The sequence below is a fragment of the Desulfitobacterium hafniense DCB-2 genome (assembly GCF_000021925.1).
Classification (GTDB): domain Bacteria; phylum Bacillota; class Desulfitobacteriia; order Desulfitobacteriales; family Desulfitobacteriaceae; genus Desulfitobacterium; species Desulfitobacterium hafniense.
In genome coordinates this window covers 2,825,001-2,882,671 of record NC_011830.1, presented here as the reverse complement: position 1 = coordinate 2,882,671, position 57,671 = coordinate 2,825,001, and the positions used below count along the sequence as shown (strand labels likewise).

General features: G+C 47.0%; 52 protein-coding genes, 2 rRNA genes and 1 pseudogene (1 of these 55 only partly in view). 7 read left to right on the top strand and 48 right to left on the bottom strand.

Features of this window, described 5'->3' with window-relative positions; all coding sequences use genetic code 11:
• Positions 1-31: 31 nt before the first annotated feature.
• The 3 genes from gyrA to DHAF_RS13420 all read right to left on the bottom strand — a co-directional run bounded on the left by gyrA (position 32) and on the right by DHAF_RS13420 (position 4,934).
• A complete protein-coding gene (gene gyrA, locus DHAF_RS13430; RefSeq protein ID WP_015944157.1) occupies positions 32-2,458 on the bottom strand; it encodes a DNA gyrase subunit A in 2,427 nt (808 codons plus the stop codon).
• Positions 2,459-2,496: 38 nt separating this feature from the next.
• A complete protein-coding gene (locus DHAF_RS13425) occupies positions 2,497-4,413 on the bottom strand; it encodes a DNA gyrase/topoisomerase IV subunit B (RefSeq protein ID WP_015944156.1) in 1,917 nt (638 codons plus the stop codon).
• Between the two features lie 200 nt (positions 4,414-4,613).
• Positions 4,614-4,934: a YggT family protein gene (locus tag DHAF_RS13420; RefSeq protein WP_005811508.1), complete on the bottom strand. Its 321-nt coding sequence runs from the start codon at positions 4,932-4,934 to the stop codon at positions 4,614-4,616.
• Between the two features lie 161 nt (positions 4,935-5,095).
• On the opposite strand from DHAF_RS13420, the gene DHAF_RS13415 reads away from it, so the two are divergent.
• On the top strand, positions 5,096-7,678 hold the full coding sequence (locus DHAF_RS13415; RefSeq protein WP_015944155.1) for a cell wall-binding repeat-containing protein: 2,583 nt from the start codon (positions 5,096-5,098) through the stop codon (positions 7,676-7,678).
• A gap of 231 nt (positions 7,679-7,909) precedes the next feature.
• A pseudogene (locus tag DHAF_RS26085) lies at positions 7,910-8,119 on the top strand (L-lactate permease); the annotation flags it as partial.
• Between the two features lie 107 nt (positions 8,120-8,226).
• On the opposite strand, the gene DHAF_RS13410 reads toward DHAF_RS26085, so the two are convergent.
• The 6 genes from DHAF_RS13410 to DHAF_RS13385 form a co-directional block, all read right to left on the bottom strand.
• Positions 8,227-8,592: a DUF4363 family protein gene (locus DHAF_RS13410; RefSeq protein ID WP_005811503.1), complete on the bottom strand. Its 366-nt coding sequence runs from the start codon at positions 8,590-8,592 to the stop codon at positions 8,227-8,229.
• A 12-nt stretch (positions 8,593-8,604) separates the two neighbouring features.
• Entirely contained in the window at positions 8,605-9,333 is a 729-nt protein-coding gene (locus DHAF_RS13405) for a DUF421 domain-containing protein (protein ID WP_011459753.1), read from the bottom strand.
• A gap of 184 nt (positions 9,334-9,517) precedes the next feature.
• Positions 9,518-10,294, bottom strand: coding sequence for a zinc transporter ZupT (gene zupT, locus DHAF_RS13400; protein WP_005811500.1), 777 nt, complete (start codon positions 10,292-10,294; stop codon positions 9,518-9,520).
• 171 nt (positions 10,295-10,465) lie between these two features.
• Positions 10,466-11,698 (bottom strand): DUF438 domain-containing protein, encoded by a 1,233-nt coding sequence (locus tag DHAF_RS13395; protein ID WP_015944154.1) that lies wholly within the window; start codon positions 11,696-11,698, stop codon positions 10,466-10,468.
• Positions 11,699-11,708: 10 nt separating this feature from the next.
• A complete protein-coding gene (locus DHAF_RS13390; RefSeq protein WP_015944153.1) occupies positions 11,709-11,933 on the bottom strand; it encodes a DUF1858 domain-containing protein in 225 nt (74 codons plus the stop codon).
• 117 nt (positions 11,934-12,050) lie between these two features.
• Positions 12,051-12,686: a DUF2238 domain-containing protein gene (locus DHAF_RS13385; protein ID WP_011459751.1), complete on the bottom strand. Its 636-nt coding sequence runs from the start codon at positions 12,684-12,686 to the stop codon at positions 12,051-12,053.
• Positions 12,687-12,838: 152 nt separating this feature from the next.
• Between DHAF_RS13385 and DHAF_RS13380 the strand changes: the two genes are divergently transcribed.
• Positions 12,839-14,011, top strand: coding sequence for a TraB/GumN family protein (locus tag DHAF_RS13380; RefSeq protein ID WP_015944151.1), 1,173 nt, complete (start codon positions 12,839-12,841; stop codon positions 14,009-14,011).
• Between the two features lie 110 nt (positions 14,012-14,121).
• On the opposite strand, the gene DHAF_RS13375 is transcribed toward DHAF_RS13380, so the two are convergent.
• The 11 genes from DHAF_RS13375 to sstT form a co-directional block, all read right to left on the bottom strand.
• Positions 14,122-15,375, bottom strand: a complete 1,254-nt coding sequence (locus DHAF_RS13375) for an ABC transporter permease subunit (RefSeq protein WP_015944150.1) — start codon at positions 15,373-15,375, stop codon at positions 14,122-14,124.
• Positions 15,372-16,262, bottom strand: a complete 891-nt coding sequence (locus DHAF_RS13370; protein WP_011459749.1) for an ABC transporter ATP-binding protein — start codon at positions 16,260-16,262, stop codon at positions 15,372-15,374. The genes DHAF_RS13375 and DHAF_RS13370 overlap by 4 nt, the downstream gene beginning before the upstream one ends.
• 21 nt (positions 16,263-16,283) lie before the next feature.
• The gene (locus tag DHAF_RS13365) at positions 16,284-17,072 is read right to left on the bottom strand and encodes a hypothetical protein (RefSeq protein ID WP_011459748.1); all 789 of its coding nucleotides are present in this window, start codon (positions 17,070-17,072) and stop codon (positions 16,284-16,286) included.
• On the bottom strand, positions 17,069-17,614 hold the full coding sequence (locus tag DHAF_RS13360) for an RNA polymerase sigma factor (protein ID WP_011459747.1): 546 nt from the start codon (positions 17,612-17,614) through the stop codon (positions 17,069-17,071). The genes DHAF_RS13365 and DHAF_RS13360 overlap by 4 nt, the downstream gene beginning before the upstream one ends.
• A 358-nt stretch (positions 17,615-17,972) precedes the next feature.
• Positions 17,973-18,236, bottom strand: coding sequence for a hypothetical protein (locus DHAF_RS13355; protein WP_015944148.1), 264 nt, complete (start codon positions 18,234-18,236; stop codon positions 17,973-17,975).
• Positions 18,237-18,273: 37 nt separating this feature from the next.
• Positions 18,274-18,915 carry a carbonic anhydrase gene (locus DHAF_RS13350; RefSeq protein ID WP_005811480.1) on the bottom strand — a complete coding sequence of 214 codons (642 nt, stop codon included), beginning with the start codon at positions 18,913-18,915 and terminating at the stop codon, positions 18,274-18,276.
• Between the two features lie 138 nt (positions 18,916-19,053).
• Entirely contained in the window at positions 19,054-20,028 is a 975-nt protein-coding gene (locus DHAF_RS13345) for an ABC transporter substrate-binding protein (protein ID WP_011459744.1), read from the bottom strand.
• A 122-nt stretch (positions 20,029-20,150) separates the two neighbouring features.
• Complete coding sequence (locus tag DHAF_RS13340) at positions 20,151-20,906, bottom strand: ABC transporter permease (protein ID WP_005811476.1); 756 nt, start codon at positions 20,904-20,906, stop codon at positions 20,151-20,153.
• Positions 20,897-21,661 carry an ABC transporter ATP-binding protein gene (locus DHAF_RS13335; RefSeq protein WP_015944147.1) on the bottom strand — a complete coding sequence of 255 codons (765 nt, stop codon included), beginning with the start codon at positions 21,659-21,661 and terminating at the stop codon, positions 20,897-20,899. Before DHAF_RS13335 ends, DHAF_RS13340 begins: the two co-directional genes overlap by 10 nt.
• The gene (locus DHAF_RS13330) at positions 21,639-22,277 is read right to left on the bottom strand and encodes a TetR/AcrR family transcriptional regulator (RefSeq protein WP_005811472.1); all 639 of its coding nucleotides are present in this window, start codon (positions 22,275-22,277) and stop codon (positions 21,639-21,641) included. Before DHAF_RS13330 ends, DHAF_RS13335 begins: the two co-directional genes overlap by 23 nt.
• A gap of 109 nt (positions 22,278-22,386) precedes the next feature.
• Positions 22,387-23,607, bottom strand: a complete 1,221-nt coding sequence (gene sstT, locus DHAF_RS13325) for a serine/threonine transporter SstT (protein ID WP_005811470.1) — start codon at positions 23,605-23,607, stop codon at positions 22,387-22,389.
• A 294-nt stretch (positions 23,608-23,901) separates the two neighbouring features.
• Between sstT and DHAF_RS13320 the strand changes: the two genes are divergently transcribed.
• Positions 23,902-24,777: a radical SAM protein gene (locus tag DHAF_RS13320; RefSeq protein WP_011459741.1), complete on the top strand. Its 876-nt coding sequence runs from the start codon at positions 23,902-23,904 to the stop codon at positions 24,775-24,777.
• Positions 24,778-24,906: 129 nt separating this feature from the next.
• Here DHAF_RS13320 and DHAF_RS13315 read toward each other — a convergent pair whose 3' ends face one another.
• The 7 genes from DHAF_RS13315 to DHAF_RS13285 form a co-directional block, all read right to left on the bottom strand.
• Positions 24,907-25,761, bottom strand: coding sequence for a pyridoxamine kinase (locus DHAF_RS13315; protein ID WP_015944146.1), 855 nt, complete (start codon positions 25,759-25,761; stop codon positions 24,907-24,909).
• 84 nt (positions 25,762-25,845) lie between these two features.
• Positions 25,846-26,607 (bottom strand): NYN domain-containing protein, encoded by a 762-nt coding sequence (locus tag DHAF_RS13310; protein ID WP_005811460.1) that lies wholly within the window; start codon positions 26,605-26,607, stop codon positions 25,846-25,848.
• Positions 26,608-26,793: 186 nt separating this feature from the next.
• A complete protein-coding gene (locus DHAF_RS13305) occupies positions 26,794-28,143 on the bottom strand; it encodes an MATE family efflux transporter (RefSeq protein WP_005811458.1) in 1,350 nt (449 codons plus the stop codon).
• A 106-nt stretch (positions 28,144-28,249) separates the two neighbouring features.
• Positions 28,250-28,711 carry a MarR family winged helix-turn-helix transcriptional regulator gene (locus DHAF_RS13300; RefSeq protein WP_005811456.1) on the bottom strand — a complete coding sequence of 154 codons (462 nt, stop codon included), beginning with the start codon at positions 28,709-28,711 and terminating at the stop codon, positions 28,250-28,252.
• Positions 28,712-29,012: 301 nt separating this feature from the next.
• Positions 29,013-29,468, bottom strand: coding sequence for an Rrf2 family transcriptional regulator (locus DHAF_RS13295; RefSeq protein WP_011459739.1), 456 nt, complete (start codon positions 29,466-29,468; stop codon positions 29,013-29,015).
• A gap of 6 nt (positions 29,469-29,474) precedes the next feature.
• A complete protein-coding gene (locus DHAF_RS13290) occupies positions 29,475-31,718 on the bottom strand; it encodes a molybdopterin oxidoreductase family protein (protein ID WP_015944144.1) in 2,244 nt (747 codons plus the stop codon).
• Positions 31,719-32,040: 322 nt separating this feature from the next.
• Positions 32,041-32,799, bottom strand: a complete 759-nt coding sequence (locus DHAF_RS13285) for an SDR family oxidoreductase (RefSeq protein WP_015944143.1) — start codon at positions 32,797-32,799, stop codon at positions 32,041-32,043.
• A gap of 223 nt (positions 32,800-33,022) precedes the next feature.
• On the opposite strand from DHAF_RS13285, the gene msrB reads away from it, so the two are divergent.
• A complete protein-coding gene (gene msrB / locus DHAF_RS13280) occupies positions 33,023-34,081 on the top strand; it encodes a peptide-methionine (R)-S-oxide reductase MsrB (protein WP_202796156.1) in 1,059 nt (352 codons plus the stop codon).
• Here the strand turns inward: msrB and DHAF_RS13275 are convergent.
• The 7 genes from DHAF_RS13275 to DHAF_RS13245 form a co-directional block, all read right to left on the bottom strand.
• On the bottom strand, positions 34,078-34,494 hold the full coding sequence (locus DHAF_RS13275; protein WP_041271967.1) for a DUF2695 domain-containing protein: 417 nt from the start codon (positions 34,492-34,494) through the stop codon (positions 34,078-34,080). The two genes, msrB and DHAF_RS13275, sit on opposite strands and share 4 nt — an antisense overlap.
• A gap of 351 nt (positions 34,495-34,845) precedes the next feature.
• The gene (gene arr / locus DHAF_RS13270; protein ID WP_005811445.1) at positions 34,846-35,265 is read right to left on the bottom strand and encodes an NAD(+)--rifampin ADP-ribosyltransferase; all 420 of its coding nucleotides are present in this window, start codon (positions 35,263-35,265) and stop codon (positions 34,846-34,848) included.
• Positions 35,266-35,331: 66 nt separating this feature from the next.
• Positions 35,332-36,006: an MgtC/SapB family protein gene (locus DHAF_RS13265; RefSeq protein WP_005811443.1), complete on the bottom strand. Its 675-nt coding sequence runs from the start codon at positions 36,004-36,006 to the stop codon at positions 35,332-35,334.
• 208 nt (positions 36,007-36,214) lie between these two features.
• Positions 36,215-36,646, bottom strand: a complete 432-nt coding sequence (locus DHAF_RS13260) for a MarR family winged helix-turn-helix transcriptional regulator (RefSeq protein ID WP_015944139.1) — start codon at positions 36,644-36,646, stop codon at positions 36,215-36,217.
• 184 nt (positions 36,647-36,830) lie between these two features.
• A complete protein-coding gene (locus DHAF_RS13255) occupies positions 36,831-37,463 on the bottom strand; it encodes a corrinoid protein (RefSeq protein WP_005811441.1) in 633 nt (210 codons plus the stop codon).
• A 49-nt stretch (positions 37,464-37,512) separates the two neighbouring features.
• A complete protein-coding gene (locus DHAF_RS13250; protein ID WP_015944138.1) occupies positions 37,513-38,643 on the bottom strand; it encodes a uroporphyrinogen decarboxylase family protein in 1,131 nt (376 codons plus the stop codon).
• Positions 38,644-38,694: 51 nt separating this feature from the next.
• The gene (locus DHAF_RS13245) at positions 38,695-39,510 is read right to left on the bottom strand and encodes a methyltetrahydrofolate cobalamin methyltransferase (protein WP_015944137.1); all 816 of its coding nucleotides are present in this window, start codon (positions 39,508-39,510) and stop codon (positions 38,695-38,697) included.
• A 223-nt stretch (positions 39,511-39,733) separates the two neighbouring features.
• Here DHAF_RS13245 and DHAF_RS13240 point away from each other — a divergent pair, with 223 nt between their 5' ends.
• Positions 39,734-40,582 carry an AraC family transcriptional regulator gene (locus DHAF_RS13240; protein ID WP_005811435.1) on the top strand — a complete coding sequence of 283 codons (849 nt, stop codon included), beginning with the start codon at positions 39,734-39,736 and terminating at the stop codon, positions 40,580-40,582.
• Between the two features lie 53 nt (positions 40,583-40,635).
• On the opposite strand, the gene gap is transcribed toward DHAF_RS13240, so the two are convergent.
• The 12 genes from gap to DHAF_RS13180 form a co-directional block, all read right to left on the bottom strand.
• A complete protein-coding gene (gene gap / locus DHAF_RS13235) occupies positions 40,636-41,646 on the bottom strand; it encodes a type I glyceraldehyde-3-phosphate dehydrogenase (protein WP_015944136.1) in 1,011 nt (336 codons plus the stop codon).
• 17 nt (positions 41,647-41,663) lie between these two features.
• Entirely contained in the window at positions 41,664-43,115 is a 1,452-nt protein-coding gene (locus tag DHAF_RS13230; protein ID WP_015944135.1) for a lactate racemase domain-containing protein, read from the bottom strand.
• 39 nt (positions 43,116-43,154) lie between these two features.
• On the bottom strand, positions 43,155-44,084 hold the full coding sequence (locus DHAF_RS13225; RefSeq protein ID WP_015944134.1) for a triose-phosphate isomerase: 930 nt from the start codon (positions 44,082-44,084) through the stop codon (positions 43,155-43,157).
• Between the two features lie 47 nt (positions 44,085-44,131).
• The gene (locus tag DHAF_RS13220) at positions 44,132-45,571 is read right to left on the bottom strand and encodes an NAD-dependent succinate-semialdehyde dehydrogenase (RefSeq protein ID WP_015944133.1); all 1,440 of its coding nucleotides are present in this window, start codon (positions 45,569-45,571) and stop codon (positions 44,132-44,134) included.
• A 35-nt stretch (positions 45,572-45,606) separates the two neighbouring features.
• A complete protein-coding gene (locus DHAF_RS13215) occupies positions 45,607-46,815 on the bottom strand; it encodes a 6-phosphofructokinase (RefSeq protein WP_005816115.1) in 1,209 nt (402 codons plus the stop codon).
• A gap of 74 nt (positions 46,816-46,889) precedes the next feature.
• Positions 46,890-47,735 carry a carbohydrate ABC transporter permease gene (locus DHAF_RS13210; protein WP_015944132.1) on the bottom strand — a complete coding sequence of 282 codons (846 nt, stop codon included), beginning with the start codon at positions 47,733-47,735 and terminating at the stop codon, positions 46,890-46,892.
• A gap of 40 nt (positions 47,736-47,775) precedes the next feature.
• The gene (locus DHAF_RS13205) at positions 47,776-48,693 is read right to left on the bottom strand and encodes a carbohydrate ABC transporter permease (protein WP_015944131.1); all 918 of its coding nucleotides are present in this window, start codon (positions 48,691-48,693) and stop codon (positions 47,776-47,778) included.
• A gap of 43 nt (positions 48,694-48,736) precedes the next feature.
• Entirely contained in the window at positions 48,737-49,855 is a 1,119-nt protein-coding gene (locus DHAF_RS13200; protein WP_015944130.1) for an ABC transporter ATP-binding protein, read from the bottom strand.
• Between the two features lie 152 nt (positions 49,856-50,007).
• Positions 50,008-51,108, bottom strand: a complete 1,101-nt coding sequence (locus tag DHAF_RS13195) for a M24 family metallopeptidase (RefSeq protein ID WP_015944129.1) — start codon at positions 51,106-51,108, stop codon at positions 50,008-50,010.
• A gap of 11 nt (positions 51,109-51,119) precedes the next feature.
• Positions 51,120-52,457, bottom strand: a complete 1,338-nt coding sequence (locus tag DHAF_RS13190; protein ID WP_015944128.1) for an L-fucose/L-arabinose isomerase family protein — start codon at positions 52,455-52,457, stop codon at positions 51,120-51,122.
• Positions 52,458-52,642: 185 nt separating this feature from the next.
• Positions 52,643-53,947, bottom strand: coding sequence for an extracellular solute-binding protein (locus DHAF_RS13185; RefSeq protein ID WP_015944127.1), 1,305 nt, complete (start codon positions 53,945-53,947; stop codon positions 52,643-52,645).
• 434 nt (positions 53,948-54,381) lie between these two features.
• A complete protein-coding gene (locus tag DHAF_RS13180) occupies positions 54,382-55,152 on the bottom strand; it encodes a GntR family transcriptional regulator (RefSeq protein ID WP_005816105.1) in 771 nt (256 codons plus the stop codon).
• Between the two features lie 147 nt (positions 55,153-55,299).
• Between DHAF_RS13180 and DHAF_RS13175 the strand changes: the two genes are divergently transcribed.
• Positions 55,300-56,145, top strand: a complete 846-nt coding sequence (locus DHAF_RS13175) for a class II fructose-bisphosphate aldolase (RefSeq protein WP_015944126.1) — start codon at positions 55,300-55,302, stop codon at positions 56,143-56,145.
• A gap of 210 nt (positions 56,146-56,355) precedes the next feature.
• On the opposite strand, the gene rrf is transcribed toward DHAF_RS13175, so the two are convergent.
• Both rrf and DHAF_RS13165 read right to left on the bottom strand, forming a co-directional pair.
• Positions 56,356-56,472, bottom strand: a 5S ribosomal RNA gene (gene rrf / locus DHAF_RS13170).
• 139 nt (positions 56,473-56,611) lie between these two features.
• A 23S ribosomal RNA gene (locus DHAF_RS13165) occupies positions 56,612-57,671 on the bottom strand (it continues 1,854 nt past the right edge of the window).

The window sequence follows — 57,671 nt, the reverse complement described above, 5'->3', positions numbered from 1 at the left end:
TTCTTGCTGATTTATGCCTATTCTATCTCAATCATAGGACATGCACGATATAATCATTGATGATCACATTGACCAACCCTGCCCCGCTCTTGACTCTGGACTCCCTCTTCAGGGATTGGGCTTCGACGCCGGTCACTGCCCCGCCGGCCTGGATGATGTGCAGGAGCTTATCCTCCTTAGGCCCAACCTGGATCAGAGAGACCAGATACCCGGTCTTTTCAGCATCGATTTTGGCAATGGCGATGCCCCGGCCGGCCCGGCCCTGAGGCTTGTATTCCTCAAGGGAAGTTCGTTTAACATAACCCTGTTCAGTAACGGTGATCAGATCTCCGGTCTCCCCGTCTGCCCCGGGTTGAATCAGGAGGGCATCCACCACATAATCCCCTTCGTTCAAGGTCATTCCTTTAACCCCCCGGGATTTCCGGCCCATGGGGTTAACTTCAGCCTCGGCAAAGCGGATGGCCTGTCCCTGCAGGCTGGCTAGGAACAGCTCTCCTTCGCCTGCGCTGAGGAAGACCTTAACGATTTCATCCTGTTCCTTTAAGCCCATGGCCTCGGCAGTTCTGGCATTAAGGAAATCCTTGACCGGACTTCTCATGACCTGCCCGTCCTTGGTGACAAAGACAAAATACTGCCCTTCTTTCTCTTCTCTCAAGGAAACCATGGCCACGATGCGCTCCTCTTCAGGCAAGGGGAACAGGTTGTTGACGGCTCTGCCCTTCTCCTTGGCTCCCGCTTCAGCAACTAATTTGGCCTTGGCATCATAGTATTTGCCGCTGTGGGTGAAGAAATAGAGAGTATCCTTTGATGTGCAGGATACATGTTCCAAGAGTACATCTCCGTCCTTAAAGGCAAAAGCAATGGCATTGATCTGGCTTCTCCGGGTTGGGGTCGGAATCTGCTTGATGAAGCCCTTCCTGGTCAACAAGACTTCCATGGGTTTTTCCGGTTCTTCAAAGGCGCTGTAATCCACTTCATCTCCCACATCCTCGGGAAGAATCAGGGTGCGGCGCTCATCACCGTATTGATCAGCGATCTGTTTAAGCTCATTTTTGATGATGGTATAGACTTTGTTAATATCAGCCAAAATGCTCTCCAGTTCAGCGATCAGTTTCAGAATCTCTGCATATTCCTTGCGGATACCATCCAGCTCAAGATTGGTCAGATGCTGAAGCTTCATATCCAGGATGGCCTGAGCCTGAACTTCAGAGAACTCAAACCGGGTGATCAAGCCGGCCTTGGCCAGGGCCGGGGTTTTACTGGAACGGATGATCTGCAGGACTTCATCCAGATTATTGATAGCGATAACCAAGCCTTCCAGGATATGTGCCCGGGCTTTGGCTTTGGCCAGTTCATATTCTGTTCTGCGCAGGACGACTTCCCGGCGATGCTGAAGATAGGAGTGGTTAATCTCCTTTAATCCCAATACCCGGGGTGTTCCTTCTTCGCTGATCACCAGGTTGATGATGCCAAAGGTTTCCTGGAGCTGGGTATATTTATAGAGGAGCTTCAAGATCCGTTTGGGATCGGCATCCTTTTTGCACTCCACCACCAGGCGGATCCCTTCCCGATCCGATTCATCCCGTACTTCACTGATCCCTTCGATCTTGCCGTTTTCCGATTGCGCTTCGATCTTGGCGGCCAGGGTGGATTTGGAAACTTGAAAAGGAATCTCGGTAATCACGATCAGGCTTTTGCCGTTTTTCCCGGACTCGATGATGGCTTTGCCCCGCATCGTCACTTTGCCCCGGCCGCTCCGGTAAGCCTCGGTAAAGCCCTGGGAACCGATAATCAGTCCTCCGGTGGGAAAATCAGGTCCTTTCACCTTTTCCATCAACTGTTCTAAAGTGACATGAGGATTATCGATCTGGAGGATCAGGGCGGCTACCACCTCCCGCAGGTTATGGGGAGGGATATTGCTGGCCATGCCCACAGCGATTCCCGAGCCGCCGTTCACTAGGAGATTCGGGAAGGGGCTGGGCAGGACAATGGGCTCTTTTTCACGCTGATCATAATTAGGCTTGAAGGGAATGACGTCTTTCTCGATATCCTGGGTCATCAGTTGGGAGAGATGGGTCATGCGCATCTCCGTATAACGCATGGCCGCCGCCCCATCCCCGTCGATGGAGCCAAAATTCCCCTGCCCGTCAATCAAAGGATAGCGGGTAGCCCAAGGCTGGGCCATGCGCACCGCAGCATCATAGATGGAGGAATCCCCATGGGGGTGATATTTTCCCATGCAGTCCCCCACCAGGCGGGCGGATTTGCTGTAGGGTTTATCAGGAGTCATGCCCAATTCATCCATGGCGTAAATAATCCGCCGGTGCACCGGTTTGAGGCCGTCCCGGACATCGGGAACAGCCCGCTGCAGGATGACATGTTTGGAATAGCCTAAATAACTCTCCGGCAGCACCTCTTCCAAGGAGCGCTGGGTTATATTTTCTTCTGGAATACTCATTCTTTCACCTCAAGTTGAATTTGCATATCGAGTTGAATTTACATATCGTCTTCAGTAAAGACAATGTTTTCCATTAAGAACTCTCGGCGGGGGTCTACTTGTTCACCCATCAGGATCTTTAATTTCCGCTCCGCCTCCAGAGCATCATCAATGGTCACCTGGATCATGCGGCGGTTGACCGGATTTAAAGTGGTCTCCCAGAGCTGCTCCGGATTCATTTCCCCCAGCCCTTTGTACCGTTGGAGCTTGGCGCTTTTGCCCAATTCCTTTAAGGCATCCTTCAGCTCCCCCTCGTCATAGGCGTAGCGGACGACTTTGCCTTTTTCCTTCTCCACCTTATACAAAGGTGCCTGGGCGATATAGACTTTCCCGCCTAAAATAAGGGGTTTCATATAGCGGTAAAAGAAGGTCAGCAGCAGACAGCGAATATGAGCTCCGTCGATATCGGCATCGGTCATGATGCAGACCCGGGCATAGTTGGACTTATCCACCTCAAATTCTTTACCGATCCCGGCCCCGATGGCTGTGATCATGCTGCGGATCTCTTCATTTTCCAGAACTTTATCCATCTTGGCCCGATAGGTATTGATCACCTTGCCTCTTAAGGGCAGAATCGCCTGGAAGCGCCGATCCCTGCCGCTTTTGGCCGAACCTCCCGCACTGTCCCCCTCCACAAGAAAGAGCTCATTGCGGTTGCGATCTTTTTCACTGCAGGCGGCCAGTTTGCCGCTGAGCGCCTTGACTTCAGCGTCCCGGGCTTTCTTCTTCAACTCTTTGGCCCGTTTGGCCGCCAGACGCTCCAGGCAAGTGGTCAAAGCCCGGCTGATGGCATCCTTGGCCACGGCGGGATTCTGTTCAAAGAAGGTGCTGATGCCCTCGTTGGTCAGGGATTGGACAACGCCCTCCACCTCGGTATTGGAAAGCTTGGTTTTGGTTTGGCCTTCGAACTGGGGTTCCCGGACTTTTACGGAAAGAACACAGGTTAAACCGTCTTTAAGATCATCCCCAATCAGGCTTTCCTCCTTTTTGAAGATGTTGTTTTTCTTGCCATAGGCATTGAACACTTTGGTCAGAGCCGTGCGGAATCCCGACTCGTGGGTTCCCCCTTCATCGGTGGGGATGTTATTGACATAAGAGCGCAGATGTTCATCTTCCCCATCAGTGTATTGGATAGCACATTCAACGATGACCTCATCCTTTTCCCCTTTAAAGAAGATGGGTTTCTTATGTACGGGGTTGTAATCGGATTCTTTATTAAGGTGTTCCACAAAGCCGATGACACCGTTCTTGGACTGAAAGGTTTCACTGCGGGTCTCTTTGCGCTGGTCGGTTAAGACAATCGTCAGGCCGGGATTGAGAAAGGCAAGCTCCATCAGCCGGCTGCGCAGGGTATCAAACTTAAAGGAGGTGGTTTCTTTAAAAATCAAGGGGTCCGGCTTAAAGGTGACTTTCGTCCCGCTGCCCTTAATCCCCTTTTTAATCACTTTAAGATCGGATTTCAGCTTTCCTCCGTCTTCATATTCAAGGCGAAAGATCTTGCCCTCCCGGCTGACTTCCACGACTAAAAAAGTGGACAGAGCATTGACAACGCTGGCCCCGACGCCATGGAGGCCCCCGGAAGTTTTATAGGATTGCCCGTCAAACTTTCCTCCGGCATGGAGCTGTTCAAAGGCCAGCCGTACCGCCGGAATCTGCTTCACAGGATGAATGTCGATGGGAACTCCCCGGCCATTGTCCAGAACAGTCAGAGAGCCGTCAGGATTAAGGGTGACTTCGATGCGGGTGCAAAAGCCGGCCCCCGCTTCATCGATAGCGTTATCGATGATTTCCCAGGCACAATGGTGCAGCCCCTTGCTCCCTGTAGAACCAATATACATACCCGGACGTTTGCGCACGGCTTCCAAACCTTCCAAGACCTGAATCGACTCAGCATTATATTTTAAATCCATGGACAAAATACTTCCTCCCTTTCGTCACACCAGAAAATAAACAACTTCATTATACTATCATAAACGGCTGAGCAAATGAATATGGCAAGCTTTACTATTTTTCTCTCTTTCGCTAATCACTAAACATTTTCCTCTTCTCAACATAAAAAAATAGCCCGCGGTACTAGACTGGCGGGCTATTTTTCCTATTCAGAAAGCAATTGACATCAAACTTTTTTGGGCCGTTTCATAATTTCAATCAGTTTGGCGATTCCCCAGGCGATCACTGCATAGACAATCATCGCTACCAGGGTGGCCGGCTCCAAAACGGCCTGAGTCTCAACCCCCCGGGCGGAAGCGGTGCGGAAAATTCCCAGAAAAGGACTCATCAACAGATTGGTCAAAGAATAGATTGCTGAGACAAAGCCGCTGACCGGATTTGCTCCCAGCAGTTTAAAGATCAGGCGGAAAGCCAAGAGTACTTCAATCACGCCCAGAATGTAATAAACGACTCGCTGCCAGGATCGTATCTCTTCACTATGGTCCATATAGTTTCACTCTCCAATATTTAATCTCAATTAGTATGTGAGATCAGCGAACCCTTTTATGTATGGGAGTGGTCCTTTTTTCCTATTTTACATATTTCGCTCTAAACCAGGCAAATATTATGGTATAATCGACGTAAAAGCACATGAGAAAGGATGAAACGGTGAAAAAAGTAATTTTTACTCTAATTACTTCGCTTACCTTGGTGGTAAGTGCTTCTATAAGTGTGTGGGCCAGCCCCCTGGCTTACCCCATCGAGCGGTTGTCCGGCCAGGATCGGGTGGGCACCGCCTTGAGTATCTCGGAAAAGGGCTGGACCTCCGCCGATACGGTGATTCTCTGCGAGTATGCCGACTTCCCGGACTCTATCGCCTCCACTCCCTTTGCCGTAAGCCTCGATGCTCCTATCCTGCTGACTCAAGGCACGGCTTTGGATCCAAGAGTGGTGGAGGAGATTAAACGCCTCCAGCCCGGCCGGGTGGTTCTCCTGGGGGGGACCGGAGTGCTTAAACCCGCGATTGAAGAGGAGCTGGGGAAATTTGATTTCCCTATCGTTGTGGAACGGATCGGTGGTCAAAACCGTTACGAAACCTCTGTCCTCCTTGCCCAAAAGGTTCCCAATGATGTCGTCATTCTGGCCAATGGGGATACTTTCCCTGACGCCTTATCAGCGGCCAGCTTTGCCGGGATAAAACAAATTCCCATCGTTCTCACTTCGAAAAAGATGCCGGAATTCGTTCTGAACTATCTTAATGAAACCCAGCCCAGCCAGATTATTGTCATCGGCGGCGAGGGTGCCATCCCTTCGGAAGGCCTTACGGATCATGGTTTTGCCATAGAAACCCGTCTCGGTGGTCAGGACCGTTATGAGACCAACGCCGCCGTCGTTTCTTTTGTGCAGGATGCCTATGAAACCGATGATCTTTTCTTAGCATCAGGCATTACCTTCCCCGATGCGGTAGCGGGAACCGTTCTGGCCGCCAAATATAAAGCTCCCCTTTTGTTGACCGAAAAGGAAGATATTCCGACCTCCGTCTATACATACATGCGGGAACATATGAAAGTGGAGCCTCCCCGTCCAAGTCCGGGACCTTCAGGAACTCCGGGAACTCCGACGACCCGGCCCAAGCAGGCCGAAATCACTCCCGCCGGCGGATTGAACCTGCGTGAAAGTCCCTCCTCCTCCGGAGCAAAGCTGGCGACTATCCCTCAAGGGACACTCATCACCCTGCTTGAGGAACAAGCAGGGTGGTATAAGACCACCTTTGCTGACCAGACCGGTTGGGTTGCCGCCGAGTATTTAACCCTTGTCGATCCATCCGGCTCAGATAACCAGCCTGACAAGCCTGCTGAACCGAAAACGCGCCAGGGGGTTATTACGGCAGCCAATGGCTTGAACCTGAGGGATAATCCTTCCTCCAGCGGAGAAAAATTAGTGACGATCCCTAAAGATGCTACTATTCAGATTCTCGCTGAACAAAGCGGCTGGTACCAAACCACTTACGAGACCAAGACGGGCTGGATTTCCGCTGAATATGTCTCTTTAATCCCATCTGAGGCATCTGATCCTCCTCCCGCCGCTCCGCCTGCCCCCAAAAAAGGCAAAAGCACAGCTGCCAATGGCCTGAATCTTAGAGCCACCCCCGCCGCCGCCGGAGAAAAAATAACGACAGTTCCTGGGGGCACTCTTTTTGAAATAATTGAAGAGGAAAACGGCTGGTATAAAATAAGCTTTGACTCCCATACCGGCTGGGTATCCGGCGAATATGTGGAGATTGTGGAAAATACTGATGAAGATAAAGCAGATGATGCCAAGGCTGATGAACCTGCTGTCAACCCTAATCCTCCCAGTGAAGAGACTCTTCCCGAGATAACCATAGATTTGAGCGTCAATGGTACAGTCTATATCCTCGGGGGCTCCGGAGTGATTAGCTCAACGGCTCAGTCCATTATTGAAGGGAAAGCATTCTCTAAATACAAGGAAAATCTGCGGGATTTCCCGCCCCTGCCTGCGGAGATCAAGAAAGAGGAACCTCCGGAGGAAGAGGAGCCTGATGACCCGGAAGAGCCCGCTCCCCCTGTCGACACCGAATATGATCCTTCTCGGGAAGTTCCGGTGGACCCTTTTATCGATATTCCCGAGTACGCCTTAGCCGGAAAAGTGATTATGCTCGACCCTGGCCATGGTGGACCGGATCCCGGAGCTTCGGGGCCGTCCAAAACCCACGAGAAAGACAACACCTTACCCATCGCCCTTGCCTTAAAAGATATCCTGACTCAAGCGGGTGCGGAAGTTCTGATGACCCGTGAGGATGACAGTTCACCCTGCACGGCCTCCAAATATACAGAACTTGAGGATCTCAAGGCTCGTGTGGCTCTGGCCAATTCCTGCAATGCGGATCTTTTTATCAGTATCCATAATGATGCATTCACTAACCCTGCAGTCAATGGCACGACGGTTTTCTACTCAGCGGCTAACCCAAAGAATGTGGAAAGCTTGCATCTGGCCGGCAGTATCCGCACCTCGGTGATTGACATTATTAAAACCACAGACCGGGGGGTTAAACCAGGCAATCTTTACGTTTTAAACAATACTAAGATTCCGGCGATTCTCCTGGAAATTGCCTTTATATCCAATCCCTATGAAGAGGCCCGTCTGCAGAATCAAACCTTCCGCGAAAATGCGGCGGCCGGCATCTTCAGAGGAATCTATGCTTATTTCACGACCCCTATACCCAAGGATTAAATGAGGTAATCATCAGCCACCTATCAACTGAAAAGAAGCATGCTCAAGCCGGCATGCTTCTTTTTGTTTCCCTCAGTATAGTCGCAAACTACGCTTATTTTTCTTGCTATAAGCCCTTTTGGGTCTAACCTATAAGTCCTTTCTATAGATCCGATCAATCTTCAATTTTTAACTTTTAGTTCTATAATACTGCTTTATTCGCAAAAACAGCACAAGCCTACCTTAAAGCTGCTTCTCGGGTGGCTTGGCGTATTCCTCACCGGCTCCGTTACTTCCTCAGGTGCCTTGTTTGGTATGCTGCAGAAAGTTACCGCTACTCAGCTGGGCATGAACCCTGTTCTGACTGTAACAGCGAACTTGTTAGGGGGTTCCATGGGCAAACTTATCTCGCCGCAATCCATTGCCATTGCTTGTGCCGCCACAGGATTGATTGGCAAAGATGGACTGATGCCCCACAATCCCCAGCAGCGGCGGCTGATTGCTTTTCCACCATGGATTAGCGTAAAGAACTGCCCTTCCGGCTTAATTGCCCGGAAGGGCAGTTTCCCTCACTGGCCAAGATCTGCCCAATGCTCATAGGCCTCATAAAGCAGCTGGAGGCCGCTGGATTTATCCTGGGCTTCGATAGCTCCCCTTAAGCGGGCAATGCTTACAGTGAAGTCATTGATCTCGTTGCGCTCCGCACTGAACTGGACCCGCTTAACGACTTTATCCCAATCCCGGGCCAGACCATCCCAATGATTCAGGGCAGAATCCCAATTTTCTTTTTGAACTTCTTGAATCATCTCCTCGAGCTTGGCCGGCACCCCCTCTTCATTGCCCAAAGGATGTTTTAAAAAATTTCCGCTTTGCATGAGGAGCACAAAGAACACAATCGTAACAATTGGAATACTAATCACTAAGAATTTTCTCATGGTTTTCTCTCCTTAGTAAGGTCCTTTATAATCCCCTATATCCACAGGATTTTGCAGGCGATCCTTATAGAGATCAATGTAAAGGCTCCCGGCGGGATTAAGAGAGGCAAAAAACACCTCGGACACATCCTTTATCCCCTGCTTCTGCAACTCTTTTTGCAGCCACTTTTTGTCTTTTTTAAACTGTCTTAAATTTTGTTCCACAATCATGCCATCATAGATAAGTTCGGAGCTAATCCCCGAGGAGGACGCTTTAATGTTCATATCCTTAGGTGTTAAAGGCAGGTTCTCCGGCTTTTGCAGCACGGAGAGCTGACCATTGGGTTCGAGGATGGCAAAATCCACTTGACTGACATCGAAGATCCCTTTGTTGCGGAGCAAACCCATGAGCTCGGAGATACGATAGTTGTTTTTCCGCAAGGCGTCATCCATAATCTTACCGCTCATCACGACAATAACCGGTTCCCCTTCCAAAAATTTAGCGGCATAACGCCATTTGATCGTGATCTTTTCCATGACATAGCCCAGAGCGGCCCATGTGATCAAGGCCACCCAATGGGGCCAGGCCCTGCTGGATAGATCGGTGGCCAACGAGGCGGCCATGGAGCCAATGGTAATCCCCAGCACATAATCAAAGAAGGTCAATTGACTGATTTGGGATTTGCCGATAATTCTTGCGAAAATAAGCAGCGAGAAAAAACCGATCAGGGAACGGACAATAACGACTAAACCTTCACTCATTTCTTCACCCTCGTCTAAGATCATTAGTTACCCTTATTATCCATCATTAGGACTGTTTTATCCCCTGATTCTTGATCCCCTTAAAGAAAAAAACGTCCTTCCCCCCACGTTCAGGTGAGTGAAAGAACGATTTTTGCCGGATGGCAGCCTATCTATTTATTTAGGTAAAAGCCTGTGCCCGTAATCAGAAAATATGACTTAGGGGCATGATGATAATGCCGGCAAAGGTTGCGAATAAGGCCAAACGGGGATGGCCATATTGCCGGGAAGATGGGATCAGCTCTTCAATGGCAATATAAATCATAATTCCGGCCACGATAGCAAAAATTGCCCCCAGGTTAAAGCTGTTGATAAAGGGCCGCAGCACCAAAAAAGCCAGCAAAGCACCGAAAGGCTCCGCCATTCCCGACAGAAAGGTGTATTTAAAGGCATCTTTCTTTTTCCCTGTAGCATAATATAGGGGCATAGCCACCGTGATTCCTTCAGGTATATTATGCATACTGATAGCGACGGCTATGGAGATGCCCATGGTTAAGTCTTCATAACCGGCGCTGAAGGTAGCTATTCCCTCGGGGAAATTATGAAACATAATCGCCAGCATGGAAACAAAACCTACCCGGTATAAATTCTGGTGAGGCTTATCCTTTTCATTAGGGCTGGGCTCTTCGTGGGGGACAAAGTGGTCGATGCCCAAAGCAAAGAGAATTCCGCCTAATAAGAAGACTACGGAAAGCAGCAGGCCCATTTTATGCCCCATGTATGAAATCAAGGACGCCTGGCTCTGAGTCCATAAATCCAAAAAAGAGACGGAAAGCATCACCCCGGCGGCAAAGCCCAGAGAAGCCGATAGGATCTTTTCGTTTTTTGATTTAGTGACAAAGATAATTAAAGCCCCTAATAAGGTAGCCATCCCGGCGATGAAGGATAGTAAAAGTGCAATCAAGGCGCGTTCGTCAAACATTGTTATTCTCCTATACTATTGACACTAAAATTTTCTCAATTCCTCCTCATTATAAAGATTATTATATCATCAGTATTCAAAACTTTCTACGACTAAACCTGGGTAGCCGGATTATAGAAAAAAGCTGCCCTTCCATGGTTCATACTCCATAAAGGACAGCCAGCCTTATAGTTACTCTGATAATAACCGTTTCTCCCCGGTAATGTCTTGAATCTCCTTGATATCCTGGGAAATTTCCATGATTCCCAGATATTCACCCTCGGCATTGCGCACGGCATAGTAGCGAATCAGGACATATTTGTCTCCCATTTTGATCCAGAAGTCTTCATGATCCTTCTTACCGGACTGAAGCTCTTCCACCACTTTTTCCACCACATGGACGCTGGCGGGGGGATGGCAGTTTTCTACCCTGCGTCCCAGGACGGTTTTAGCACGGGCGAAAATTCTCTCTTTGCCTTGGGTGAAGTATTTTACCGTGCCGTCCCGGCCAACGAAGGTTATATCCAGGGGCAGAGTGTTCATAATGGCATTGATCTCCTCCGGAAGCAATTTTCCGGCGTCAAACTCCACATAGCCATCCTGAGTGTTCCGATCATTTTGTTTATCATCATTCCCCTGGCCCTGGGCACTTTTGGGTTTCCACACTTTCTGCGGCTCGTCGATCAGGCAATAGCCAATCTCACTGCTGGCCTCGGCGATGAAAACCCATTCATCCTCGGAGAAGGTATCCAATACCATGGGGAAAAGAATGTTTTCCTCTTTAAAGATCATCTCAGGAACCCGGGTTACGGCTTCTTTAGCCTTGGCGAGAATTTCCTCTTGACGGGGGGGTTCAGTGCTCAAGAGTTTACGGGTCTCTTTGATGACGGCCCGGATCTCATCATCCACTCCCCACATGACTTTAGGAGGCGCTGTGATTCCGTGTTGCTCCATGATGGGGAAAAGCAGATTTTCCTTGCGGCTATAATGTTTGTCGATTTCCCACAAGCTCCGGAAAGCTGTGATCAATGTTGCCAAGGCATCGCTGTCGCCGCTGGCCTCATACCGTTCTAATCCGGGGGTAATGACGTTTTTCAGCAAAGCCTCCAAAGCCTGATTTTCCAGTTGGAAGGTATGGACCGGATGTCCGTTTTGCTCCTCCCCCTGATCTGGGGTATGAATCTGCTGGACAGAGGTCCCCAGCACGGCGGCGTGGACATCGCAGAGACGCTGGATTTCCTCCACCGGCATTCCCTCCTGAATGAGGGCTTGTTCCATCTGGGAGATTTCTGTAGCGGCAAGGCCTTCAACCAGCTTGCCAAAGCGCTCCTTTACTTCTTCCACGGGCTGACCGTTGTGCAATTCCCTAATGAGTTCTTTTAAGACCTTTTGGCGGTGTTCCCGATTATTGATTAATTCACTCATACGCTCACTCCTATTCAATAATTTCATAGCCTTTTTGGGCAAAAGTTTCTTTTATATGGGCCAAGCTGATCTTTTTCATGGCCGCTCCCTTAGGTATGGTCATAAAACGTCCGGCCGTATTAAGCATGCCTGGATTGGTGATTTCCTTAAAGCCTAATTCTTTCATAATCGTCACCGCTTCCGGGTCTGCGGAGCATATCTCATAAACAGTTTTCGATAAATCAATGGTTTTCATAGCATCACCCTCCTCCAAGACCATCATAAGGTGTTGTCCGGATTCGATCTGTGATTTCACTCATACATTTTAGGTATTTTCTGCATATTCTCAAAAACATCCCGAAAATAACACCCATCAGATCCTGGTTTTATCCCTATGCATAAACCGCCATAGGAAATAATAACCGGCTGCCGTGAGCAAGGCGGTCAATGAGCCGCTGAACAGATCGGACATGGTGTCCTCCAGGCCCCCTTTGACCATTTTTACCGGCAAGACGATATCTCCCATATATTCGAACAGCTCCCAGGCGGCACTGCAAGCCATGGCAAAGCATAGTGAAAGCAGGGCTAAAAACAAAGTAAACCTTGCCTTGGACAGCTGGCCTTGTTTTTTTAGATTGGATTGCAGCATATACAAAGCGAAGAGTACGGCGAGAACACCAAACAGGCCATGCAGAAAGATATCCCACCACCAGAAGGTTTGATAAAACTTCCTGATCTCCCCCAGATACTGAGCGAGAAAAATAAAAACAACTCCAGCCATAACAAATCCTGGAGGGAGCTTTAGATGCACCCGGTTGGCGAGATAATGGAGCAACCAGGGTACTAGAATTGTGGCCATGGCCAAAGCGGACAGCCCCAGATCCGGCCATTGTTTTTGCCATAAGGCCGTTAGGCCATGGACGAGGAGGATAATTTCGAAAATCAGCGCAATCCCCACCGTAAATTTACCAGCCTTATTCAACCTGCTCCTCCTTTTCTGTAGCCCCATTTCCAGCTAACATGTAAATTCACTACTAGCTTTCCCCTATCCAAGCTTATAATTCCCACACTTTTCTTTTACAATCTGCTTGATAACGGATACAATAGGAGTTGTACAATGAGAGTCAATAACTGAATGTCAATGCAAAAGGAAGGTAATTTATGACGATAGAGAACGAAAATATTACTCGATTGACTTTGGCTGGCAAGGAAATCATCTTAATCGGTACTGCCCACGTATCCAAGCAAAGCGCCGAGTTGGTCAAAGAAGTCATTGAAGCGGAAAGACCCGATTCCGTCTGTATCGAGCTGGATGAGCAGCGCTACAAGTCCATTGTCGAAGGAGATAAATGGAAAGAAACCGATATCTTTAAAATCATTAAGGAAAAGAAAGCCACTCTGCTTTTGATGAACCTGGCTTTATCCTCCTTCCAGAAGCGTTTAGCCAAGGAATTTGGCACCAATGCCGGACAGGAAATGCTGCAGGGAATTGAATCCGCCCAGGAAGTAGGAGCCGAATTGGTCCTTGCTGATCGCAATATTCAAATCACCTTCTCCCGCATCTGGCATAATGTAGGCTTCTGGGGCAAATGCAAACTCCTTATGGAAATTATCTTCAGTATCTTTGATGATGAAGCCATCTCCGAAGAAGAGTTGGAAAAATTAAAATCCCAGGATATGCTCAATGGTATTCTTAAGGATTTCACCGAGAGCTTTCCTAAGCTTAAAACCCCTTTGATCGATGAGCGGGATCAATATTTGTCCCAAAAGATCAAGGAAGCTCCTGGGGAAAAAATCGTCGCTGTATTAGGTGCGGCCCATGTGCCGGGCATCACTGAAGAGATCCACAAAGAACATGATTTGCAGGCTTTAACTGAACTTCCGCCCAAATCGATTGTCCCTAAAATTCTCGGTTGGTCCATACCGGCCCTGATTATTGCCCTCATTGCTTATACTTTTTACGCCAACCCTGACGCCGGAGTTCAGCAGACCTTGAGCTGGATTCTCTGGACGGGCACTCTCTCGGCCCTGGGCACCGCTCTGGCCTTTGGTCATCCTCTGGCTATCTTAACGGCCTTTCTGGCGGCCCCCATCGCCGCCCTGCATCCTTTAATCGCCGCCGGCTGGTTTGCCGGCTTGGTGCAAGCCTATTTCAAACGCCCTAATGTCAGGGATTTTGAGAACCTTTCCGAGGATATTCTCAGCCTTAAAGGCTTTTGGAATAATCAAGTGACCAGGATCCTGCTCACCATCGTCTTTGCCAATATCGGCAGCGCTACGGGAGCCTTTATCGGCGGCGCGGATATTGCCCGTTTGTTCTTCCAGAATTTATAAGAAATATCTGGCCGGTCCGTTTCCTTGTTATAAAAGAAGCGCCCTTTTCGCACCATAACAGTGGAGAAAGGCGCTTTTCTTTATGCCGCTAACTATCTGGAATACGTATATTAACACCCTTCATGCCGGGAATAAGAGCGTATGGTAAGGGAAAAGAAGAGTACACTTTCTATTCCTGAGGCTACGGGTATAATATAGGGGGTCCATATACCGAAGGAGCCAAGCGACAAAAAATTAAAGTCAGTCAACTCAAAGAAAAAGCTGTTTCTAAGTCCCACTCCCCCTGAAGGCAGGCATAACCTGAGCCAATTTTCAAAAGCGGCGCCGCTTCCGGCAAAAGACAGAATCGTGGGCAACAAGCAGCCGCCGATGGCCAGACCTAAGACTGTAATGGGGTTTTTGAATAGGCTGGAAAGAAAGAGCGTAAAGCAGACCGTCGCCAGGAAAGAAAGCAGGCCGGAAAAAACAACCAGCATATTGGCTTCCCCTACGGTAAGCGGAACAAAGGAAATTGCAGAAAAGGCCAGTTGCAGCGTTGTTTTTAAACTTTCCCAACCGAATGCAGCGTGTGAAATCAAGATAAACGCAGTTATGCAAACCGCAAAAATCGCGGTGGTAAGCAAAATGGCGGAGGATAGCTTTACAACCGCCAAACGCCTCCTGCCATGCCTTGTGCAACGCAAAATGTCATCCGCGCCGCTTTGATAATCAGCAGAAAAGATAGGCGCGGCAATGACGGTGCATAGCATAACCAGCAGGAAAATGCACATGGTAAGATACTCCGACGTATCGCTGTCCCCAACGCCATATATATAATAGAATGGAGCTTTAACTTTCTCATTAATGGCAAGAGCCTGACGGGCAGCATCGGGGGAATCTTTATATTCCTGTGATAAGTAGTCGGAAAGACGTTCCGTCCGTTGCTCATAAAAATTAGCCGCTTCTTCCGGTGAAATCTCATACAGCGGTACAGGGATGCCGGTGGAGCTATCCACATAGACCTCACGGACTCCGTTCAATATTGGATTGATGGGCGCTATTTTTTGATAGTATATATCTTTCGGTATATCCTCTATCTTTGCCCCATAGGTTTCGTATACCGCATGGTAGGTTGCAAAGGCGGTTCGTATTTTTTCCGGCGTAAGCTCTCCCTCAATCGGTTTCAGCATTTCCTGGTTAGCCTGTATCGCATCCCTGCCGGTCAGGCTTACTTCCCTGCCGTTTTCATCAAGGTTCCAATGGCGGGCAAAGGAGATAACCAAAAGGGCCATTACAACCGACAGCAGCAGCGCCCCCGCCGCCAGTATCCATGTCGAACGGGTTTTTGCCACCCGTTTCAGTTCCAAAGCCATCATGCGGTTCATACCGCATCCTCCTTTACGGCTTCCTCACCACGGAACAGCCAAAGATATAAATCCTCAAGGCGTGGCGCGGCGGTCTGTGAGTCCGGCAAACCCGGACTTTCCGAAACATACCGTACCGATACGCGCCCGCTTTCTTCATTGCGGACGGTCACAACCCGGACGGTACGCTCGTAATGATGAAGCTGTTCCGCTGGAAGCGTGCTTTGCCATACCTTGCCGTCCATCGTTTTCACAAGCTCGTCTGTGGTGCCGGCCGCAATAATGTGCCCGTCCTTCATAATGGCGTTGCGGTTGGCGATATACTCAACATCAGACACGATATGAGTAGAAATCAAGACAATACGCTGTTGGGCAAACTCCGATAAAATATTGCGGAAGCGTATGCGCTCGCCGGGGTCAAGGCCGCTTGTCGGTTCGTCCAGAATCAAAATATCCGGGTCGTTCAAAAGCGCCTGGGCAATCCCCACTCTGCGTTGCATCCCGCCCGACAGTTTGCGTATGTGTTTGTTCCGAACATCCGCAAGGGTTAGCCTGTGCAGCAGCTCGTCTATTTTTTGATTGGTTTTCTTTTGGGGCAGCCCTTTCAGCGCAGCCATATAGTGCAGATAGTCCGCTACCGTAAATTCCGGGTAAAAGCCAAAGGTCTGTGGCAGATAGCCAAAGACATCCCGGTAGGCTTCGCCCAACGTTTTTATTGCGATGCCGTCGTACTGGACTTTGCCGGAGGTAGGCGTTAAAATTCCGGCCACCATCCGCATCAAGGTTGTTTTACCCGCGCCGTTGGCACCGAGAAGCCCCCATACTCCGGGGGTAAGGGTCAGGTTTATATTGTTTACGGCGGTTTTATCCTTATACCGTTTGGTAAGTCCTTGTATCGTAAGCTCCATGTATATACTCCTTTTCCTGTTTTATATCCCTTTCAGGGACAGGTCGAAGGATGCCGCCTTATCCAGCAGACGGTGAATCCCTATTATGAGCAGCACAGCGCATAACGCGCATAACGTTCCCCAAACGGGGGCGGATGCCTGTTCATAAACAACCGGGGCAGTTTTATACAACCCAAACAGCAGCACGGTTAAGGAGAAGCAAAAGGCCGTGCAGGCAAAGCCTTGCTGTCCGTTATGCGCGTAAGATTGAATAAACAAGCAACCGCAACAGGCTATCAAATAGGGAAGCAATAGGTATAGGGCAATGCTTCCTGTGCCAAGTTCCGCTTTTGCATTGGCAAGAAGAAAGGAAACTGTAAGCAATAGCACATTGCCAATACCGATAATGAAAATTCGGGTCAACAATAGTCTGGGAATAGAAATCCGGGTTGCCATCTCTGTTTCAAGCATTCTATACCGCGCCGAACGTCCCATAAAAGGGATGCCGGTCATAGCGATAGAGATCGCAAAACAGCCGAGCAATACTGGCATATGGCGTGGAGCAAAATTAGAAACAGCTCCTATATCCGCAAGGCCAAACAACCAGAAAGCACACAGCAGCAGAAAGCTCTGCAACAGCCAAACGGTCGCGCCGACAAACCGCACCTGCCTTAACAGAAAAGCCGGATACCGGATGCCTTCCCGCTGTCTGCGGCTTTGGCAGGCCATACGGGCCTGCTCCATAGTTTGGTTCAAATGTTCCTCCGATATTTGCAAGGAAGGCTGGTCTTTCAGCGCGGCCTGCAATTTTGAACGAACTTTTCTATTCAACTCTCTTCCCTCCCAATGAAGTCTTTTTCTAACCGCTTGAGTGCGCTGCGCAAACGGGATTGTACCGTGCGCATGGGTACACCGATTACTTCTGCGATTTCCCGGACTTTCAGCTCATGTGCAAAGCGTAAGAGGACAACTTCCCGTTGTTCGTCAGGCAAGCCGCGCAGCAGCCACACCAAATTTGCATCTGATTCTACCCGCTCCAACTGATGGTCGTATTCCGGCCAATCACCGAGCAACTGTTCTGAAACTTTTTTGCGGCTGTAATCAATACACACATTGGCGGCAATCTTGTAAAGGTACGCCCTGAATTTGCCCCGATGAATATAAGCGTCAAGGTGCCTGATAGCTTTCAAAAAAGTATCCTGGGTGGCATCCTCCGCTGTCGGTCGGTTCGGTGTATGCCATAAGCAATAGCGCAGAATATCCGGATAATAAAAGACCACAAGTTTATCCAGACTGGCTTCGTCACCATTTCTAATTTTTTTCAGTAATGCATCTTCATCTATCAAGGCTAATCCTCCGGAAGTTTTCCTCATAATATAGAACGTTCTATGCTATCTAAAATGATTTAGAAATGAAGTTTCTTTAGAAAATACCATTTAAACATAAGGATGAAACTCTTATAGTTTATAACGTTTAACCACACCCAAAATGATTAAAATAAATTCAATCATTTTGGGTGTGGTTAAACGTTATAGTTATTATGCGGCGAGAATTCTACAGAGATTTACTACGGCCATTCATTTAAATAACTAGACTCTGTAACATTTAAAACTCGCATTGCCCAACGAGGCAAAATTTTCGTGTTATAGTTTACAGCAAAAGACGACGACTGGCATCAGCCAGTCGCCGCCTTTTGCTCTTTTTCCGGGCTGTCTTATTGCGACAGCGCCATTATTGATGCCTATACTCATCCAGTTCTTCGTCCAAGCGTCTTTCAATTTCCTCATCGCTGAGATCAAATTCCCGGGCATAATCCCTGGCCCGCTGACGTTGCTCATAATAATACTGGCGAAGCCTCTCCCTTTCCTCATCGGGATCCAGGTTTTCCTGCCGGCGCCGGCGCAGATTCTTGAAAATCACATAGCTTAGCAGTGAGGTCAGGAGCAGCATAAGCAGGCTTTGCAGCGGGCTTCCGAAGCCAAACCCAATGACCATCCAGATCACGACCTTTCGCTCTAATCACCGCCGGGAGTTAAGCTCTGCTGCCATTGGCCAAACGGAACTCCCCGGCCCGGTAATCGTAAATAAAAACTTCCCCGGTTTCGATCATATAGTGCCAGCCGCTGAGCATAAGCTCTTTGGCCATAACCTTCTCGTAAATATAAGGATAAGTCATTAAATGGCGCAACTGCTCCACCACATTGATCTGCTCCATCATCCATTCCCGGACTGTTGGTTCATCCTCCGCAAATTCGCTGAGGACTCTCTCTCTTACCGATTCCATAAGCTCCAGCCATTTTTTCGTATGGGGCAGCTGGTCCAGCTTCTCAGGCGCATTCAGGCTGGCTGAACAGCCTCCGCAGTTGGAATGTCCGCAGACGATGATGTTCTCCACTCCCAGCATCTGTACAGCGTATTCTATGGCCGAGGTGGTGCTCACATATTCCGATGTTTCGCGGCAAGGGGGCACAATATTGGCCACATTGCGGACGATGAACAGTTCGCCGGGCAAGGTTCCTGTGATCATATTGGGATCAATGCGCGAGTCTGAACAAGTAATAAACAAGGTATGGGGTTTTTGATTATCTTTTAATTCTTCAAAAAGTTGTCGATGGGTCTCGAAATCCCCATTACGAAAATTGACGATTCCTTTTAATAGTTTCTCCGTAACCATCACTCTCCCTGCACACATTATACTATGATGCCACTATCTTTCCCAATTCATTGGCAACCTTTGCATCAGGTTATTAACTGCTATAGACAGTCAAAAACAAAGCGTCTGCACGCTTTGTTTTTGGTAAGAGGCTCAATTCTAATATAATCCTGATTGAACAAAACTTTCATAATCCACGGGGTTTTTGAGCAGTCCCTTTTCTTGAAGCCACTCCAGCACCTTATTGACATCCTTTTCCTCAGGAAGCTGCGGCTCGGAGTAATGCTGGACCTGATAAGAAGCGGCGATGCTTTCGGGTATATTCACATTCTTAACCAAAAGCTCTTTATACTGATCCGGGGAGGCATTGATGGCCTGAACCCCCTTCGTGTAGGCTTGATAAAAACGTTGCAGAGCATCCTGCTTCTCATTGAGGGTCTTCTTGCCGACAATGGTCACCGATTGAGACAGGTTTTCCCCTTGGGAGTCTTCAGCAATGATTTTGGCACCCTGTGAAACCACGTAGGATATCTGGGGGTCCGGTACCACAATGGCGTCGATCTGATTGCTCAGGAGCATTTCCACCCGCAGCGGGAGCTTGGCAACTGTCGTCTTATTGACTTCCCCTGGATTGACTCCTCCCGCCAGGAGAAGTTTGTCGGTGACATATTCGATAATGGAATTGTTGGAGATGCCGATACTCTTCCCTTTTAAGTCGGCAACGGACTTCACCGTGCTGGCCGGTGAAGCGATAATGGCAAAGCGTCCTTCCTCCGGTGTGGCGCCAAGGGCGATGGAAGCAACCCGCAGATCTTCCCCTGAGCTTTTCAGCAAAGCGGCGATCATGATATCCGTAATCATACCGTCCAGTTGTCCCGTTTGAAAAGCGCTTTGCAGCTCCACGGGGCTCTGGAAGGTCAATAATTTAACCTCCAGATTTTGTTCAGCAAAATAGCCGTTTTGCTGAGCAACCAAGACAGGCAGATTCTCTTCAATAGTCATGGACCCGATGGTTAAGGTATCCCCTGCTTGAGAGTCGCCCGGATTGGCGGTATTCTTTTGTCCGCAGCCTGTGCTTAGAGCTAAGACAAGAACAAGGCTCAACACAAGGCTGGAAAAGGATTTGCGCCTCATTTAGATATTCCTCCTGCTCATTTTCAAAATATGAATTTAAGTTCATTTCTTGAATTCTATTAAACGCCCTTTTTTCAGAAGTGTCAATAGTTTTTTTGCGCAGCATTAGGTTATCCTTATTTTTACGGATTAACCCATGAACAGAAGAATTTTTCACAGGTATCAAGGAGCAGATAGATCAAGAACCCCATTAATCCCATGGCGATGATCCCGGCAAACATCTTGTCATAGGCCAGACTGCTCCAGGAATTCATGATAAAATAGCCAATCCCCTCTTGAGTCGCATAGGTCTCCACTAAGAAAAGGATGGCCATAGCCGTTCCTAAGCCCAGCTTCAGGGAGGTCAGAATCGAGGGCAGACAGGCCGGAAAATAGACATGCCGGTAGAGTTCCAGGGTTGAGGCCCGCAACGACTCCACGGAAAGGACATATTCATGCTGCACATTGCGGGCTGCATCCCTTGTGGTCACCACAATCTGATAGAAAACGATCAAGGTGATCATAACAATTTTCGAAACATCACCAATCCCCAGTAAAATAAGAAAGATCGGCAGAAAAACCACCTTAGGGACCGGGAAGGTCAGGTAGAGAAAAGGAGCGGACCAAGCATCGGCCCGTTTGTTCTTGCCTAAAAATAAACCCAGAGGAATTCCCAAAAGAGCAGCCACCATCAAGCTGATGCCCACGCGGTAAAGACTCACCTGCAAATGGGGCATCAGCTCACTGAAAAATAATTCCCCAAAGGATTGGAGGGCTTCCCAGGGAGGAGGAAAGGCGGTGGTCTCCAGAAGCATAGACAGAATCTGCCAGGCCAAACCGATGAGAAGCACGGTGATCAGAGTAGTGTACACTTTTGAAGTGAGGGATTTTAAAGGCATGCCTGGCACCTCCCCCGCAGGCTCAGGCGCAGAGCGTTGCACACTTCAAGGAATTCCATTTTTCCCCGGGCTTCATAGTCCCCGGCTAAAGGGTTGTTAATCTCCTGGGTAATGATTCCCGGACAAGGGGACATGACGAAAATCTTCTGCCCCAAAAACACGGCTTCCTCAATATTGTGAGTAATGATCAGGATGGTAAGTCCCGTCTCCTGCCAGACCTTGAGGACTAAGTCCTGCATCTCTTCCCTGGTTAAGGCATCCAGAGAAGAAAAAGGCTCATCCATAAGGAGCAGCTCCGGATGAAGCACCATAGAACGGGCAATGGCCACTCTCTGCCTTTGCCCCCCGCTTAATTGAATGGGAAAACGCTTGCGCAGATGCAATAAGCCCAACTGCTTAAGAATCTCTTCGGTGCGTTGAGCTGCCTGGGTACCGGCTATTCCTTTAATCTGCAAGCCCAGCCGGACATTATCCCATACGGTTTTCCAGGGCAAAAGTCCGTATTCCTGCAGAATCAGGGCCACCTCGTTGTTAGCTTGGGGAGGAGCGCCTTTTAAGAGCACCTTTCCTTGATAATTCTTATTCAAGCCTGCCACTACATTTAAAAGGGTGCTTTTACCGCAGCCGGAGGGGCCAATGATCGCCCCGATCTGCCCCTGAGGAAGAGTCAGGCTGACATCTTTTAAGGCGGGGGTTAATTGACCGTTCTGGGCATAGACCACATTGAGGGATTCAATGGTTAAATAGTTCTTCATCAATTTTATATCTCCCAATCCCGCGCATGTTGTAATCAATGAGGGTTTGATAGGCCAGCTCAATATCCTGGGGTTCACCCTTGCCGATCCACGCCAGAATCACTTCGCGGAAGGTTCCCACAAAGGCCGTAGCGGTGACATTGGTATCCTGCCTGGGGATCAGTCTTTCCGCCATAAGCTCATCCAGATCAATTTTGGTCAAGCGGATCAAATCCTCTTCAATATCGGCATATTTAGTATTCAAAGCCGTGTGGATCTGGGGAAATTGTTCCAGGAGGATTTTGGCCAGGTACTTCTCTTTCAGGAACAAGCGGATGCACACTTCCATGGAGGCCTGCAGCTTAGCAAAGGTATCGGTGTACTGTGCCCGTTCCTGCTTGATTTTGGCCAGCAATTCGGCGTAGATCTCTTTGACAATCATATCCACCAGAGATTCTTTATCCGTAAAATAGAGATAAAAGGTCCCTGTGGCGATGCCGGCCCGCCTGGCGATGGACTTAATGGAAACCTTGCCGATCTCCTCTTCTTCCGATAGGATTTCCTTGGCGGCTTTGATTATCCTTTTCCGGCGCAATTCTTGTTTCTCAAGGACTCGGTCCGTTTTATTATAAACCATAGTTAACTCCGTTTTTAGAAAAAATATCCATAAACTGAACTAAGATTCAATTTATGGACAAATTGTACTCTTTATTATTTTTCCAGTCAAGGGGCAAACACAAGTTGGTTTAGAATGCCTTCCCCTCTTTGCGCCATTCCCCATATTCGGCAGCCGCTGTGAACAGAACGTCCGTGGAAGAATTGAGGGCCGTTTCGCAGGAATCCTGAACCACACCGATAATAAAGCCTACCCCTACCACTTGCATGGCAATATCATTGGAAATACCAAACAGACTGCAGGCCAAAGGAATGAGTAAAAGAGAGCCCCCTGCCACACCGGAAGCTCCGCAAGCAGCGATTGCCGACAGCACACTTAAAATGATGGCCGTCGGAATATCCACAGTGATGCCTAAGGTGTGAACGGCAGCCAAGGTAAGCACGGCAATGGTCACCGCCGCCCCTGCCATATTGATGGTCGCTCCCAAAGGGATGGAGATGGAATAAGTGTTTCTATCCAGCCCCAGCTTTTCACAGAGAGTCAAGTTGACGGGGATATTAGCTGCCGAGCTTCGGGTAAAGAAAGCCGTAATGCCGCTTTCTCTTAAACAACGGAACACCAGAGGGTAAGGGTTTTTACGGATTTTAAGATAAACGATCAGCGGATTGATGATCAGGGCCACAAAAACCATGCAGCCCACCAGGAGAAGGAGTAATTTTCCATACCCCAGCAAAACCTCCAAACCGCTGGTTGCAATCGAATCAAAAACCAACCCCAGAATCCCCAAGGGCGCTAAATTGATCACCCATTTTACCACCTTGGATACCGCATCGGCAAAATCACCAATCAGTTGCTTGGTGGATTCACCGGCGGTCCGCAAGGCCAGGCCTAAGAGGATGGCCCAGGATAAAATTCCGATATAGTTGGCATTCATCAAGGCTTTAACCGGGTTGTCAACCACATTCATAAGCAAGGATAAAAGAACCTCGGTAATCCCGCCTGGAGCGGTTATATCCTCAGCACCGGCGGCCAGGGCAATGCTCACGGGGAACATAAAACTGGCTATGACCGCAGTAACACCGGCCAGGAAGGTGCCGAGCAGATAAAGAATAAGAATAGATTTCATATTGGTCTGCTGTCCACTCTTATGGTTGGCAATGGCCCCCATCACTAAAATCAAAACCAGAACCGGTGCCACAGCCTTTAAAGCGCCAACAAATAAATTACCGAGAATAGCGACCGGCGCGGCAATGTCAGGAATCCATAAAGCAAGCATAATACCGATGATGAGACCCATGAGGATGCGTTTGACGAGGCTAATGTTGTTCCATTTTCTGAGCAGTTCCTTCAATTGTCTTGGCTCCTTTCACGTATTTTTCGACTAATAATGTCGTATTATATAAGATTTTTTAAGTTTATCACGAATTATAAGACATGACAATTGATGATCCTGTATACATTTCTGGATACATTGCCAAAGGTTTTATGGGCATGTTTTATTTTTGCATTTTCAGGCATCTACTGAGTGCAGTTTTAAATAATTAGAAAAGGATTTCTCGCAGAAACAGCTAACTATTAGTATTAAATGATTGTCAATAAGTCATTAGAGAAATGTAAGCAACAACAGAGTCACCGGAGGTGCTTTATGATCTATGAAGGCGCTGTTTTCCGTCCTCCCAGTGAAGCGTCCAGCCTGATTCTGCAGGTCTCCCTGGGCTGCCGCCATAACCAATGTACATTTTGCAGCATGTACAAAGGAAAAAGCTTTCGCATCCGCAGTATCGAGGAGATCATGGATATGATCGATGCCGGCTCGAAGGCTTATCCTCATATGGAACGGATTTTTCTTGCCGATGGCGACGCCTTGGCCGTGGAAACGGACGTATTAAGCAATGTTCTGGAAACACTTTACCAGCGCTTCCCCCGCCTGAAGCGGGTAGGAATCTACGGAGGGCCGAAGGATATCCTGGAAAAAAGCCCTGCGGAACTGGCCCGGCTCAAGGAGCAAGGGCTGAGCATCGTCTATCTGGGTGTGGAAAGCGGCAGCGGGCTGATCCTTAACCTGATCCGGAAAGGAGTAACCCCCGAGGAAATGATCAACGCCGGTCAAAAGGTTGTGGCCAGCGGGCTCAAATTATCCTGCACCATTATTTTAGGATTGGGGGGCCGGGAACGCTCCCCGGAACATGCCGTGGAGACCGGAAAAGTCATCAGTGCTATCAACCCCCACTACCTGGGAGCCCTCACCCTCATGCTGGCTCCGGATGCCCCCCTCACCCAAAAGATCAAATCCGGGGAATTTACCCCTCTCAATAAATGGGAAAGTCTCATCGAGCTGGAACTCATGGTTCAAGGCTTAAACTTAAAGGATTGCCTATTCCGCAGCAACCACGCCTCCAACTACCTCCCCCTCAAAGCCCACCTTCCCCATGATAAAGCAACCCTTCTCTCCACTTTAAAAGAGGTCATTGAGGAAAACCGGGAGGAAGTCTTAAGACCCGAATACTGGCGAGGGCTTTAAATCAGTGCAGGGAACAACCCCCGTACATTCCCTGAGGGCAGTATCGCCCTTTCCGGAAGGCACAGGGGCGGTTCCCTGTATTTCTTATCTAAAAAAACTATCAATTACGGCATGCTTAGCTTAGTTTAATTATTTTAGCAAACCCAGCTTTTGGATCAGATAAGGAAGTGCCCGTTCGAAGCAGACCCCATAGCGGCGCTCCTGATTCCCGGCCACGGTAAGCTGGATGCATTTCAGGGTATAATCCACAGCAATCTGAGTAGCTTCGGCCAGAGAAAAGTTATTGAGCAGACCGGACAATAAGGTGCTGCCAAAGACGTCCCCTGTGCCGTGGAAATAGCCTTCCACCCGCTCATTAAAGGCATAGCTTACCTGATCCGTTTCCCGATCATAGCAGGCTGCGCCAAGCTGGGCCGGGTCAAAGGAGATACCTGTCAAGACGACTTTTTTCGCGCCCATGTCGGAAAGCTTCCTGAGAATTTTCTCGACATAATCCTGGGAATACTTATCTCCCACATAGTCTTCCTCAAGCATAAAGGCTGCTTCCGTTAAATTGGGGACGATGATATCGGCCATGGAGCAAAGCTTGGCCATACCTTTAGCCATCTCCGGAGAGTACACCGAATAAAGAACCCCATTATCCGCCATCACCGGATCCACCATAACCAAGGTATCGTCTTTTCTAAAGGTTTTAAAGAGATCGGCTACCAAATCAATCTGGGCAAAGGACCCTAAAAAACCGCTGTATAAAGCGTCAAACTTCAGATCAAGGGATTGCCAGTGCTTGGCTATAGGCTCAATATCTTCGGTCAAATCCCGATAAGTAAACCCTTCAAATCCCCCCGTGTGGGTGGACAGGACTGCTGTAGGCAATACCCCTGTATCAAATCCGGCCGCCGAAAGAATGGGCAAGGCCACGGTTAATGAGCATCTGCCTACACAGGATATATCGTGGATGGCCGCTACCCGCTTTTGTCTTTCCATAGTCACTTCTCCTTACACGAAAATTGAATCATTGCCTAAATAAACAACAGTTAATTATAGCTTAAATCATTCCCCTTGCAAAGCTTATTTAACCTTGGGTTTATTCTTAATAAAGTAATGAATAATATTGGGATTGCTGGTTTTGCGGGGTTGGATTTCGAATTGCTTTAATGAGGAAATAAGCGGGGTCAGCTTAGTGTGCCCGTAGTTTCTGGTATCAAAATCAGGATAGCGTTTGTTCAGCCGCTTGCCCACTTCACCTAAAAACGCCCAACCATCCTCATCAGAGCTTTCCGTAACAATAATGCGAATGGTGCGAATCAGATCATCCAGGGAAGCCATCCCATCTTTGGTGGGATCATGCTTCTCACTTTTTAAGGGAATACCCTGCTCGGAAACATTGGTAGTGCCACCAGCCAGCACTTCTAAATATTTAAATTTCTCACAGGCGGCGATAAAGGGTGTGGGGGTTTTTTTCTCACCCATACCGATGACATACATTCCCGCTTCCCTTAAGCGGGCGGCCAGCCGGGTGAAATCACTGTCACTGGATACGATACAGAAGCCGTCTACATTCTTGGAATAAAGGATATCCATGGCATCAATAATCAAGGCTGCATCTGTGGCATTTTTACCTGTGGTGTAACTGTATTGTTGAATGGGTGTGATGGAGTAATTGAGGAGCACATTTTTCCAGGACGACAATTGAGGTTTTGTCCAATCTCCATAAATTCTTTTATAGGTAGGAATGCCATGATTGGATACTTCATCTAAAATCGGTTTAATGTATTTTTCCGAAACATTATCAGCATCGATGAGCACCGCGATATTTTTATCATTATCCATAAGATATCCCCTTTAAAACATATTAATTTCACATATGTATATGCAGCGCCTAAGCTGCCCCCATGAGTAATAGTATAATGGAACTTCATTTTACTTACAATACGGATTACACTGCCTTCCCTGGTAAAAAAACCGCTCCTTCAAGCGAAGAAGCGGTTCATTGTTTCCGGTTATGAATGAAGCTGTTTAGTCACCCAGGGCCGGAACCGGTTTTTTGTACTTTCTAAGTTCGAAAAACAGGAAGGTTCCGGTCACCAGGACAGCCAGGCCATCCGCGATGGGAGCCGTGATCCAGACCCCTTCAATTTTGTAAAACCGAGGGAGCAGAAGCAAAAGAGGAATAAAAAGAAGCACTTGTCGGGAAAGGCTGAGAATCGTGGATTGAATAGGTTTTCCTACTGCCTGGAAGTAGGAGGAGCCAATGATTTGGAAACCGACAATGGGCATCAAAGCCAGGAAGACAAGGGATGCATGGACGGCTAACTCGGTAAGAGCCAGATCATTTTTACTGAAAAGCCCTACCACCGGAACAGCAAAGAGATGGAGCAGGACAAATCCACCTGCCGCCATAGCAGTGCCCACCAGAACGGCTTTTTTCAGGGTTTCCTTGACCCGCTCATAATTCTGAGCGCCGTAATTATAACCGATAATGGGTTGTGCCCCTTGGCTGACTCCGACAATCGGCATCAGCAGCAGCATGGATATACTCATGACAATGCCCACGGCTGAAATAGCTATATCTCCCCCATATTCCCTTAAGGTGTTGTTCAGTAGAGTTTGCTGAACACTATTGGCGATCTGCATGGCAAAAGGTGCAAAGCCAATGGTTATGGTCTTTAAGACAATGGATGGATCCAGGCGCAAATATTTTGCTCTCAGCTTAATTCTGCTGCGTCCCATGAGAAAATGGCTGAGAACCCATATTGCCGAAACAGTTTGACCAGTCACTGTCGCCAAAGCGGAGCCCTGAATACCCCAATCAAATATAAAAATGTAAATATAGTTACAGACAATGTTAATAACCGCACCGATAATCTGAGTCAGCATAGCAATACGGGGGTTGCCTTCGGCACGGATAAAGTTGTTCATGCCAAAGGCTAAAGCACCTGGCACTGCGCCCATCATAATGATATGGCTGTATTCCTTGGCATAGGGCAAAACTTCCGGACTGGCGCCAAACAAGACCAAAAGGGGTTCAGCATTAAAAAAGTAAACGAAGGATAAAAGCAAGGGCAAAAGCACAAGAAGACCTGTGGCGTTTCCTGCAATTTTTTCCACTTCGTCCATCTTTTTCTCGCCCATGCGAATAGAGATCAGGGCGGTAGCTCCCACACCCACCAGCATAGCGACGGACATAAGCAAAATCATCACAGGCATGGCTACCGTAACTGCAGCGATGGCCAGATAACCAACACCCTGACCGACAAAGATACGGCCGATAATATTGTAGAGGGCATTAACCAACATCCCAATAATTGCCGGCAAGGAAAATTCCCACAGCAATTTTCCGATGCTGTCATTTCTAAGGCTTATCATTTAAACACTTCTTTCTCACTCTATAATCTGCTCTTGATCATGATCTATCTTCTTAGTCATGCTCTGTCTGCTTGATCATGATCTCTATAGTTCCCTGTTCCTCAGGTCAAACCGGCACTTTTTTAAGAAAATCCACAACGTGCTGCAAATTATTCTCAAAAGCCTGGATATCCCCGGCATCAAAAACAGCCAAAGATTCTCCCATTTGTTCTGTGAAAGCAGCAATACGCTCCTCCATCTTCTCTTTGCCCTGGGGGCTTAAGTAAATTAAGCTCTTCCGGCGATCCTTCGGATCCATAGCCCGTATAATAAGCTCCTTTTCCTCCAAAAAATCAACCAAAGCGGTTAAGCTTCCTTTTTCAATATCCAGGTTTTTACCGATTTCGGTCAGGGTTTTTGGATTCTCATGATAAAGGATATTGAGTATTTTGATATGATTTTTCTTCAAATCTGAACGACAATCCACTTCGTTGCGAAATGGCAGCAAAAACTTCTCATGGAACAACCCCATAAAAGTAAACATCAGTTTATGAATTTGCTTGGTTTTATTATAGTTCAATACGACCACCTACCTTTTACTTAACTAAAGAAAAAATAAGAATTCAGACAGTTAGGAAACTAACAGTAAGAATACTTAAATATTATAGTGATAACCAAGCCGGAATGCAAGCACTTTCTTTCGAAAGGATCGGTCATCTGCTTCCATAGTTCGCGACGGTTCCCGGGCAATGATTTTCCTGCCTGCATGAATAAAGCAGGGATATCCGATTGGATATCCCTGACCTAAGCAATAGTATTCATCTTCTCCGGCGAAAATAATTATATTCCTTCATGGTGTTATCTCCAGACTATTTAACGATAAGCATAGGTTAAAGCTTTAAATGCTTAAGAATCGCGTAATCAAAGGGTGGAAAGGATGACAACAGCTCTTGGATGGTCACTTTTGCCAAGGACCCTTCAAGGGCGTTTCTCGCCTCCTCTAAAGGTGGCCGGAGCACGTCATTGATCCGGCAGCCAATCGGACAATAGGCATTGGGATGAGCATGAAGGCCAAACAGTGCATGCTGGTCCGTTAATTCCACTGCCCGATAGACCGCCAATAAAGTGATCTCCTCCGTACTTCTGGTTAGTTTTGCTCCTCCGGTACCTGAAGAAATAGCGATCAGGCCGGCTTTTTTTAAGTACCCCATAATGCGCCGGATCAGAACCGGATTGGTGTTGACACTCACAGCAAGGGCTTCGCTGGTCACTTTGACATCTTCAGGACACCAGGCAATGATAATAAGGATTTGTACTGCTACAGGAAACCTGCTGCTTAATTGCATGGTCTCCTACTCCCCCACCGCTTCCACCCGGCAAGGAATACGGCGGTGCATGGGAGTGCACATCTCGTCCCTGTCCGTGCTCTGGACTAATTCATTGACATTGACTCCGTATTTGCTGCCTTCATAGACCAGCCCTCCGCCATGACGGATGTAGACACAACCGCGAGCTGCGTGGGGACTAATTTCAACTTCGATCAGCGCTGTGGAGGCTTTTGTGGTAATTTCAGCTTTGTCCCCGTCGGTAAGCCCCAGGTTTCCGGCATCCGCCTCATGCATAAGCATGGTTGCCCAGCGCCGGGAACCGTTCCACTGGGGATTGCGCAGCATGGTGTTGGCTACTGTCTCATGATGAAGCCCTGCGTGGAGGATCAGAGGATAATGCTCAGGCAGATCCAGCTCCGCCCTTTCTTTATCGATAGTGGCCGCTTGCAGAGGTTCGAAGAGCTCCTCAATGCTCAAGGCCAGTTTTTTATCTGGGGTGTGCAGCATTTGAAAGTTATCACCCTGGAATCTGGCCAGGATTAACCCCTGGGGATGCCCAACAATATCCTGATACATCTTCTCCGCCATAGTGATATCCGGAGGATAGCCTATGGCGGCAGCGCCGGCTTTAAAGCCTTTACTGCTGTTGATCAGCAGGCCTACGATTAAAGCCTGGTTGACGGAGCCGAGGGCCTTCCCCAGAGTTTCCGCCAGGATGAGGGGAGCCAGCTTGGCATGCTGGGGATTTTCCAGGAAATAAGCGTTGATTGCCCCTAAGTATGAGGTAAGGCCTTGCTGCCCTGCCCCATAGAGCCGATCCGGCAGTTCCGGTAGAAAACCCATGGCCTTAATCAGCTCTAAGATAATCGCTGAACCCTCTTTGGCTTCCGGGCTGAGGGGCTCCAGGACAGGCTGACGCATTTGAAAATAGAACTCCGGGTAGGAATAGTTAAAACACGTGGTATCATAGGATTCCAGATAACTGAGACTGGGCAGGACATAATCAGACAAGCGGGCGGTTTCGGTGTAGGCGATATCAATACACACTGAGAGCTCCAAGGCATGGAAGGCCTTTTCATAAGCCAGGGTATCCGGCCAGGAGCGAAGGGGGTTACAGGCACTGACGATTAAAGCGCGGATGCGCTCCGGATGATCATGGAGGATCTCATCAGGCAAGATAGCCGGCGGAAATACCCCCAACACGGGAAACATCTTATGTTTCACCGTACGCCAGGTTTTCGGATGGCGCTCATCGCTGTCACTTCCCATGGGATAAAGGAAAGCGGGAAAAATCTGTCCCCCTTCCACAGCCAAACGTCCTGTTACAGCCCGTAAAATATGCAGCAAGTAATTGTTGAGGGTGGAGTTGCGATTCATATAAATCCCCAAATCCTGATGGATACAGGACTTGGTTTGGGCAATCAGGCGGGCCGTCTCCACCACATCTTCATAATTAAGCCCGCAGACCTCTTCCACCGCTCTCTTAGCTTCAAATCCGCTGAAGAGTTGGGCAACCTCTTCCCACCCGCTCACATGGTCTTCAAGATACTTTTTATCTTCCCATTCCTGCTCGAGAATAATCCGGATGATGGCTTTTAAGAGCAATGTATCAGACCCCGGGCGCAGGGCCAGATGAAGATCCGCAAACTTAGCCGTCTCCGATAAGCGCGGATCAATAACAAGCAGTTTTTTGCGGGGATTCTCAGCAAACTCCTTGATCAAGAGCCGGGTACGCGGCTCCTGATGGCTCATCCAGCCATTCCAGCCCCACGCCACCAAAGTATCTGCTCCATGGGCGTCCGCCACGGAAGTTAACCCCTGTTTTCCCGCAACCCGGCCGTCCACCCAAAAGACATTGGAAAATTCTTGTGCCAATGATGAATAGTAATAACGTGAACCCAGAAGGCCCAGCAGCCTTAACCCGATGCCGACCTCCATCTGCCCCCCTACATTGCCGCCGCCCACATAAGCAAAGGATTTAGGTCCATGGTCTTCTTTGATGGACAATAATTTTTCAGAAATCTCACCAATGGCTTGTTCCCAGCTGATGCGCACATGACGGTCCCCTGCTTTTTTCAAAGGATAATAAAGGCGATCCCCATTATGGGCATAATGGGCGATCTTCAGACCTTTTTGGCAGCAATAGCCGAGACTGCGGGGATTGTCCTTATCCCCACGGACTTTGACGATACGATTGTTCTCTATCTCCAGTTCCAGGCCACAGTTCTGAGCACAGAGTATACAACCGCTTTTTTTCCATTCTCCCATCCTTGTGCTTCTCCCCTCTCTGGTGGTCCCATGGGTGTAACCACTTTGGTTTCATCTTAACAGATATCTAAATATTCTGTCAATTGTAATCGGCTATAATCAGTTGGCTAAACTGCAACTGTTCCCCTTCAATATACTGGTGCTCCTGTCTGCAGTAATCTTCGCTTAGTGCTGTTGAGCGTGCAACCAGGAAGGTTAAAAATAAATTAAATAAAGCCAAAAATGACAGTACGCGGAAAACTCCGCCACTGTCATTTTGGCATATCATTGCTTTGCACATTGCTTTTCTATTTTGATGATTTCCCCAATGGCCTAAAGGGTTTTAATAGGCAGACCAGCCTCCGTCAGCCACGATAACAGCGCCATTGACGAAGCTGGACTCCTCCGCAGCCAGGAACAATGCCACCTGGGCAATCTCCTCAGGTTTGCCCATACGGGGATTGGTGGCCATACCAGCATAGGCCCGTGCGGAGCCGAATTTATGAGGATCGGTAATTGTGGACCCGATATTGGTTTCCACGGCTCCCGGGGCGATGGCGTTGCAGCGAATCCCCTGCTGGGCATACATAAAGCCGGTGTTTTTAGTAAAACCAATCACGGCATGTTTGGAGGCCGTGTATGTAGCCCCTGCTCTGGCACCGTTTAGTCCCCCTGCCGAGGCGACATTGACAATGACGCCGCTTGATTTTTCCAGGAATATGGGAAGAACCTTTCTGGTTGCACGCATAACGCTTGTGGTGTTTACGGCAAATATTCTTTCCCAATTCTTATCTTCTATATCAGCGGCAGGTTCAAAATTATCCATGATTCCTGCATTGTTGACAAAAATATCGACGGTACCATAAGTACTCACAGCTGTGTCAACCAAGGCTTGAATATCTTCTTCCACAGCAACATTGGTCTTGATGGCCAAAGCGGTGCCACCTGCCGAAGTAATCTCTTCGGCAACCTTATGGGCACCCTCCAGATTGAGATCCGATACAACGACTTTGGCCCCTTCTTTAGCGTAGAGAAGGGCAATTGACTTGCCCATACCGGAAGCTGCTCCCGTTACAATGGCCACCTTATTCATTAATCTCATGGTTTTTTCCTCCTCGCTCTAATCATTCAAAATCTGCTTTCTCTGCCTGCAACCTTAGGGTTGCCAATTCTGCTTGTTTTAAGAACTGTTTTCCGGAAGTTTTTACCCTCCTCTCTCATTTAATAAGCTTTTTAATTTATTAAATATTCAGAATTCAATTAATTTTAACGTATCCGCTACTTTTTGACCAGTCCAAACGGCATAAAATATAATTCTGATCGGATTGATATTTTTAATTATCGATGAAAAGAGTTATGATTTAGATAAGGATAACTTTAGGCTTGCAAGTCCATCCTATGCTCTAAGGAGGGAAGATTCTATGACAGTTGATAAAACCAATCTGGAAATTGCTACGTTTGCCGGGGGGTGCTTTTGGTGTATGGAATCAGTATACAGCCCCTTGCCTGGGGTTTTGGAGGTTCTATCCGGCTACACCGGCGGCCATGTGGAAAACCCCACCTATAACGAGGTCTGTTCCCACACCACCGGACATAGGGAAGCGATCCAAATTAAATTCAATCCGAATATTGTGAGCTACAAGGAACTCTTGGCTTTTTTCTGGCGGCAAATCGATCCCACCGATCCCGGCGGACAGTTTCACGATCGTGGTGAGTCCTATCAGACAGCTATTTTTTATCACAGCGAAGAACAGCGCCGGCTGGCCGAAGAGTCTAAACAGGCTTTAATCAGCAGTTCGCATTTTGATAAGCCCATCGTTACTGAGATTCTCCCGGCTGCTCCCTTCTATCCGGCAGAAGATTACCACCAAGGCTATCATCAAAAAAATGCTTTCCGCTATGCACTTTACCGCCAGGGTTCAGGCCGGGATGCCTTCATCAACAAACATTGGGCAAAAGAAAAGGAGCAATTAAAAAAGCGTTTAACTCCGCTGCAATTTCATGTGACTCAGGAAAAAGGCACGGAACCTCCCTTTCAAAATGAGTTTTGGAATAACAAGCAGGAAGGGATTTACGTGGATGTCGTTTCCGGTGAGCCTCTATTCAGTTCGAAGGATAAATTCGACAGCGGCTGCGGCTGGCCTAGTTTTACCAGGCCGGTGTTAAAAAGCAATATCGTCGAAAAAATTGACCTCAGCCATAATATGACCCGCACAGAGGTCGTCAGCCGCAATTCTGAATCTCATTTGGGACATGTTTTCGATGACGGACCGGGGCCGGATGGCTTGCGTTACTGCATCAATTCGGCTGCTCTGCGCTTTATCCCGAAGGAAGATCTGGAACGGGAGGGCTATGGGGATCTGCTCCGTTTGTTCCGGGATTAGACTTGAGAGTCTTTGCCGATTAAGCGGCTTTCAACATTATAGAGCACTTCACAGTCACACACGCCGCCGTTCTTTTGGAAAATCTCCAGAATATCGTTGATTTTGCCGCGGTTAAGCTGCATCTGAGTTAATATTTGCCGGCTGAAACGATAAGTATGGTCACAGTGGAAGGCTGCCAGTTTTTCATTTAAGCGGTAAAAGAACAGACGCTGAAAAAGCATGCTTAAGATCTCAGCATCTTTGTTCAAACTGGATTTCTCATGATTATAGAGCGCATCGTATTCCAGATGACCCTGCTTAATTCCATGAACTAAACGGCGGTTAACCTCTTCTTTAATCAATTTCTTATCCTTAAGAAGGGGTAATTCTGCTTGTCCTTCTTCCTGAAAAGTCTTCTCCGGCATGACTATCATCTCCTTAAACGAATCGCTTCTGATTCTTCGGATTTTGATTTCCTATAGATCTTCAATACTCCTATTATAAGCATAGAACATGCTTTAATTCATCGTTCTTTATCCCCCGCGATGCGGCAAAGCGTCACGGGAGGGTTATGCAGAAAAAAGGCGGAGTTCGACTCAATGTCATTTAATGGTATGAATATAACTTATTAAACTATAAGTGTTTGCAGACTTCACATATCGAGCAGCGGCATGACAATACGGACAGGGGGCAACATTTTTCTGATGTTGCCCCTTGTCTGTATGTTTTTATATTTACTCTGAAAACACGGTAAAAACGTATCTTTTGCGCTGGCTATCTCATAATCAGTCGTTTATCGCCTCAATGCCGAGACGTTTTAGTTCGTCAAGATGATCCCGCATTTTCTGGAGCGTCTCTGGGGAGTGTCCTTCCCATTCCGGGACTTCGCCTATTACGCGCAAGGGATGTTGGGTGCGATAGGATCTGGTGGGGTTCCCCGGAAACTTCTTATCCGTCAGATTGGGATCATTCTCGAAGGTGCCGGTGGGCTCCACACAATAGATACGACCGGGTCCGTCGCCCACTGCAAGCTCTGCTCCCCACACGGCCGCATCCAAGGTCCCAGTCAGATAGACATAGTTGGCCTTCTTTCGCTTACCATAGTTAGAGCTATAGCCAGGCTCCAGCAAGTCTCCTATCTTCAAGTCGGCTTTTGTACCGTGGTAGAAAGGTCCGGTTTCAATCAGTTCTCTTTTTTTATGCACACTAAGTCCTCCATATAAATTCCTGTTTATCGTTTTCAAAAAGTTATAGCAGATTTCTGCATCCCGTTACCGCCGGTACAGGGGCATACTCTCCTCCATCGTTACACCATCAATAGCCACAATCTCCCCTAAAATCTTAAAGTAGTCAATATCTTTAGGCACCCTGATTCTGAACTCAACGGGAATATTCCTGGAAAACTTGATCGGCAGAACGGAAACATGTTTAATCGTGATGCCATTTTTTTCAAAAACCTCACCGATTTCTGTCAGTTTAAATTCATTGGCAATACACACTTTTAACAATTGCTGGTTGCGAAAAAGAAGCTTTTCAAAGAAGCCGTCCAAGGTCAGGAAAACCAGGAAGGTAGTTATTAATGAAGAATAATACATCCCTGTAGCCACTGCCATGCCAATCGCCGCTACCACCCAAATGCTGGCGGCCGTTGTCAGCCCTTTGACTGAGGTGCCTTCGCGCATGATGGTGCCGGCGCCCAAAAAGCCAATACCGGTTACAATATTGGCCGCTATTCTTCCCGGATCTTTATTGGCATAATCAAATGAAGTAAAAGCAAACATAGACACGATAGTGACCAAAGCAGCCCCTAAAGCGACGAGTATATGTGTTCTTAATCCTGCGGGTTTGTGGATCTTCTCCCGTTCCCAACCGACAACCCCACCTAAGATACAGGCTAACAAAAGCCTTAAGGCCATCTCGTAATCGCTAATCAACAAAAGAGCCACCTCCCGAATCCATTCAGTAACTACAAGACATTACTTTGATTTTACAATAAGTATTGATCTATTTTAACTCTACTCAATTAAAAAAACAAAGAGACCATTTATCAACGATGACTCCCTGTACTATTTCTTCCAAATCTCATGGTCTTTATGTTTGTCATTATTGCAGGCTCAGTCCGACAGGTAATGATGAGCCAAGGCATTTACTTCCTTAGTTTTCCATCTTTTTCAAGAGCAGATTGACTTTATGGAGAGCATAGGTTAGATCGGCTTGCTCCTCATCAGTCAATTTAGTCAGGTTATTGCTGAGCCGTTGATACATTCCGGCCCATTTTTGATCTTCAGCATCTTTGCCCGCTGTGGTCAGGGAAACCAGAACGGCCCGCTTATCTTTAGGGTCGGGTGCTTTGACCAGGAAGCCACCTGTTTCAAGGTCGCTGATCACTTTGGTTAATTGTTGCTTGGCAATATCCAGACCGCTGCTTATGTCTTTAATATTCAATGCTCTCTGCTTCATATAGATAAATTCGAGAACGTGGCTTTGCAGGTGTGACAACGCCACGGCTTCTTTGTTCAGCTGGCTGAAGTTCCCAAAAAGATTTGAGATCAACTCAATATATTCTTTGGCAATCATTTCACTCATTGCTGCACCTCCCTAATATAGTAATCATTTTAATGCTATTAATAGATTATTTCAAGTAAAAACCCTGAATATAGTAAATTAAAATTTACTATATTCAGGGTTCTCTCATCCGTTATGACTCAGTTCTGCCTTTCACTAAATCCTGAAGTTTTACAATTGCTGCGGGATAGTCCCGTAAACCTATTCAGGCTGCGCCGACAAGTTCGCGTACCTTTTCCACCGCAGACGCAGCATCCGGAGCATAAGCGTCGGCGCCAATCTTATCGGCAAAATCCTGGGTAACCGGGGCTCCGCCCACAATTATTTTTACCTGATCGCGATAATCAGCCAAGCCTTCAATTACGCCCTTCATATTTATGATCGTTGAGGTTAATAAGGCAGAAATGGCTACGACATCCGGTTTATTTTCTTTAACAGCTTCAACGAATTTTTCTGCCGAAACGTCAATTCCTAAATCCACCACTTTAAAACCGCCACCCTGCAACATTATGATAACCAGATTTTTACCAATATCGTGAAGATCCCCCTTCACAGTGCCAATCAATACAGTTCCTTTCTCTTGAAGGGCATCGCCGGCTAAAAAAGGTTTAACGGCATCCATTCCAGCATGCATTGCTCTGGCGGCAACTAAGACTTCGGGGACATAAACTTCATTATTTTTAAACTTAGTACCGATAATACTCATAGCCGTAATAAACCCATCATTAATAATCGTAACCGGATCAAGCCCTTCTGCCACTGCTTTAGCTGCTTGCTCCCGAACTTGATTGGCATCTCCCTTCATAAGTGCTTCTTTTATTTCGTCAAGGATTTTCATTTCTTCTACTCTCCTTTTTTAATTTTAAATAGGCAAGCATTGCTGACAATTATTTCAGATCATATCTGCCATAATTTGCCGCTGTTCTGTATAGACTTGCGATGTTTTCAGGAGGAGTTTCCCCCGAAACAACATTGGCTGGCGCTACGATATAACCACCGTTTTCTCCTAATGTGTCAATCATATTTTTAACTTCTTTTTCAGCGCCCTCTATACTTCCGGCTAGAGCATGCTGAACATCTATGCCACCATGAAAAATAACTTCAGAACCAAATTCCTGCTTTATTTTAAGCGGGTCCATGCCGTTTGCCGTATGCTGGATAGGATTCAAAACGTCAATTCCGGCTTCAATTAACAAAGGAATCAATGGGTAAACAGCCCCACAACTGTGAAACATTATTTTAGCCTGAGGGGCCTTCTTTTTAATAAAGGCAAAGAGTTCTTTATGATACGGTTGCAGCATCTCCTTATATAATTCAGGTGAGATAAATGGTGCGTTCTGCATGCCATAATCTTCACAGAAAGCTATCATATGGATATAGGGTCCCACTGCATTTAGGTATACTTCATGAAGTCCTAAAAATATATCAAGAATTTTTCCTAATAAACGCTTGGCAAATGGTTTATTGATCATGAGGTCAACTAAAAAATTATCAAATCCTCTCATAATCCAAGCAGTATCGAAGAATCCATAATTATGAGCAGCATGGGCGGCAATAGCGTAATCGGTATTTTGGAGCAGGTCATGGGCACGTTTTGCCAAGCCCTCAGCACGTCCCGGAGCATATGGATCAAGCCATGGATAGTTATCAAGATCACTTTCATCTGCATTCAATAAAGGATACTTTACAATAGCTCTTTCATTTCCCAATAACCTATAGACGACACCCCATTCATCAGAAAAAGTGCCATCATCATACATTGTATTTTGATAACCCGTAGGCGTTTTCAGCCAAACATGGCGAAAATCAATGTCCAAAGCTTGCAGAACACGTGGGTCATAATAGTTCGCCGTAAAATTTCTGCGGAACGGCTCAACCTCTCCCTCAATATTAAAATAGTTTTTCAAAGCAAAATAGGCCGGATCATTAATAAAGCTCGCCGATTCACATAAATCCATAGGGATACGGTCAGGCAGTTTTTTGTTCAAAACCGCTAATACCCTTTCACGATGATTCATAGGTTTTACTCCTCTCGCTAAAAAATATTTAAGCTCTGTGCTACCAAATGATTATAGATTTTTTGACAGTTCTTCATAAACACCGGCCCGATGAGCGCTCAAGTAATTCATACAATATAAATCCTGACCCATTAAAGCCTGGGCAGCGAAAATTGTTCCCATCATCCCCCTGTCGGTAGGATTTAAAATATAGCCGTCCATGCCCAATGTCATGGTTTGGACCATGAAGATACGGTTTAATATTTTTCGGTTAGGCAGCCCATAAGACACATTGCTTAACCCACACATAAAGTGGACATTTGGATATTCTTTTTTTACAGCCCTAATCGTTTCGAGAACCTCAATTCCGGCTGCCTCAATACTGCTTATCGGCTTGACAAGCGGGTCAAAATACATATCCTGATCCGGAACCCCAATTGACCGTAGTTTATCATATAGACTTTTAAGCACCCGCATACGGTCAGCGGCTGTTTCTGGAACTCCCTCATCGTCCATGCAGAGTGCCACGATTTTGGCCTTATATTTGGCCAAAAGGGGGCTAATCGCTTCAAAACGTTCCTTCTCATCAGTAATTGAGTTAATCATGGGCTGTCCATACTTACATAGTGCCAGTCCCGCTTCCAAAACCTCAGGATTGGGGCTATCGATGCACAAGGGAACCTGAACTGCTTCCTGGATTGTGTTGATGAGCCATTCCATGGTTTCCTTTTCCTCAAAGACCTTAGTTCCACAATTCACATCCAAATAGTTTGCGCCGGCTTCAACTTGTTCGAACGCTATCTTCTTAATATAGTGTGCGTTACGATTATCCACCGAATCGCTAATAGCTTTTCGGCTGGAATTAATAAGTTCGCCTACAATCAACATGTCCTTTCCTGCCTTTACTTTGTAATACAGATCAAGCAAACGTTAATTATACTTCCATCCCCCCTTCGCCAATTACTTAGATCCTTACAGCATCGTCAAATTAAATGTTTTAATCTTGCTATATCTTAATTCACATTATATACTCTTGTTAAGGCCATTTCATTGATTAAAGTTGCCAATTTATTTCGAAATATTGCTTTAAATATTTCCATGGAGGCTGATTATGAGGGTTAACGAAAAAGGAGTCCTTGAAGGCTCAGAATATTATTTTTTCACTCCCAGCAATCTGGCAAAATCCCTCTTTTTTTATTTGATTTGTACAGGTAAATTCTTCTGCGACCAGAATTACAATGTCGAAAGAGAAAAATACAGCAGTTACCTGCTGATGTTTGTAGTAAAGGGTCAAGGTACAGTCTGTTATAACGACAGGATATATACTGCCAAAGAAAATGATTTAATCATTCTCAATTGTCATAACCCGCATCGGTATTATACGAATACTGAATGGACGACATTGTGGCTCCATTATGACGGTAACATCAGCAAAGAGCTGTTTGACCTTATTTATGATCGTTTCGGATGTGTCATTTCTTTGAGTAATTTGCTAATCATACCTAAGTATCTGAATAGGATTCTTGAAGATGCCAGGGCAGGCAGCCCCCTTTCTGAACCCTTAATGTCATGTTATATCCAGAGGATGCTGTCAGAATTACTGATGCTCTCTGATGATTTTATTTTGCCCGAATCTGATAAATCTGATCCGGTTCTGGAAGCTATAGCATTTATTGAGACTAACTTTAAAGAAAAACTCAGCCTTAAAGTTATTGCGTCCCATGTTAACATGAGTTCTTTCCATTTTGCCAGAACCTTTAAAAAGGATACCGGCTATTCCCCATATGAATATGTCGTGAAAACTCGTTTAAACCATGCTAAAATGCTGCTTAAGAAAACAAATCTTCAGATTAAGGAGATAGCCGCCGAATGCGGGTTTTCTACTGAATCAAATTTTGTGGTCAATTTCCACAATAATATAGGAGTTACACCCGGCGAGTTCAGAAACACACCATTTTAATCACAAAATCAAGGGGATTCCAGCCTTCAGGCAAGAATCCCCTTAATTCGTGATTAGAGACCTTTCATGACAATCAACTTCACCAGATCCACAATACGGTTGGAATAGCCCCATTCATTATCATACCAGGCCAACACTTTAACCATGCGCTCGCCAATTATCATCGTTGATAAGCCATCGACGATGGAGCTGGCTGAGTTGCCATTAAAATCGCGGGAAACGAGAGGCAGCTCTGTATATTCAAGATATCCCTTCAATTTACCCTCTGCCGCTTCACGCAAGGCAGCATTGACCCCTTCCTTGCTGGTTGATTTAGTTAGATTAGCAACAAAATCAACCAAAGAAACATTCGGGGTAGGGACTCTGACGGCCAGTCCATTCATTTTTCCTGCTAATTCCGGTATAACCAAGGTTACCGCTTTGGCTGCACCCGTGGTGGTCGGAATCATGGATTGATAGGCTGCCCGGGATCTGCGCCAGTCGGAATGCTCCAGATCCAAAATCCGTTGGTCATTGGTAACTGAATGAGTCGTAGTCATCATCCCTTGCTCAATTCCAAAAGCATCCAATAAAACTTTGGCAACGGGAGCAAGGCAATTCGTTGTACAAGAAGCATTGGAAATAATATGGTGTTCCTGGGGCTGATACTGATCGTCGTTAACTCCCATAACAATCGTAATGTCTTCGTTTTTAGCCGGAGCAGAGATAACGACTTTCTTTGCCCCCGCTGTCAGATGTTGAGACGCGGCAGCGCGCTTTGTAAAACGTCCGGTTGATTCGATGACAATATCCACTCCCAGTTTGCGCCAAGGCAGATCCAAAGGGTTTCTCTCCGATAAAATAGCAATGGATTTTCCATCGACGAGCATTGTATCTCCGTCAATTTCCACTGAATTAGGGAGAATTCCGTGAAGCGAATCATACTTAAACAGATGAGCCAATAAATCCGGACTTCCTAAATCATTGATGGCAACCACTTCAACCGGGAGGGATTGCTTCAGGATCGCCCGCAATGTCAGCCGGCCAATTCTACCAAATCCATTAATGGCAACGCGAACACTCATCTAAATAACCTCCTGAATCATTTCGATATTATCTTATTCATTGATTCTTTCATGCCGAGATGCACACTGGCAAGCTTAAAGGCTTTGGGCAGGGCCAAAATATTGGGGTTGCTTCCTACATACTTTCCGGCATCCTTTAAAGCCTCTTCAAATGTAGCTCTCGTTTTCATTCCCATACTGCGGGCATAGCCCGGTTCATAAGCGCCTATGATATAGATAGCGGAACAATGTTGTTCTGCTATCTGTCCGCAAGATATCATGGAAAAGGCATGATAAGGATGATAGCCATAATTAAAGCGGTATTTATCAATAAACTCTTGATTATTGGCAAAATACTCACCGTACTTTTCAAGGTCAGGCAGTGTATGGTGGTAGTCCTTTTGGAAAAGGTCATATAAAGCCCTGTAAGACGGAAATTCCTCATCATGAAAATAACCATTGCAGAGTGATGAGCAGATCACCACACAGTTATCTTTTAATACCCTTTTATGTCTGATGATCTGTGCAGATATAGCCTGCATCATTAAAATTGGATTGGTGCCCATGCCGTTTCCATAGTGGAAGGCCTGAGGCATACCGAAAACCAGCACATCATAGTTCTTCTCAGCCCAGGGCACATACGTCCTTTTGTCGGCAATTTCCCACGACAAAGGCTGTATTTCAGCGGCGGACCCGGCAAATACCGCAATCTGCCTCTGCTCGGTATCCAGGACAGCGTCACAGGTAAAGAACTTTTTTCCCATACACTTTTCCATATATCGGCCAATGGAATCAAACTTTCTGCGCATCAGGCTCTGACTGTTTACGGTCGTAAAGTCCGGCCTGTGCATTACATGAGGGACATGGTGTGAAGCAATCGACTTCCAATGGGTGATACCGGTAGCACAGTGTTTGTAGCCGCCTGAATAACCTCCATAAGGATTACCCAGAACATGCCCAATCAGTACGGCGAGATCCGATTCAAAAACCTCACGATTCATGATTACCGGATTGCCCATTTCGTCATGACCCAGGTCAACCAGCTTGCTCCAATCTTCACTGTCATGATTGACAATCTGATTGCTCCACCAAAACTCATGAAAGACCCTTTCTCCCAAAAGGCTCTTGATTTCTTCTCTGGTGTTTTTCCGATGCAGGCCATTGCTGCAAATAAGCTTGATATCCTGTTTTTCGACACCGGCCTGGAGCAATTCCGCAATGATTATGGGAATCGCTATTTTTCTGTGAGAGGTTGCTTGGACCCCTCCTTTGACCCTGTCCGGAAAGACAATGGCCACCTTTGAACCTTTTTGCACTTGTTTGGAAATGGGCGGAACCCCTATAGGATTAAGTATGGATTTTCTAGTTTCTTCTTCAGTGTTCTTAAGGTATTGCGGATCTGGAACAGTCTCCCCTGGTATAAACACATCCGTATGATCCGGCAAATTCGCTGCCATTAAACCTTGTCCGTATTCAAAGGCAATTTCCACGCCAATATGACCTCCCTTAAGACACTTTTTGCTCGCTGCTTATTCAAGGTATTTAGAGATGATTTTTCTTAAATCTTCAGGATAAAATCCAATCTCACCCGTAAATCTTGTCAGAGCCACTAAACCGCCGTCAATGGTGTCGATCTTGGCGATAATCCCGGCGTTCTCTTCCTTTAAACCACCGCCATAAACTACGGAAGGCACAAAATTAAATTCTCTCAGGACGGTCTCTTTGATATAGGTTGACACAAAGGCGATATAGTCACTTCCCGGAGGGGTTTTCCCCGGCCCGATAGCCCATACAGGCTCATAGCCGATAACCAGGCGGCCCTTCAGCTGGTTTTTATCAAACCCTTTTAATCCGTTTAACAACTGAGCTTTCAGGGCTGCTTTGATTGGGGGCTTTTGTTGGTTGAAATCCCCGTCACCTCTATCTTCAGCGGTTTCACCGATGCAAAACAAGACGTTCAACCCTCTGTTCAGGGCGCATTTCAGCTCTTGATTAAGGATTGTGTCAACTGTGGTATTAACAGCTTGCCGCCCCATGTTGCTATGTAAACTCCCAGGATCATAGGCGGCGATAATACCCATTTTATCGTTTCTCTCTTCGCTGTGCCCGATCATCGTCCAACTGCAATTTAAACTTTTGGCTGCGGCAGCCGGCCGGTTGGTGCTGAAAGCCCCGAAGTTGCCGCCCACAACGACATCCTCCCTGAAAACCCCCTGACACCCCACTGCCAAGGATTTCCTCTCCGCTTCGGGGTAGATTTGCAGACGTTTAACAGCACTTACAAGCAAAGACTCGGGAAGCATGAACGATACCCTTACCCCTTCAAGTTTACCAATTTCATAATTGATGCACTCGTCTACAATCCATTCAACCCATTCATCTCCTCTTTCAAACGGACAAACCCCTCCTAAGCTTCTATGGACATCAAACCGTTTAAGATTGATGAATATTTGTTTCATAGATACCTCCTTTGAGTTATTCCTCCATTTTGGAAGGTTTAAGGTCTTTAGATTTCTGTTGCGACATACTTGACATCCATAAATTCCTCAAGTCCTATTCTTGCACCCTCCCGTCCGATGCCGCTTTGTTTTACCCCGCCCATCGGCGCATAGGCCACTGATGGCAAGGCATTATTGAGCCCAATGATTCCGAATTTGAGAGATTCAGTAACCCGGATAGATCGAGATAAATCATTGGTGTAGACATAAGCCGCCAAACCCATATCCGAACTATTTGCTTTTTCAATAACCTCATTCTCATCTGCAAACTTAAATAGTGGCGCAACCGGCGCAAATAATTCTTCTCTGGCGAGCGCTGCGCTTTCCGGTACATTTTCCAGAATAACCGGCGGAACATAATAGCCCTCGGCAGGCACTTCTGCTTTAGGCACTAAAGGCTTAGCTCCAAGTGCTTCCGCCTCACGGATTAAGCTTTCGATTCTTGCTTTGTCCTTTAGATTTACCATTGGCCCCAGATCAAGATCTACCTCTTCAGTCGGATTGCCAATCTTCATCCGCAAAATTTTCTCAGCAAAAAGAGCCGTAAATTTGTCATAAATCCTTTCATGAACATAAAAACGGTTTGCTCCGATGCAGGATTGTCCGTTATTCCTGAATTTCGCTATCATGGCGCCTTCCACAGCCTTTTCTATATCTGCATCGGCAAAGACAATGAAAGGAGCATTTCCGCCTAACTCCAAAGCTAAACGTATTACACCATCTGCCGCTTGACGCATTAAACTGCGTCCCACTGGAGTAGAGCCTGTAAAACTAACGACACGTACTGCAGGGTGTTTCATCATCGCCGCTGTTGTGACCGCAGCCGGTCCTTGGATTGAATTGGCTACTCCCTTGGGAATACCCGCATCCTGCAAACATTTAAACAGCTCTATGAGGCTCAGGGGAGCTACTTCGGAACCCCTGGCCACGACGGTGCAACCTGCAGCCAGAGCAGGAGCCAATTTTCGTGCTTGAATAGAGACGGGGAAATTCCAGGGAGAAAGGCACAGCGCAACTCCCGCTGGCTGTGTATAAACATGATGCCGTTTATTGGCTGCATCACTGGGAATTGATTGACCATACGGTCTGCGTATTTCTTCTGCAAACCATTGGAAGTATTCGGCAGAAAACTTCACTTCACCAACTGCCTGAGGGACGGGTTTTCCTGATTCTGCAGCCAGAATCAGGCCGATGTGATCTGCTCTTTGCCGCAAAAGGTCTGCTGTCCGATTTAAGATATCTGCCCTTTCCCGTACAGATGTTTTTGACCATGCTCCAAATGCGCGATCAGCAGCATCTACGGCTGATAAAGCGTCATCAACCTCGCCGTATCCTATCTCACAAAAAACTTTACCGGTTGCAGGGTTAATTACACCTTTGACTTCTTTATTGATTGCCTCTTGCCATTCTCCATCGATAAAAAGGGACTCTCTTATTTCCTTTTTCATGTGCCTTTTCTCCTATCCTCTTGAATGCTTTAGAGCTATCTGGATTGGCGGTTCACAGGGTTACTTGACAATTGTTCCGCAGCAAGCTTCCATACCTGAAGAGCGCTATTGGCCTCCGCCAAAGGTTCTCCCATTTTGTTTTGCAGCCAAGCAGTAAACGAAGGATCAATTCCGCTCTCTGTCAAATAACAAGGAGCCACTGGGCGTTCCAATCCTGCAACACTTTTCAGATCAACCCACTGTGCCTTGCTGTCTTCGGCAAAATCAACAGTCTGCGCCGGCAAGCCCAGCATGACTTTGCTCTTACCCTGGCCTAAGACCCCGATAGCCTGCTTCCCTAAAAATATAGCTTCCTGGCGGTCACGTTCACACACAGACCAAGTGTTTGCCCGCTGCAAGATTCCCAAAACTTCGCTTCGGGATGGAATCCCCCGGTTACGCAGTTCAGACGACAACATCTGCGCAGCCCCTCCCGGTACCTTGCATCGGCCTATCTCAAATTCGGCAACCGGGCTTCCATCTGCCAAGCGAATCCCTTCGCTGACAATAACCAACAAGCAAGGATGGCGATGTAAATGTTCATCGACTTTAGTGAAAAACTTTTCTAACTCAAAGGGATGTTCCGGCAGGTAAAAATGGAGCGGCGGGTAATCAGGTAAAGAGGTTTGCGCCAAGCTCCCTGCCGCAGCCAACCACCCGACATTCCGCCCCATCACCTCAACAACCCGTACACGCTCAAAGTTACGCATTGCCCAGAGATCTAAAGCCAAAGAGCGAACGGCTTCGCCAATGAATTTGGCGGCACTCAGATAGCCTGGGGAATGATCTGTTCCCCAAAGATCGTTATCCACTGTTTTCGGTATCCCGACAACTTGAACATCCGGGCAGGCTTCGGCAATTTGGTCGGCAGCCCACATCGTCCCGTTACCGCCCACTAAAACCAACTGACTTATTTCTCGCAGCTGCAGATTGCAGCATACCTTTGACAATCTTTCTGGTGTCAGCGGGTATCGTCCCGCCCCCAAAACAGCTCCAGGCTGGGATTTAAGAGCATCTAACTGTGCCTTACTAAGGCCTTCTAAATGCATCACTTGATTCTTAATCAAGCCTTCGATCCCGTTACAAAAGCCTAGAACATGATGATATCGCTCTGAAGAGGCTGCAGCCTCTAAAAAACCCGCCAAGCTCGCATTCAGCACAGAGGTGGGTCCACCAGCCTGGACAATAGCTATATTTGCTTTCACGAAAAATAAACACCTCCGAAGATATTCGCCTAGCTTAATCCCGATTATTATGCGATCAGAGGCCTGCCATAGTGCTAGCCTTTCACCGCGCCCCCGGTCAGTCCTTCGACAAGGTAACGCTGCAGGAAAATAAAGATGATGAGCACAGGAAGGGTGGTAATGAATGAGGCCGCCATCATCCCGCTCCAGTCACTTTTGAACTGTCCGGAGAAGGCCATAACCATTCCGGCCGGCAGGGTTTTCATGGCGATTTCATTCGTAAGTGTTAAGGGGAAGAGTAAATTATTCCAAGCATCGAGGAAAGCAAAGATGCCTGTAGCCACAATCCCCGGAGTTATCAGAGGCAGGACCACAGTCCGCAAGGCTTGCATACGGCTGCACCCGTCAACCATCGCGGCTTGTTCAACCTCAACTGGAACGGAATCGATAAATCCTTTGATCATCCAAATCCCGAAGGGCAAGGCAAAGGATGTGAAAGCAATAACCATGCCCAAGTAGGTATTGAGTAAATGAGCTTTTACATAAAGGAGATAAAGCGGTGCCAGCATGACAACTAAAGGAAACATTTGGGTCACCAGCACACTGACAAGTATCTGATCGCGGAACTTGAACTTCAGACGCGATAAGGCATATCCCGCAAAGACGGCCAGCACAGTGGTCAGGACAACGGTCAATAAAGCAGTGATAAAACTGTTGAAGAAAAAACGAGGAATGGGATTGATTCCCGAAGCTAAGCCAATGTAATTTTCTAAGGTCGGTTGTGAAGGCCATAACTCTGGAGGCATCTTAAAGACATCCAAGTTCGTTTTAAAGGAAGTCGATACCATCCAAAAGATTGGAAACAGGGTCCAAGCCATGATAAATGCCACCGAGCCCCACACAAATGTTGCCCAGCCTAATGATAATCTCCGTCGAAACATTCTGTTGACCTCCTCATACATTATTCGTTAGCTTGAGTGATTATATGGAATCCTGCTTAGAAAGAACTTTTATATATAGACTTGAAAGCAGCAATAATACCAGACACCAGACAACACCCACAGCAGAGGCATAACCGATATTGAACTGTTCAAAGGCGAGACGGTAAATATAGATGACAAAAGTCGTTGTCGAGTAGACCGGGCCACCACCGGTCATGGTGTAGATCAAAGGGAAGTTATTGAAATTACGAATAATCATCAGCAAGCTGGTAATGATGAGAATCCCGCGCAAAAAGGGTAATGTAACGTGAATGAATTCCTGCCACCGACTTGCCCCTTCAACAATCGCAGCCTCCTTAATCTCTGCTGGAATTGCTTTGAGACCAGCCGTAAACATCAGAATATAGAACGGCACTTGATTCCATATATTGGCGACTATCACAGCAATTCCTGCCAACTGATCATTCATCAGCCAAGGTAAGAATTCTTTAATTATTCCGGCACGTTCTAAGATCACATTAGCTACCCCTACTTGTACATCAAAAATCAACATAAACAAAAAACCGACGATAACCCCGGGAATAAGCCAAGGGATCAAGATGACTCCCCGTAAGCCGGCTAAGCGTTTGGGCAACTGATCCAGTGTGATTGCTCCAATCAGGCCAACAATAATACTGATAACAAGAGAGACACCTGTAAATACGACAGTATTTTTCAAGGACAGCCAAAATACATCATCATTGATCATCTTGCCGTAATTGCCGAGAACATTAAGCTTTATCTCATCAGGCCTGGTTAACTCATAATTAAATAGGGATAGTACTAAAGAACTTATTAAAGGATAAAGTATGACCAGACCAAGGACAAACACCGAAGGAAAGATCAATTTCACATGGAGTGGTATTTGCACCTTTCCTATACCTCTGGGGTTATCCTGGCTTTCCAGTCGATTCGCCATTGCCGTTCCCCTCCTATGCCAGTTGCATATTTAGCCTTTCTGACTAAAGTATCTTACCGTCGACAACTGTTGCAGTCATGACTCTTTGTTGGGTATGCGCATCAAACAAGTGAATATTTCCCTGATGAGGTCTTACTTTAATCAGAGAGCCTATCTCAGGTTCCACTTCATAGCCATTTTGCTTGATCACAATTTCTTCATCGGTGCCGAACCTAGCATGGATAATGATCTCCGCCCCCACATGTTCCACAACTTCGACCCTGCAGGCCAGGCAATTCCTGGTCTCAGTTGAGTCAACCCAAACAAAGCCTTCCGGCCGAACTCCCAGGAAGGCCTCAAATTTCCCGAGTGATTGCAAGCCCCCTTGCAAAGGCAAGTGAATTGTCAGCTCCGGTGCCTTGAAGCACACCATGTCATTAACCTCAACAACACCTTTGATAAAATTCATCGGTGGGGAGCCGACAAAACCTGCCACAAATTTGTTGGCAGGGTAACCGTAAATATCCTTGGGGGAACCAACTTGTTGAACCAGGCCATCTTTCATGACCACGAGACGTGAACCCATGGTCATGGCTTCAATCTGATCATGGGTTACATAAATAACCGTAATTTTGAGTTTTTGATGGAGTTTTATAAGTTCGGCTCTGGTCTGGACCCGCAGTTTAGCATCAAGATTACTTAAAGGTTCGTCCATTAAGAAAGCCTGAGGATGCCTGACAATGGCCCGCCCTAAAGCAACTCTCTGCCGTTGTCCTCCGGATAATTCTTTAGGATAACGATTAAGATACTGAGATATGCCCAACATTTCCGCAGTCTCTTTAACTGCGGCGTCGATCTCCTGCTTGGACCTCTTCCTGATGCGTAAACCAAAAGCCATGTTGTCATAAACGTTTTTGTGGGGATATAAGGCATAACTCTGAAAAACCATAGCGATATCCCGATCTTTGGGTTCAAGCTTGGTGACATTGCGTTCCCCGATAAATATGTTCCCTTCAGATGGTGCCTCCAACCCGCAGATCATCCGCAAAGTCGTCGTCTTGCCGCATCCGGAAGGCCCGACGAGAACCAGAAACTCTCCGTCCTCAATGATGAGATCAGTAGGGGCTACAGCTGTTGTGGTGCCGTAGACTTTCGAGACACCCTGCAACTTAATTCCTGCCAATTATTTTCCCTCCAGTTAACTTCAAATTTAAAGAAGCGGGGCAGAAGATTTATCAATATCCTACTAAAACCTTATACCCAGACGATAATAACCAAAATGTATATCTTAATATGCAATAATGCAATATTACAATATTCAAAAGTATACAGCCTTTATTTTTCGAGAATAAGTGGACGCAAAAAGTTGATGTTACCTGCTTTTACTGTTGTAGTAGGCCACCATGAAGGTACTGTCGTCATTGATTTAAGACCGGTAGGAGTGACAAGGCAAGTATCCTCGCATTTGGTGTTTTCCACTGTGGGATTCCAGGCCAGCATCTGACGGTCTTGCATGACCTCCCGCCTGCCTTCACCTGCTCTGAACTCACGTGGTGCATAACCGATGGCACCCCCCTGGTGATGACGCTTCCACTCTTCCGGATGTCCCAAATCCGCGTAAGCGTTGATGCCCTGCTGAAAAACCTTCTGACTGTCTGCATCGACAACACTGTTCTCCCAATAGGTCCTTTCCACGGCCAAACAGCAATTATAGTTCTGTCGCAAAGCTTCCGGAACCCTTCCAAAATAAATCGATCGGGTTAAAGCCATGTGCAGACCGCATTGTTCACCAACCAGACCAATGATCACATAGTTACACACTGGGTTTAAGGTAGGCAGCGGATGTTTGAATCTTGTGCGATCATCGGCACCTACCAAGAGCACACTGGCCCTTACGCCCTGCTTAAGCAGCCTGTTTGACAGTTCAACTTGAATATTCCATTCCGACCAGCCGGGAACAATGGCTTGGCAAACCGCAGCAAGATCATCTGAACAAATCGCCGCCAACTTCTCAGCCCTTTCCACCTCATGGTCAGTCAAACTAAAGCGGAGCCTCTTGAGCTCAGCCTCGATCACCGGCCAATTCCCCAAAGGAATATCGGAGCCGATCTTCTTATTCCCGACTAACCTGGCTATTGCTTGTTGCCGATCCTCATACCATTCGTAAGTCCAAGGCTCAAAACCTAAATCTGCAACCTGCTCCAACATTAACCTCTCGATTTCATTTTGGGGAGCGACCAGGAACTTTCGCCCCTCAACAATTACCAAGGCGGCAGCGCCTGTTTCCTGACCCCAAACAACCCGGTTATTGCTCCCGGCAGTCAACCACGCAAAATTTGCTGCCCGGGAAAGACAAATGCCCTCAAGTTCATTTTCCTCCATCATACTTAACAGCCTTTGTTCCTTAATTGCGATTTCTTCCTGCTTTTTGGACATTTCTTCCTCCGTTAAAAAGTGATCATTCTCAAGCCAAGGAGCTCAGCTATTTCCCTGAATTCACCGGTTAAGTCGCCGTAAGTCACGATATAATGATGCTCGATTCCTTCACATAGGATTGTGTCCAGGGTTTCTTCCACAGAGCCGGAAATTTGGATAGGCAAGCTGTTGCCGCTATAGAGCAGATCCGTTTCAATACCCGTGCCGGACCCCAGGAAAAGCCTCAAGTTTCCATTATGATCGCTGCTTAAACGGCTTACCGTCACTGGGCCGCCTTTTAAAGGGAAATACATGGCTAAGGGCGTTTTGCGATTCGGGTGAACCCCGGCCACAGGATTTGTTCCTGGTGCTGCCAGGGACAGCGGTCCATTGCCGCAATGCCAAAAGATCAACTGGTTTTGTTCTTCTTCTGCACCGACTAAATCAGCAATAAAGTTGGCTTGGGAAGACAGGTAGGACCCGAGGAGCATGGTCACTGCGCCATTAACATCCGCCTCACAGGCCGCCACAATTCCCTCATCGTTTAGCCGGCTCAAAGCATAACAAACAGCTCCTCCAAAACCCGCCATAAATTCCGGCCAACATTCCACAGCAACTGCGTCAAGAGCTTTCTGAGCAATCAGCTCTTTGAGGGCCAGATAGGCTTGAACTGATTTACTGGTGGAGACCATTTCTAAACCTTCCACGCCAACCAAAGTGTTGATAAATGGCTGGATATCCTTGATCTCCATCTTTTGAGCCAGAGAAAATACTTCGCTAAGCGATAAATACTCGACAGTAATGCCAAATTGTTTGCGCAGCAATATTTCATTAAAATTTGAGGGGTAGTAACCTGAAGGACGGTGTCCAAACAACCCTATGCGTTTTCCTTTCAGCCACTTGACAGCCCCGGCAGCCCGGGCGAAAGACGTGACTTTCTTTATAACTGCCGGGGAACCGGGACTTCCATATACCCCTTTAAATTTTATACCTGCATTGACGAGGGTGTGCGCTCCCAAGTTGAGACCGCAGAAAGAATTGAGGCTCAGCCGCCCGCCGGTGGGCTGCTCTTTGGTCGCCCAAATCATAATGGGCAAATTGATATTACTGGCCAGATTAAGGATCAAAGAGGCATCACAGAAAGTTCCCTGCACGACAATCAGCCCATGTAAATCCTGATGGCTGTTGACGGATTCTGCGAGGGATAATGCTTCGGCATCTGTGGAGACAGGCAGCTCAAACACTTGTGTGGCAATACCTGCCTCCTTTAAGGAGTCTTGTACCTTGTTGAAGAAATTCTTAGCCAAATCCACATCAAATTGAGGTCTGACAAAGAAAGCTAGACCGATCTTGGAACTACTCTTAATCATAGTCTGCGTTTTTCATTCCTTTCTTTAGTAAACTAACTGTTTATGCCCGGTTTTCATGTGAAGCAGCAGAAATTCTTTAATGTGAATCCTTTGGGGATAGCACAAGAGCTTTGGAATAACGATGAGGGGAGGGCAGCGGAGTAATCCGCTTGCCGGTCCCCTAAAAAAATGTTGTCTTGACACGATTACTTATAGTTCTGCAGTTTTGTCTGTAGGCTATTGAGAATATCCGGAACGGGTTTGCTTGTGGTGATGATTTCCTGCATGCTGGTCATGACGTCAGTAGCGTATTTACTGTAATCTGGTCCCCAGGGGGGCCGAACTTCAGTTTGCAGAATCTTTTCGCTGAAGGCTTTCAGGGAAGGGTCCTTAAAGGAATCTGGAAAACGTTCGCCGGCACTTTGAACGACAGGTACGTAACCAAAGGGAATTACGTAGTTTTTGAGGGAATAATCATCACCGGCTAAGAACTCAGCGAATTTGGCCGCTGCTTCCTTATGTTCGGAGGACTTTAAGATAACCAGGTTGTGGTCACCAGGAACGGAGTAACTTAGATTATCCGCACCAACAGGCATGGTTGTCACGGCCCACATTTCATTGAATTCTTCATCACTCATTTTGTTGGATTTGTCATAAGTTTGGACAATTCCTTTAAAACATGGCTGATCAATGCCGAAAAGCAAGTTGTTTTGGGCGGCCAGAGCTCTGAATTCACCTAATTTTTTACCTGGCAGAGTATAGCCTTTTTTAAGTAAATCTCGCAGCCATTCAGCATAAGGTTCCATTTGGCTGGGTTGGATCCTATTTTCACTAATTGCCCCAAAAGCATTCATCAATGGCCACTCTTGCTCTAAGCCCATGGTACGGATCGTTGTATCAATTTGCAGCATCACGACGCTGTTAGGCAGCTTTTGCTTGGCAATGTCCATGGCTTTGTTCAGTTCATCCAAAGTTTGGGGTGGATTGTTAGGATCCAATCCGGCATCTTGCATGAGTTTTTTGTTATACCAGAAACCCATCGGCTGCCCCGCCCAAGGAATTGTATAGTGCTGGTTATCCTTGAGCCCTAGGTCATAGACCGTCTTATTCAAATCAGCTTTGAATCCTTCCGACAAAAGGTTGTCAGTCGGCTCCAATGCCCCCATGTAAGCTAAACTCATGCCGTCGCCATTAGTAATCTGAGCAATATCCGGCGCGTTTCCTGCGTTATTCATAATCGTCAACTGATTTAAAACATCACTAAAAGGCATCGGCACATTCTTGACTTTAATCGTCGGATTTTGTTTCTCGAATTCACTGATCATATCCAGCGTTAATTGTTTAGTTGCTTCTTCGGCACTTGCCCAGTTTACAAAGGTGATGGTTATCTGTTCTTGGCCCTTAGCATCGCTTTGATCAACCGTGCTAGTATCGCTTTTTCCGCAAGCAGCAGTGCCTAAAATCAGCAGTGCGCATATCATGGTTAAGCTAATTACCTTTTTAAAAAACATACTTTTAACCCCTTTCGAGTTTTCATTGTTTTAGTTTAGCCTATCCGACATATGATTTTGTCATCATTTCGCGATAAAATTTCTAAAGCGACTTGCCAATGAATCAACTTTCTCTTATTAAGTGAAAGAGTTCTTATGCAGGGGCAAAAACATCTCTGTGTACCATGCCCGGCCACAAACTTTGTCACCGATTAGCTCTAAACAACTTGCTATAGATCCTTTGCTGACACCTCCTTTACGAATAGGCTTACGATAGTTCACCTTCTATGTCCCACCTAAACTGCGGAGCCTTGGTATAATCCCCCCTTAAAATAACTTCGTTGAATAGGCAAAAAATACGTTCCGCTCTTAACTTAATTTGGAAACTGACAAAAAGCATTAGTTGCTGTAACCTTACTTGGTAAGGTTACAAAATTCACTAATAGGGTTACGAATTAAGAGAGGAAAAGACCTTCAATGTTTCTGCCGGTATTCTGTTGCAAGGAGATCTTGTACTTATATCTATCTGCGCGATATGAGTTAAGCGAGAGCTCTACAGGTTGTTCTCCGCAGTAACCAATACGGTTCATTGTAAGGATCGGAAAACCAGTTCTGACTCCAAGATGCTGCGCCACCTTTTTATGGGCAATTCCCGCACCTATCGTTTGTTCCGCATTGGTCAAGACCAGGCCCAATTCCTTGGCAGCAATAGCGTACAGACCAATTTCCGTCAAGTCAAAGGCGGCCATCCGAGAGCCATATTCATACGGCCAATAACTTTGTAGATAAACTATAGGCTCATTATTTAGCTTTTGTACCTTTTCGATCAGAAACAGTTTTTGCTCGTTAAAAATTTTTAATTCAGGAACTCTTTCTAATTCTTTGGCCGTTACGTCGATGGGACGGAGATCGATCAACTCGGCGCTCGGCGAAAGCCCTCGACTGGCCATTTCTTCAAAGAAACCCGTCAGTAGACCCAATGTTTCTTCGACAGGCTTATTCTTGACAAATGTTCCTTTGCCTGCTTTGCGATCGAGTAATCCTTCCTGAACTAATTGTCCCACGGAACGCCTGACAGTTGTGCTGCTTACGCCATACTGCAGCATTAAATCTTTATCGGTAGGGAAAGCGTCTCCCAAATTCCAGACTCCATCCCTAAGGGCATTCCGTAAAGTCGTTGTTAGTTGATGATGTAAAGGTATAGATTCTGTTTTCTTTAGTTCCATTTTTCTTAACTTCCTCACTCAAATATTATAATATTGCAATATTATAATATTGCATATTTACAAGATAATTTTAGTATGTTAGTATTGCTCTGTCAATAAGATTTTAAGAAAATTCTCACATTAAAAATTTCATAAGGGGGAGTAACAATGTTAGAACCATCTATTCAATTGCTTAACAAGGCCAGACAAGGACATTATGCCGTTCCAGCCTTCAATTTCCATAACTTAGAGATAATGCAGGCTATCATTAAAACAGCTGAAAAACAACAGTCTCCGGTAATTCTCCAAATTACTCCAACCTATCTGGAAAAGATCGGGGATATCGCTGCGACGGCGATGGCCCGCGCAGCAGCCAAAGAGGCTAAAGTCCCTGTCGCTTTGCATCTGGACCACAGCAACAGCCTGTCGTGGATTAAATGGGCATTGGCTCATGGTTTTACTTCAGTCATGATTGACGCCTCCACACTTCCTTTAAATGAAAATATTGCCTATGCCCGGCAAACTGTTGAGTGGGCTCATGCACATGGGGCTGCGGTCGAGGCGGAATTAGGGCATATCGGGGGAATTGAGGATGGGCAGGAAACGGGAACTAACCCTAACATGGGTCTAGCCGACCCTGTCGAAGCAGTCAAGCTGGTAACTGAGAGCGGTATAGATGCTTTTGCTCCTGCCGTAGGCACCGCCCATGGCTTGTATAAACTTCCGCCGAACATTAATTTTTCCTTGATCGATACACTTTCTTCCCTAGTTAATGTACCATTGGTTCTCCACGGCGGTTCGGGAATTCCTGATGATATGATCCGCAAGGCCATTGAGAAAGGGATTGCCAAGGTCAATATCGGTACAGAATTAAAAGTAACTTGGGCCAAAGCCATGACTGAAGCCCTAATCACCGAACAGGAACCCTGGAAAACAGCTCTCAAGGTGCATGAAGAAGTAGGACAAGTAGTTGCGCATAAAATCAGCTTATGCGGGTCTAACGGCAAAGCATAAATCGTGTTTTACGCACCAAAGCCGGCCCTTGATTTCTATCAAGGGCCGGCTTTGGTAGTTTGGACTCTCCAGATCGTATGATCACAGCTTTCACCCCAATAATCCCTGTAAGGAAAGATTAGCGCCTACTTTGCTTTGGGGCAAATTACGCACTGGTGCGTAATTTGCCCCAAAGCAAAAAGACCATCTTACTCGATGGTCTCTTGCACTACCTGGCAACGACTTACTTTCCCAGGACCCTGCGGTCCAAGTATCATCAGCCCTGGAGGTCTTAACTTCCGTGTTCGGGATGGGAACGGGTGGGACCCCTCCGGTATAGTCACCAGATCCTTTGAAGTTTCAGTGTTCCTCTCGGAACTCTGTTCCCTCAAAACTGCACAGATCCTCTTCCACTGTAATTTAGTCTTTCATCGTCCTCACTGCAGATTTGAGCCCTTCAGTGAGGTCCTTTTTCGTTGCGCTTCGTTAGGTCAAGCCCTCGACCGATTAGTACCCGTCAGCTCCATACCTCACGGCACTTCCACTCCGGGCCTATCTACCTGATCATCTTTCAGGGGTCTTACCAGATTACTCTGTGGGAAATCTCATCTTGAGGCCGGTTTCGCGCTTAGATGCTTTCAGCGCTTATCCGCTCCGGATATAGCTACCCAGCACTGCCTCTGGCGAGACAACTGGTACACCAGTGATCCGTCCAACCCGGTCCTCTCGTACTAGGGTCAGTTCCTCTCAAATTTCCTGCGCCTGCGACGGATAGGGACCGAACTGTCTCACGACGTTCTGAACCCAGCTCACGTACCGCTTTAATGGGCGAACAGCCCAACCCTTGGGACCTACTACAGCCCCAGGATGCGATGAGCCGACATCGAGGTGCCAAACCTCCCCGTCGATATGGACTCTTGGGGGAGATAAGCCTGTTATCCCCAGGGTAGCTTTTATCCGTTGAGCGATGGCCCTTCCACTCGGTACCACCGGATCACTAAGCCCGACTTTCGTCCCTGCTCGACTTGTTGGTCTCGCAGTCAAGCTCCCTTGTGCCTTTACACTCTTCGCGCGATTTCCATCCGCGCTGAGGGAACCTTTGGGCGCCTCCGTTACTCTTTAGGAGGCGACCGCCCCAGTCAAACTGCCCACCTGACACGGTCCTCAACCCCGATTCAGGGGCCTAAGTTAGAACTTCAGTACAAAAAGAGTGGTATCCCACCATTGACTCCACCAAGGCTGGCGCCCTAGCTTCTCAGTCTCCCACCTATCCTGTACATTTTATACCAAAGTCCAATGTCAAGCTACAGTAAAGCTCCATGGGGTCTTTCTGTCCTGTCGCAGGTAACCCGCATCTTCACGGGTATTACAATTTCGCCGAGTCCCTCGTTGAGACAGTGTCCAGATCGTTACGCCTTTCGTGCGGGTCAGAACTTACCTGACAAGGAATTTCGCTACCTTAGGACCGTTATAGTTACGGCCGCCGTTTACTGGGGCTTCAATTCAAAGCTTCGCCTTACGGCTAACCTCTCCTCTTAACCTTCCAG

Excerpts from the sequence above, each read along its gene's own strand:
- DHAF_RS13350 (WP_005811480.1), bottom strand. The coding sequence starts at position 18,915 with ATGGTTACGGAGAAACTATTAAAAGGAATCGTCAATTTTCGTAATGGG.
- DHAF_RS13395 (WP_015944154.1), bottom strand. The coding sequence starts at position 11,698 with ATGAGTGAATTAATCAATAATCGGGAACACCGCCAAAAGGTCTTAAAA.
- DHAF_RS13330 (WP_005811472.1), bottom strand. The coding sequence starts at position 22,277 with ATGGTTTATAATAAAACGGACCGAGTCCTTGAGAAACAAGAATTGCGC.
- DHAF_RS13190 (WP_015944128.1), bottom strand. The coding sequence starts at position 52,457 with ATGATTAAGAGTAGTTCCAAGATCGGTCTAGCTTTCTTTGTCAGACCT.
- DHAF_RS13220 (WP_015944133.1), bottom strand. The coding sequence starts at position 45,571 with ATGAAAAAGGAAATAAGAGAGTCCCTTTTTATCGATGGAGAATGGCAA.
- DHAF_RS13180 (WP_005816105.1), bottom strand. The coding sequence starts at position 55,152 with ATGGAACTAAAGAAAACAGAATCTATACCTTTACATCATCAACTAACA.
- gyrA (WP_015944157.1), bottom strand. The coding sequence starts at position 2,458 with ATGAGTATTCCAGAAGAAAATATAACCCAGCGCTCCTTGGAAGAGGTG.
- DHAF_RS13275 (WP_041271967.1), bottom strand. The coding sequence starts at position 34,494 with ATGATAGTCATGCCGGAGAAGACTTTTCAGGAAGAAGGACAAGCAGAA.
- DHAF_RS13315 (WP_015944146.1), bottom strand. The coding sequence starts at position 25,761 with ATGGAAAGACAAAAGCGGGTAGCGGCCATCCACGATATATCCTGTGTA.
- DHAF_RS13225 (WP_015944134.1), bottom strand. The coding sequence starts at position 44,084 with ATGAAACAAATATTCATCAATCTTAAACGGTTTGATGTCCATAGAAGC.
- DHAF_RS13245 (WP_015944137.1), bottom strand. The coding sequence starts at position 39,510 with ATGTTGATTGTAGGCGAACTTATTAATTCCAGCCGAAAAGCTATTAGC.
- DHAF_RS13250 (WP_015944138.1), bottom strand. The coding sequence starts at position 38,643 with ATGAATCATCGTGAAAGGGTATTAGCGGTTTTGAACAAAAAACTGCCT.
- DHAF_RS13290 (WP_015944144.1), bottom strand. The coding sequence starts at position 31,718 with ATGGGAGAATGGAAAAAAAGCGGTTGTATACTCTGTGCTCAGAACTGT.
- DHAF_RS13335 (WP_015944147.1), bottom strand. The coding sequence starts at position 21,661 with ATGAAGAACTATTTAACCATTGAATCCCTCAATGTGGTCTATGCCCAG.
- DHAF_RS13420 (WP_005811508.1), bottom strand. The coding sequence starts at position 4,934 with ATGGACCATAGTGAAGAGATACGATCCTGGCAGCGAGTCGTTTATTAC.
- DHAF_RS13345 (WP_011459744.1), bottom strand. The coding sequence starts at position 20,028 with ATGAGGCGCAAATCCTTTTCCAGCCTTGTGTTGAGCCTTGTTCTTGTC.
- DHAF_RS13385 (WP_011459751.1), bottom strand. The coding sequence starts at position 12,686 with ATGGGGCTACAGAAAAGGAGGAGCAGGTTGAATAAGGCTGGTAAATTT.
- gap (WP_015944136.1), bottom strand. The coding sequence starts at position 41,646 with ATGAGTGTTCGCGTTGCCATTAATGGATTTGGTAGAATTGGCCGGCTG.
- DHAF_RS13240 (WP_005811435.1), top strand. The coding sequence starts at position 39,734 with ATGAGGGTTAACGAAAAAGGAGTCCTTGAAGGCTCAGAATATTATTTT.
- DHAF_RS13375 (WP_015944150.1), bottom strand. The coding sequence starts at position 15,375 with ATGAACCGCATGATGGCTTTGGAACTGAAACGGGTGGCAAAAACCCGT.
- DHAF_RS13185 (WP_015944127.1), bottom strand. The coding sequence starts at position 53,947 with ATGTTTTTTAAAAAGGTAATTAGCTTAACCATGATATGCGCACTGCTG.
- DHAF_RS13355 (WP_015944148.1), bottom strand. The coding sequence starts at position 18,236 with ATGGTCATTGGGTTTGGCTTCGGAAGCCCGCTGCAAAGCCTGCTTATG.
- DHAF_RS13205 (WP_015944131.1), bottom strand. The coding sequence starts at position 48,693 with ATGGCGAATCGACTGGAAAGCCAGGATAACCCCAGAGGTATAGGAAAG.
- DHAF_RS13340 (WP_005811476.1), bottom strand. The coding sequence starts at position 20,906 with ATGCCTTTAAAATCCCTCACTTCAAAAGTGTACACTACTCTGATCACC.
- DHAF_RS13410 (WP_005811503.1), bottom strand. The coding sequence starts at position 8,592 with ATGAGAAAATTCTTAGTGATTAGTATTCCAATTGTTACGATTGTGTTC.
- DHAF_RS13175 (WP_015944126.1), top strand. The coding sequence starts at position 55,300 with ATGTTAGAACCATCTATTCAATTGCTTAACAAGGCCAGACAAGGACAT.
- DHAF_RS13255 (WP_005811441.1), bottom strand. The coding sequence starts at position 37,463 with ATGAAAATCCTTGACGAAATAAAAGAAGCACTTATGAAGGGAGATGCC.
- DHAF_RS13210 (WP_015944132.1), bottom strand. The coding sequence starts at position 47,735 with ATGTTTCGACGGAGATTATCATTAGGCTGGGCAACATTTGTGTGGGGC.
- DHAF_RS13380 (WP_015944151.1), top strand. The coding sequence starts at position 12,839 with ATGACGATAGAGAACGAAAATATTACTCGATTGACTTTGGCTGGCAAG.
- DHAF_RS13295 (WP_011459739.1), bottom strand. The coding sequence starts at position 29,468 with ATGCAATTAAGCAGCAGGTTTCCTGTAGCAGTACAAATCCTTATTATC.
- DHAF_RS13285 (WP_015944143.1), bottom strand. The coding sequence starts at position 32,799 with ATGAGATTAATGAATAAGGTGGCCATTGTAACGGGAGCAGCTTCCGGT.
- DHAF_RS13405 (WP_011459753.1), bottom strand. The coding sequence starts at position 9,333 with ATGAGTGAAGGTTTAGTCGTTATTGTCCGTTCCCTGATCGGTTTTTTC.
- DHAF_RS13360 (WP_011459747.1), bottom strand. The coding sequence starts at position 17,614 with ATGAGGAAAACTTCCGGAGGATTAGCCTTGATAGATGAAGATGCATTA.
- DHAF_RS13260 (WP_015944139.1), bottom strand. The coding sequence starts at position 36,646 with ATGAGTGAAATGATTGCCAAAGAATATATTGAGTTGATCTCAAATCTT.
- DHAF_RS13195 (WP_015944129.1), bottom strand. The coding sequence starts at position 51,108 with ATGTCCAAAAAGCAGGAAGAAATCGCAATTAAGGAACAAAGGCTGTTA.
- DHAF_RS13320 (WP_011459741.1), top strand. The coding sequence starts at position 23,902 with ATGATCTATGAAGGCGCTGTTTTCCGTCCTCCCAGTGAAGCGTCCAGC.
- DHAF_RS13370 (WP_011459749.1), bottom strand. The coding sequence starts at position 16,262 with ATGGAGCTTACGATACAAGGACTTACCAAACGGTATAAGGATAAAACC.
- DHAF_RS13305 (WP_005811458.1), bottom strand. The coding sequence starts at position 28,143 with ATGATAAGCCTTAGAAATGACAGCATCGGAAAATTGCTGTGGGAATTT.
- zupT (WP_005811500.1), bottom strand. The coding sequence starts at position 10,294 with ATGTTTGACGAACGCGCCTTGATTGCACTTTTACTATCCTTCATCGCC.
- DHAF_RS13390 (WP_015944153.1), bottom strand. The coding sequence starts at position 11,933 with ATGAAAACCATTGATTTATCGAAAACTGTTTATGAGATATGCTCCGCA.
- DHAF_RS13310 (WP_005811460.1), bottom strand. The coding sequence starts at position 26,607 with ATGGATAATGATAAAAATATCGCGGTGCTCATCGATGCTGATAATGTT.